Source organism: Pseudonocardia sp. ICBG601, from assembly GCF_020496245.1.
The window spans coordinates 56,847-112,569 of the sequence record NZ_JAHLJA010000026.1 but is presented as its reverse complement, the minus strand read 5'-3'; the positions used below and the strand labels follow the sequence as shown (position 1 = coordinate 112,569).

At 73.2% G+C, this 55,723-nt stretch carries 44 protein-coding genes, 4 pseudogenes and 1 riboswitch (1 of these 49 running past the window's edge); of the genes and pseudogenes, 28 read left to right on the top strand and 20 right to left on the bottom strand.

Annotated elements, in window-relative coordinates; translation table 11 throughout:
* Positions 1–343 precede the first annotated feature (343 nt).
* The 6 genes from KPL57_RS09685 to KPL57_RS09660 all read left to right on the top strand — a co-directional run bounded on the left by KPL57_RS09685 (position 344) and on the right by KPL57_RS09660 (position 7,039).
* A complete protein-coding gene (locus KPL57_RS09685; protein ID WP_226351312.1) occupies positions 344–1,783 on the top strand; it encodes an MFS transporter in 1,440 nt (479 codons plus the stop codon).
* 108 nt (positions 1,784–1,891) lie between these two features.
* Entirely contained in the window at positions 1,892–3,265 is a 1,374-nt protein-coding gene (locus KPL57_RS09680) for an L-serine ammonia-lyase (RefSeq protein ID WP_226351311.1), read from the top strand.
* Positions 3,266–3,268: 3 nt separating this feature from the next.
* A complete protein-coding gene (locus tag KPL57_RS09675; RefSeq protein WP_226351310.1) occupies positions 3,269–4,615 on the top strand; it encodes a folylpolyglutamate synthase/dihydrofolate synthase family protein in 1,347 nt (448 codons plus the stop codon).
* Entirely contained in the window at positions 4,612–5,283 is a 672-nt protein-coding gene (locus KPL57_RS09670) for a GntR family transcriptional regulator (RefSeq protein ID WP_226351309.1), read from the top strand. Before KPL57_RS09675 ends, KPL57_RS09670 begins: the two co-directional genes overlap by 4 nt.
* A gap of 29 nt (positions 5,284–5,312) precedes the next feature.
* On the top strand, positions 5,313–6,401 hold the full coding sequence (locus KPL57_RS09665) for an S-(hydroxymethyl)mycothiol dehydrogenase (protein WP_226351308.1): 1,089 nt from the start codon (positions 5,313–5,315) through the stop codon (positions 6,399–6,401).
* Positions 6,401–7,039 (top strand): MBL fold metallo-hydrolase, encoded by a 639-nt coding sequence (locus KPL57_RS09660; RefSeq protein WP_226351307.1) that lies wholly within the window; start codon positions 6,401–6,403, stop codon positions 7,037–7,039. The genes KPL57_RS09665 and KPL57_RS09660 overlap by 1 nt, the downstream gene beginning before the upstream one ends.
* A gap of 1,021 nt (positions 7,040–8,060) precedes the next feature.
* Here the strand turns inward: KPL57_RS09660 and KPL57_RS09655 are convergent.
* The gene (locus KPL57_RS09655; RefSeq protein WP_226351306.1) at positions 8,061–8,951 is read right to left on the bottom strand and encodes a thioesterase family protein; all 891 of its coding nucleotides are present in this window, start codon (positions 8,949–8,951) and stop codon (positions 8,061–8,063) included.
* A 268-nt stretch (positions 8,952–9,219) separates the two neighbouring features.
* On the opposite strand from KPL57_RS09655, the gene KPL57_RS09650 reads away from it, so the two are divergent.
* A complete protein-coding gene (locus KPL57_RS09650; protein ID WP_226351321.1) occupies positions 9,220–11,190 on the top strand; it encodes an ATP-dependent DNA helicase in 1,971 nt (656 codons plus the stop codon).
* Positions 11,191–11,262: 72 nt separating this feature from the next.
* Positions 11,263–11,679 (top strand): organic hydroperoxide resistance protein, encoded by a 417-nt coding sequence (locus KPL57_RS09645; RefSeq protein ID WP_226351305.1) that lies wholly within the window; start codon positions 11,263–11,265, stop codon positions 11,677–11,679.
* On the opposite strand, the gene KPL57_RS09640 is transcribed toward KPL57_RS09645, so the two are convergent.
* The 5 genes from KPL57_RS09640 to KPL57_RS09620 form a co-directional block, all read right to left on the bottom strand.
* Positions 11,680–12,291, bottom strand: a complete 612-nt coding sequence (locus KPL57_RS09640; RefSeq protein WP_226351304.1) for a carboxymuconolactone decarboxylase family protein — start codon at positions 12,289–12,291, stop codon at positions 11,680–11,682.
* 10 nt (positions 12,292–12,301) lie between these two features.
* Positions 12,302–13,057, bottom strand: coding sequence for a peptidyl-tRNA hydrolase (locus tag KPL57_RS09635; protein WP_226351303.1), 756 nt, complete (start codon positions 13,055–13,057; stop codon positions 12,302–12,304).
* A complete protein-coding gene (gene serB, locus KPL57_RS09630; RefSeq protein WP_371336383.1) occupies positions 13,054–14,265 on the bottom strand; it encodes a phosphoserine phosphatase SerB in 1,212 nt (403 codons plus the stop codon). The genes KPL57_RS09635 and serB overlap by 4 nt, the downstream gene beginning before the upstream one ends.
* A gap of 47 nt (positions 14,266–14,312) precedes the next feature.
* Entirely contained in the window at positions 14,313–16,067 is a 1,755-nt protein-coding gene (gene ctaD / locus KPL57_RS09625; RefSeq protein ID WP_226351302.1) for a cytochrome c oxidase subunit I, read from the bottom strand.
* Positions 16,068–16,342: 275 nt separating this feature from the next.
* Positions 16,343–17,146, bottom strand: coding sequence for a PIG-L family deacetylase (locus tag KPL57_RS09620; RefSeq protein WP_226351301.1), 804 nt, complete (start codon positions 17,144–17,146; stop codon positions 16,343–16,345).
* Positions 17,147–17,272: 126 nt separating this feature from the next.
* Between KPL57_RS09620 and KPL57_RS09615 the strand changes: the two genes are divergently transcribed.
* From KPL57_RS09615 to KPL57_RS09600, 6 genes and pseudogenes are all read left to right on the top strand, one after another.
* A complete protein-coding gene (locus tag KPL57_RS09615; protein WP_226351300.1) occupies positions 17,273–17,536 on the top strand; it encodes a hypothetical protein in 264 nt (87 codons plus the stop codon).
* Positions 17,537–17,600: 64 nt separating this feature from the next.
* Positions 17,601–18,164, top strand: a complete 564-nt coding sequence (locus tag KPL57_RS66165; RefSeq protein WP_308252837.1) for an AMP-binding protein — start codon at positions 17,601–17,603, stop codon at positions 18,162–18,164.
* Positions 18,161–18,685, top strand: a pseudogene (locus KPL57_RS66160) (AMP-binding protein); the annotation flags it as partial. The gene KPL57_RS66165 and the pseudogene KPL57_RS66160, both read left to right, overlap by 4 nt.
* A complete protein-coding gene (locus tag KPL57_RS71925; RefSeq protein WP_374203684.1) occupies positions 18,568–18,963 on the top strand; it encodes a hypothetical protein in 396 nt (131 codons plus the stop codon). The pseudogene KPL57_RS66160 and the gene KPL57_RS71925, both read left to right, overlap by 118 nt.
* Positions 18,964–19,040: 77 nt before the next feature.
* Entirely contained in the window at positions 19,041–19,733 is a 693-nt protein-coding gene (locus KPL57_RS09605; protein WP_226351299.1) for a hypothetical protein, read from the top strand.
* A gap of 447 nt (positions 19,734–20,180) precedes the next feature.
* Positions 20,181–21,856 (top strand): annotated as a pseudogene (locus tag KPL57_RS09600) (IS1634 family transposase).
* On the opposite strand, the gene KPL57_RS09595 reads toward KPL57_RS09600, so the two are convergent.
* From KPL57_RS09595 to KPL57_RS09585, 3 genes are all read right to left on the bottom strand, one after another.
* The gene (locus KPL57_RS09595) at positions 21,853–22,176 is read right to left on the bottom strand and encodes a transposase family protein (protein ID WP_226351298.1); all 324 of its coding nucleotides are present in this window, start codon (positions 22,174–22,176) and stop codon (positions 21,853–21,855) included. The pseudogene KPL57_RS09600 and the gene KPL57_RS09595 sit on opposite strands and share 4 nt — an antisense overlap.
* Positions 22,177–22,370: 194 nt before the next feature.
* Positions 22,371–23,000, bottom strand: a complete 630-nt coding sequence (locus KPL57_RS09590; RefSeq protein ID WP_226351297.1) for an IS607 family transposase — start codon at positions 22,998–23,000, stop codon at positions 22,371–22,373.
* 33 nt (positions 23,001–23,033) lie between these two features.
* On the bottom strand, positions 23,034–23,807 hold the full coding sequence (locus KPL57_RS09585; RefSeq protein ID WP_226351296.1) for a hypothetical protein: 774 nt from the start codon (positions 23,805–23,807) through the stop codon (positions 23,034–23,036).
* A gap of 241 nt (positions 23,808–24,048) precedes the next feature.
* Between KPL57_RS09585 and KPL57_RS09580 the strand changes: the two genes are divergently transcribed.
* The gene (locus tag KPL57_RS09580; RefSeq protein WP_226351295.1) at positions 24,049–25,560 is read left to right on the top strand and encodes an APC family permease; all 1,512 of its coding nucleotides are present in this window, start codon (positions 24,049–24,051) and stop codon (positions 25,558–25,560) included.
* A gap of 22 nt (positions 25,561–25,582) precedes the next feature.
* On the opposite strand, the gene KPL57_RS09575 is transcribed toward KPL57_RS09580, so the two are convergent.
* Together KPL57_RS09575 and KPL57_RS69530 are read right to left on the bottom strand one after the other, a co-directional pair.
* Positions 25,583–26,836, bottom strand: a complete 1,254-nt coding sequence (locus tag KPL57_RS09575) for an FAD-dependent monooxygenase (protein ID WP_226351294.1) — start codon at positions 26,834–26,836, stop codon at positions 25,583–25,585.
* 134 nt (positions 26,837–26,970) lie between these two features.
* Positions 26,971–27,561 carry an FAD-dependent monooxygenase gene (locus KPL57_RS69530; RefSeq protein ID WP_226351293.1) on the bottom strand — a complete coding sequence of 197 codons (591 nt, stop codon included), beginning with the start codon at positions 27,559–27,561 and terminating at the stop codon, positions 26,971–26,973.
* Positions 27,562–27,758: 197 nt separating this feature from the next.
* On the opposite strand from KPL57_RS69530, the gene KPL57_RS09565 reads away from it, so the two are divergent.
* Both KPL57_RS09565 and KPL57_RS09560 read left to right on the top strand, forming a co-directional pair.
* The gene (locus tag KPL57_RS09565; protein WP_226351292.1) at positions 27,759–28,313 is read left to right on the top strand and encodes a hypothetical protein; all 555 of its coding nucleotides are present in this window, start codon (positions 27,759–27,761) and stop codon (positions 28,311–28,313) included.
* Positions 28,314–28,424: 111 nt separating this feature from the next.
* The gene (locus KPL57_RS09560; RefSeq protein WP_226351291.1) at positions 28,425–29,855 is read left to right on the top strand and encodes a lipopolysaccharide biosynthesis protein; all 1,431 of its coding nucleotides are present in this window, start codon (positions 28,425–28,427) and stop codon (positions 29,853–29,855) included.
* Positions 29,856–30,144: 289 nt separating this feature from the next.
* On the opposite strand, the gene KPL57_RS09555 is transcribed toward KPL57_RS09560, so the two are convergent.
* Positions 30,145–31,035, bottom strand: coding sequence for an ATP-grasp fold amidoligase family protein (locus KPL57_RS09555; protein ID WP_075305780.1), 891 nt, complete (start codon positions 31,033–31,035; stop codon positions 30,145–30,147).
* A gap of 256 nt (positions 31,036–31,291) precedes the next feature.
* On the opposite strand from KPL57_RS09555, the gene KPL57_RS09550 reads away from it, so the two are divergent.
* The 4 genes and pseudogenes from KPL57_RS09550 to KPL57_RS09540 all read left to right on the top strand — a co-directional run bounded on the left by KPL57_RS09550 (position 31,292) and on the right by KPL57_RS09540 (position 34,991).
* Positions 31,292–32,293 (top strand): glycosyltransferase family A protein, encoded by a 1,002-nt coding sequence (locus KPL57_RS09550; protein ID WP_226351290.1) that lies wholly within the window; start codon positions 31,292–31,294, stop codon positions 32,291–32,293.
* A 78-nt stretch (positions 32,294–32,371) separates the two neighbouring features.
* Positions 32,372–33,229 (top strand): annotated as a pseudogene (locus KPL57_RS09545) (MFS transporter); the annotation flags it as partial.
* Positions 33,195–33,575, top strand: coding sequence for a hypothetical protein (locus tag KPL57_RS69525; protein WP_308252836.1), 381 nt, complete (start codon positions 33,195–33,197; stop codon positions 33,573–33,575). The pseudogene KPL57_RS09545 and the gene KPL57_RS69525, both read left to right, overlap by 35 nt.
* 87 nt (positions 33,576–33,662) lie before the next feature.
* On the top strand, positions 33,663–34,991 hold the full coding sequence (locus KPL57_RS09540; RefSeq protein ID WP_226351289.1) for an MFS transporter: 1,329 nt from the start codon (positions 33,663–33,665) through the stop codon (positions 34,989–34,991).
* 10 nt (positions 34,992–35,001) lie between these two features.
* Here the strand turns inward: KPL57_RS09540 and KPL57_RS09535 are convergent, their stop codons facing one another.
* Positions 35,002–36,477 (bottom strand): MFS transporter, encoded by a 1,476-nt coding sequence (locus KPL57_RS09535; protein WP_226351288.1) that lies wholly within the window; start codon positions 36,475–36,477, stop codon positions 35,002–35,004.
* Between the two features lie 117 nt (positions 36,478–36,594).
* Between KPL57_RS09535 and KPL57_RS09530 the strand changes: the two genes are divergently transcribed.
* The 3 genes from KPL57_RS09530 to KPL57_RS69520 all read left to right on the top strand — a co-directional run bounded on the left by KPL57_RS09530 (position 36,595) and on the right by KPL57_RS69520 (position 40,734).
* Positions 36,595–38,151, top strand: a complete 1,557-nt coding sequence (locus KPL57_RS09530) for an acetolactate synthase large subunit (RefSeq protein WP_226351287.1) — start codon at positions 36,595–36,597, stop codon at positions 38,149–38,151.
* Between the two features lie 138 nt (positions 38,152–38,289).
* Complete coding sequence (locus KPL57_RS09525; protein ID WP_226351286.1) at positions 38,290–39,642, top strand: MFS transporter; 1,353 nt, start codon at positions 38,290–38,292, stop codon at positions 39,640–39,642.
* A gap of 108 nt (positions 39,643–39,750) precedes the next feature.
* Positions 39,751–40,734 carry a DUF4073 domain-containing protein gene (locus KPL57_RS69520; RefSeq protein ID WP_226351285.1) on the top strand — a complete coding sequence of 328 codons (984 nt, stop codon included), beginning with the start codon at positions 39,751–39,753 and terminating at the stop codon, positions 40,732–40,734.
* A gap of 69 nt (positions 40,735–40,803) precedes the next feature.
* Here KPL57_RS69520 and cobN read toward each other — a convergent pair whose 3' ends face one another.
* Positions 40,804–44,448 carry a cobaltochelatase subunit CobN gene (gene cobN / locus KPL57_RS09515; protein ID WP_226351284.1) on the bottom strand — a complete coding sequence of 1,215 codons (3,645 nt, stop codon included), beginning with the start codon at positions 44,446–44,448 and terminating at the stop codon, positions 40,804–40,806.
* 90 nt (positions 44,449–44,538) lie between these two features.
* A riboswitch (cobalamin riboswitch) is annotated at positions 44,539–44,612 on the bottom strand.
* 153 nt (positions 44,613–44,765) lie between these two features.
* Complete coding sequence (locus tag KPL57_RS09510) at positions 44,766–46,370, bottom strand: PucR family transcriptional regulator (RefSeq protein ID WP_226351283.1); 1,605 nt, start codon at positions 46,368–46,370, stop codon at positions 44,766–44,768.
* 91 nt (positions 46,371–46,461) lie between these two features.
* Between KPL57_RS09510 and speB the strand changes: the two genes are divergently transcribed.
* Both speB and KPL57_RS09500 read left to right on the top strand, forming a co-directional pair.
* On the top strand, positions 46,462–47,403 hold the full coding sequence (speB, locus tag KPL57_RS09505) for an agmatinase (protein ID WP_226351282.1): 942 nt from the start codon (positions 46,462–46,464) through the stop codon (positions 47,401–47,403).
* A 6-nt stretch (positions 47,404–47,409) separates the two neighbouring features.
* Entirely contained in the window at positions 47,410–48,861 is a 1,452-nt protein-coding gene (locus KPL57_RS09500) for a sodium:solute symporter (protein ID WP_226351281.1), read from the top strand.
* Positions 48,862–48,889: 28 nt separating this feature from the next.
* Here KPL57_RS09500 and KPL57_RS09495 read toward each other — a convergent pair whose 3' ends face one another.
* The 5 genes from KPL57_RS09495 to KPL57_RS09475 all read right to left on the bottom strand — a co-directional run bounded on the left by KPL57_RS09495 (position 48,890) and on the right by KPL57_RS09475 (position 54,163).
* Entirely contained in the window at positions 48,890–49,945 is a 1,056-nt protein-coding gene (locus KPL57_RS09495) for an ABC transporter ATP-binding protein (protein ID WP_226351280.1), read from the bottom strand.
* Complete coding sequence (locus tag KPL57_RS09490) at positions 49,933–50,820, bottom strand: nitrilase-related carbon-nitrogen hydrolase (RefSeq protein ID WP_226351279.1); 888 nt, start codon at positions 50,818–50,820, stop codon at positions 49,933–49,935. Before KPL57_RS09490 ends, KPL57_RS09495 begins: the two co-directional genes overlap by 13 nt.
* A gap of 76 nt (positions 50,821–50,896) precedes the next feature.
* Positions 50,897–52,063: a hypothetical protein gene (locus tag KPL57_RS09485; protein WP_226351278.1), complete on the bottom strand. Its 1,167-nt coding sequence runs from the start codon at positions 52,061–52,063 to the stop codon at positions 50,897–50,899.
* 13 nt (positions 52,064–52,076) lie between these two features.
* On the bottom strand, positions 52,077–53,072 hold the full coding sequence (locus tag KPL57_RS09480) for an ester cyclase (RefSeq protein WP_226351277.1): 996 nt from the start codon (positions 53,070–53,072) through the stop codon (positions 52,077–52,079).
* Positions 53,073–53,167: 95 nt separating this feature from the next.
* On the bottom strand, positions 53,168–54,163 hold the full coding sequence (locus KPL57_RS09475) for a LacI family DNA-binding transcriptional regulator (protein ID WP_226351276.1): 996 nt from the start codon (positions 54,161–54,163) through the stop codon (positions 53,168–53,170).
* 103 nt (positions 54,164–54,266) lie between these two features.
* Between KPL57_RS09475 and hisD the strand changes: the two are divergent.
* Both hisD and KPL57_RS09465 read left to right on the top strand, forming a co-directional pair.
* A pseudogene (hisD, locus tag KPL57_RS09470) lies at positions 54,267–55,393 on the top strand (histidinol dehydrogenase); the annotation flags it as partial.
* A 214-nt stretch (positions 55,394–55,607) separates the two neighbouring features.
* Positions 55,608–55,723, top strand: the start of a protein-coding gene (locus KPL57_RS09465) for an SDR family NAD(P)-dependent oxidoreductase (protein WP_226351275.1). The gene runs 646 nt beyond the window's last position; the window shows 116 of its 762 coding nt (coding positions 1–116); its start codon is at positions 55,608–55,610; its stop codon lies beyond the right edge, outside the window.

The following is a 55,723-nucleotide window of genomic DNA, read 5'->3' as shown; positions in this document are numbered from 1 at the left end:
AGCTCGCCCACGAAGATCATGGTTCCTCCACTGTTGCCTATCGCGAAACTCGCCATGCCATGCGCAACCGTATGGTGAGGCCGCAGGTCGCAGCCGTCAACGAGGGATTTTCTCGGCCGGCCGCGAGGGGCATCGGCGTCACGACGTGGAAATGTGAGCGGCTGTCCCCAGTGACCGAAAGGGCCCGGAAACCGGCACCGGCACATTCCGGGCCGCCCGTCGACGAAAGATATATCACTCGTGGACACGTGACACCATGGCCGCGAGAATGATGGTGTGGCGATACTGCATCGCCACGTCGGCGTGGCTGCCGCGACGCGGCCGATCGATCCGAGGGGGGACCATGACCGAGGGACCGCGCAGGCCCCGACGTCGCGGTCCGGTCGCGGTCGAGGAGGAGCGCACTGTCCGCCGGGCGGCTGCGGCGGCATCGGTCGGAAACATCGCCGAGTGGTACGACTTCGGCCTCTTCTCCTTCCTCTCCGCGGTGGTGCTGAACCGGGTCTTCTACCCGGAGGCCGGCGAATGGTCGCTGACACTGACGCTGGCGACGTTCGCGGTCGCGTTCGTCGTCCGGCCGCTCGGCGGGTTCGTGTTCGGCCCGCTCGGGGACCGGATCGGCCGCACCCGGGTGCTCGCGTTCACGGTCCTGCTGATGACCGTCGCGACGCTCGCGCTGGGCCTCGTGCCCTCCTACGAGACGGCGGGGGTCGCCGCGCCGCTGCTGGTGCTGCTCATCCGGATGCTGCAGGGCTTCTCCGCGGGCGGGGAGTACACCGGTGCGCTGACCCTGGTCGCGGAGTACGCGCCCGACCGCCGTCGCGGGTTCTTCGGCAGCTGGCTCGAGTTCGGCACGATCACCGGCTACATGCTCGGCGCGGGTGTCTGCGGCGCGCTCGTCGCGGTGCTGCCCGAGCAGGACCTGCTCGACTGGGGCTGGCGGATCCCGTTCCTGCTCGCCCTCCCCCTCGGGATAGCCGGCATCTACCTGCGGATGCGCCTGGAGGACACCCCGGCGTTCCGGCAGCTGATGGAACGCTCCCCCGCGCTCGCGACGATGCCCTACCGGCGGGCGATGCAGATCCTGGTCCGCCGCTACCGGGTGCCGGCCCTGGTGACCGCGGCGCTGGCCGTCGCCTGGAACGTCACCAACTACGTGCTGACCAACTACATGCCCACCTACCTGACCGGAACGCTCCCCCGGCACGGCCAGCACGGTGCCTCCGGGGCCGCCACCGGCGCCATGCTCGTCGCGGTCATGCTGCTCATGCTGTGCGTGATCACCGGGGTGGGCAGGCTCAGCGACCGGATCGGCCGCAAACCGGTCCTGATGGTCACGAGCCTGACCCTCGTGGCCGTCGGACTGCCCGCGGTCTGGCTGATGCGCGACGGCATGGTCGGCCAGTTCGTCGGACTGCTGCTGATGGCCGTGGTCCTGGTCGGCTTCGCCGCGGTGCTGCCCTCGACACTGCCCGCGCAGTTCCCGACCATGGTCCGCTACGGCGGCCTGGGCGTGGTGTTCAACCTGTCGGTGTCGCTGTTCGCGGGCACCGCACCGACGCTGATCGAGACCGCCGTGACCGCCACCGGCAACCTCGACTGGCCGGGGTACTTCCTCGTCGCCGCAGGTCTGGTCGGCGTCGTCGCCGTGGTGTTCCTGCCCGAGTCCGCGGGCCGACCGCTGGCCGGCGCGGCACCGCTGACCTCCAGCGCGGACCTGCCCCCGCCGCCGATGTCGGCCGACGGCATCCCGCTCGAGCAGCCGTACGATCACACGCACTGACCCACCCGCGGCACCGGTGCGGGCCGACCCGCGCCCCCTCTTGGCACGATTGATATATCAGTCTAACATCGTCGGCATGACCAGAGCCCGGCGTGGATCGGAGCGACCGTGAGCATCTCCGTGTTCGACATGTTCAAGGTCGGCATCGGCCCGTCCAGCTCGCACACCGTGGGGCCGATGCGGGCCGCGTCCCGCTTCGTCGGGCGGCTGCGGGCCTCGGGCGACCTGACCCGGACGGCGTCGGTGCGGGTGGAGCTCTTCGGTTCGCTCGGCGCGACCGGGCACGGCCACGGCAGTGTGAAGGCGGTCGTGCTGGGCCTGGCCGGGCACGAGCCGCACCTGGTCGATCCGGTCGCCGCCGACCCGATGGTCGAGCGGGTGCGCGCCGAGGGCCGGATCCGCCTCGGCGGCGAGCACGAGATCGTCTTCGCCGCCGACGACGACGTCGTCCTGCACCGGCGCCGTCGGCTCGACTTCCACTCCAACGGCATGCTCTTGCAGGCCTTCGACGCCGACGGCGCCGTCCTCGACAAGCGCGAGTACTACTCGGTCGGCGGCGGCTTCGTCCTCGACTCCGACGAGGCGGGCCGCCCCGTCCTGGTGGAGGACGCGACCCCGGTCGCGTACCCCTTCACCACCGGCGACGAGCTGCTCGGCCTCACCCGCACCCACGGGCTGTCGATCTCCGACATCATGCTGGCCAACGAGCTGTCCCGGCGCTCCGAGGACGTGGTGCGCAGCGAGCTGCTGCACATCTGGTCGGTGATGCAGGAGTGCGTCGATCGCGGCGCCCGCACCGGCGGCACGCTGCCCGGCGGGCTCAGGGTCCGGCGCCGGGCGATGGCGCTGCGCGAGCGTCTGGAGGCGGCGACCGGCGAGCCGGACGCGCTGCACGCGATGGAGTGGGTAACCCTCTACGCCCTCGCCGTGAACGAGGAGAACGCGGCGGGCGGGCGCGTGGTCACCGCCCCCACCAACGGCGCCGCCGGGATCGTCCCGGCCGTGCTGCACTACGCGGAGCGCTTCCTGCCCGGCTTCGACGACGACTCCGTCGTCCGGTTCCTGCTCACCGCGGGAGCGGTCGGGCTGCTGTTCAAGGAGAACGCCTCGATCTCCGGCGCCGAGGTCGGCTGCCAGGGCGAGGTCGGGTCGGCCTGCGCGATGGCGGCCGCCGGGCTCGCGGAGATCATGGGCGCCACCCCCGAGCAGGTCGAGAACGCCGCCGAGATCGGCATCGAGCACAACCTGGGTCTGACCTGCGACCCGGTCGGCGGACTGGTGCAGATCCCGTGCATCGAACGGAACGCGGTCGCCTCGATCAAGGCCATCACCGCGGCACGGATGTCGGCGCACGGGGACGGGATGCACCACGTCTCGCTGGACAAGGCCATCAAGACGATGCGGGAGACGGGTGCGGACATGAAGGACAAGTACAAGGAGACCGCCCGCGGTGGTCTCGCACTGAACATCGTCGAGTGCTGAGCCGTGTTCTCCGATCAGGACGACCTGGAGCGGTTCCTGCTGTCGCGGCCGGCGACCGGGCGCCGCAACGGCACCGCGCCCGACGCGCCCCGGGAGCGCACCCGCGAGGTGCTGGCCGGGCTGGGTGACCCGCAGGAGGCCGTGCGGACCGTGCACGTCGCGGGGACGGCGGGCAAGGGGTCGGTGTGCGCGTTCGTCGCGTCGCTGCTGACCCGGCACGGGTTCCGGGTCGGGGTGCAGGCCTCGCCGCACGTCTACGGCATCCGCGAGCGGTTCCGCCTCGGTGACCTCCCGGGCCGCGCGGACGTGCTCGACGACCGGCTCGCCGCCGTCGCGGGCTCGGTGGCCGCGGTCGAGGCGCGCCGGGGTGAGCGCTGCTCGTTCTTCGAGGTGGTGACCGCACTCGGGTTCGCCGCCGTCGCCGGGCGAGCCGACTACGCCGTCGTCGAGACCGGCATCGGGGGCCGGCTGGACCCGACGAACGTCGTCGCCCGCACGGACAAGCTGGCCGTGCTCACCGCGATCGGCATGGACCACGTCGACATGCTCGGCAGCACGCTCGGCGAGATCGCGACGCAGAAGGCCGGGATCCTGCCGGTCGGCGGCCGCGCGGTGCTGGCCCGTGGGGGCCCCGAGACCGACGCGGCGGTGGCCAGGGAGGCGGCGCGGCGCGACACCCTGGTCGACGTCGTGGACGTCGCCGCCGCGGCCGCGCTGGCCCGGATCGGTCCGGGCGGGACCACCGTGGACCTGGCCGGCTGGTCGGACGTGCCGCTGGGCCTGCACGGCAGGCACCAGGCCGGGAACGCGGTGCTGGCCCTGCACGCGGTGTCGGTGCTGGCCCGACGCGACGGCTGGCGGCTCGATCCGCTCGCCGTCCGCCAGGGGCTGGCGCTGACCTCGCTGCCGGGGCGGTTCGAGCGGCGCACCGTCGCCGGGACCCCGGTGGTGCTCGACTGTGCGCACGACGCTCTGAAGCTGTCCGCGCTGGCCACCACGGTGGCCGAGACCCACCCGGGCGCCCCGGTGACCTGGGTGCTGGCGCTGGCCAGGGACAAGGACCTGGGCGAGGCCGTCCGGGCGGTTGCCGGGGCCGGGGCGCGGGTCGTCGCGACCGGGCTGCCGGGCGGGGAGCACCCGTCGCGGCACTGGAGCCCGTCCGAGATCGCCGCGGCGGCGACGGCGGCCGGGGTGTCCGCCGTCGCCGTCGCGGACCCGGCCGACGCCGTCGACCACGCGCTGGCCACCGGCGGGGGCGACCCCGTGGTGGTGACCGGGTCGTTCCGGCTGCCCGGCGCGGTCGCGTCGCGGCTGGACCGCGCGGCCGTCCCCGAGGGGCAGCCGGCATGACGATCACCGAGGACGTGTTCGTGGACTTCGACAGCCCGCGGTCGCTGGCCGACCGGGCCTACGTGGCCATCCGGGACCAGCTGATCATGCTGGAGATCCCGCCGCTGGCCCCGATCGACGACGAGGCCCTCTCGACCCGGCTCGGCCTGGGCCGCACCCCGGTGCGCGAGGCGCTCAAGCGGCTGGAGACCGAGCGGCTCGTCGTGTCCTATCCGCGACGCGGGACGTTCGCGACCGCCGTCGACATCTCCGACCTGCGCGACGTCGGCGAGGTACGGACGGTGCTGGAGCCGACCGCTGCCCGGCGGGCCGCCACCGTCGCCCCGGCGTGGCGGCGCGAGGAGCTGCGTGAGCTGGCCGGGCGGGTCGCCGCCCTCGAGGCGCCGCGGATGAGCCGGATCGAGCTCATGCGGTGGGACGTGACGGTGCACCGGTCGGTCTACCGGGCCGCCGGGAACCCGTACCTGGAGGACACGCTCACCCGCTATTACCACCTGGCCACCCGGATCCACTGCCTGTTCGTCGACCGGATGGACCAGGTCGGCCACCACGTGCACGAGCACATCGCGCTGCTGGAGGCGATCGCCGACGGCGACGCCGACCGCGCCGAGGCCGTCAGCCGCGAGCACGTCCTCGGCTTCGAGACCGCCGTCCGCGCGGTCCTCTGAACCCGCTCCCCTACGGAAAGGAACCCACTGTGCCGCAGCGTGTCCAGGGCGTCGTCGCCCTCGAGAAGGGCAAGCCGGTCTCGGTCGAGACGATCATCGTCCCGGATCCCGGCCCCGGTGAGGCCGTGGTGAAGATCCAGGCCTGCGGGGTCTGCCACACCGACCTGCACTACAAACTCGGCGGCATCAACGACGAGTTCCCTTTCCTCCTCGGCCACGAAGCCGCCGGCATCGTCGAAACCGTCGGCGACGGCGTCACCGACATCGCCCCCGGCGACTACGTCGTCCTCAACTGGCGCGCCGTCTGCGGACAGTGCCGCGCCTGCAACAAGGGCAAGCCCCAGTACTGCTTCGACACCCACAACGCCACCCAGAAGATGACCCTCGACGACGGCACCGAACTGTCCCCCGCCCTCGGCATCGGCGCCTTCATCGAGAAGACCCTCGTCCACTCCGGACAATGCACCAAGGTCAACCCCGACGCCGACCCGAAAGCCGCCGGCCTCCTCGGCTGCGGCGTCATGGCCGGCCTCGGCGCCGCCATCAACACCGGCGGCGTCGGGCGCGGTGACTCCATCGCCGTCATCGGCTGCGGCGGCGTCGGCGACGCCGCCATCGCCGGCGCCAAGCTCTCCGGCGCCACCACGATCATCGCCGTCGACACCGACCCGCGGAAACTCAAGTGGGCCGAAGAGTTCGGCGCCACCCACACCGTCAACGCCACCGAACAGGATCCGGTCGAGTTCATCCAGTCCGTGACCGACGGCAACGGCGCCGACGTCGTCATCGACGCCGTCGGACGACCCGAAACCTACAAGCAGGCCTTCTACGCCCGCGACCTCGCCGGCACCGTCGTCCTCGTCGGCGTCCCCACCCCCGACCTGCACGCCCCCCAGATCCCGCTCATCGACTACTTCGGCCGCGGCGGCGCCCTCAAATCCTCCTGGTACGGCGACTGCCTCCCCTCACGCGACTTCCCCACCTACATCGACCTCTACCTCCAAGGCCGCTTCCCCCTCGACAAGTTCGTCACCGAAACCATCGGCATCGACGACATCGAAACCGCCTTCGACAAAATGCACGCCGGCGAGGTCCTGCGCTCGGTCGTGATCCTCTGATGGCCCCGACCGAGACCCCGATCGACCACGTCGTGACCTCCGGCACGTTCAACCTCGACGGCGGATCCTTCGACGTCGACAACAACGTCTGGATCATCGGCGACGACCGCGAAGTGTTCGTCATCGACGCCGCCCACGACGCCGACGCCATCACCCACGCCGTCGGCGACCGCACCGTGAAGGCGATCGTGTGCACCCACGCCCACGACGACCACATCAACCAAGCACCCACCCTCGCCGACCGCTTCGACGCACCGATCCTGCTCAACCCCGCCGAACACGTCCTGTGGGACATGACCTGGCCCGACCGCACACCCGACCAGGAACTGTCCGACGGGCAGACCCTGACCGCGGGCGGGATCGACCTACGCGTCCTGCAGACCCCCGGCCACTCACCCGGCTCGTCCTGCCTCTACGCACCCGAACTCGGCATCGTGTTCACCGGCGACACCCTGTTCCACGGCGGACCCGGCGCCACCGGACGCTCCTACTCATCGTTCGACACCATCATCGAATCCATCCGCACCACCCTGCTCACCCTCCCCGCCGACACCCGCGTCCGCACCGGACACGGCGACCCCACCACCATCGGCGACGAAGCACCCCACCTCGACGAATGGATCCGCAACCGATCCTGACCCGACACCCCCACCGCGGCCCGGCCCCTCACACCCAGGGGCCGGGCCGCAGCGGTTCCTACACCGAAATGCAGCTCAGCGGGCTCGGACGAGCCACGGACCCCGCTGAGCTGCATCTCGGTGCGGGTCGGCATCGACGGTTCGGACCCACCCGGCCGACGCACCCCGCCCCAGCGGCCGTCAACTCCGCGGCCTGACCATCGTCGACGCCGAGATGCAGCGCAGCGGGGCACGGAGATCCACAACTCCCCCTGAGCTGCATCTCGGCGACCGACCACCGGCACCGGAGCAGGCCCGACAGGGACACGCCGGACGAAGCGGCGGACCGGGTACTCCACGAACATCGGCTGGCCACCCACGACCTGCGACGATGACGCCAGCCGTGCCGCGCACAGCGCTACGCCCGCCGGTCCGCCCGCAGCACTGAACCGCGTCGTGACCGCGGCCGGGAGCCGGACGGGCTGAGCACGCCGTACGGCGCGACGGCCCGGGCACGGTGACCAGAGAGTGAGCCGGTCCGGGCGCGCAGCCGCCGGGGCGGGACCCCGCACCCAGCCGGAGAGCGGGACGAGCCGAGGCGGGCGCGCGGACGCCCCGGGTCTGCACTCGCAGGGAAGACCTGCGTCGAGATGCAGCTCAGCGGGCTCGCGCGAGCCACGGACCCCGCTGAGCTGCATCTCGACGAGCGGCCGAGCAGACAGCGCGGAACGAGCGGCAGCGCCGAACGAGCGGCAGCGCCGAACGAGCGGCAGCGCCGAACGAGCGGCAGCGCCGAACGAGCGGCAGCGCCGAACGAGCGGCAGCGCCGAACGAGCGGCAGCGCCGAACGAGCGGCAGCGCCGAACGAGCGGCAGCGCCGAACGAGCGGCAGCGCCGAACGAGCGGCAGCGCCGAACGAGCGGCAGCGCCGAACGAGCGGCAGCGCCGAACGAGGGGCGGCGCCGAACGAGGGGCGGCGCGGAACGAGGGGCGGCCGAGGGCGAGGGGCGGGGGCCGTGACGGCGCACGGCCCCCGGCGGGCTCAGCCCCGGAAGCGGAACGGGGCGAGCTTCTCGGCCAGCTCGACCGGGTCGCCGTCCTCGCCCGGGGCGTGGTGGAAGCCCTCGGCCTCGGCGAGACCGATCAGCCGGCGCTCGTCGAACAGGCCGCAGACGTAGCGGACGGTGTCCTCGCCGATGTCGGTGACCGCGACGCGGAGCTGGTAGATGCCCGGGTAGTAGACCTCCTCGAGGTACTGCACCGACAGCGACGACGGGGACAGCCCGTCGAGCGGGCCGCCCGCCGGGTAGCCGAGCACGTCGGAGTGCAGCTCGGCGAGGCCGTCGAGGTACCAGGCGGCCAGCGCGACGTTGTTGACGTGGCGGTTGGTGTCCAGGTCGGTGAAGCGGGTCCGCACGTCCCAGCGGAACGGGTAGTTCTCACGGACCGCGCGGGCCTCACCGCGGTCGGGACGGCTCGGGGCCGGGGCGTCGATGCGCAGCGTCGTCAGGGCGCCGCGGACCTCGTCGGTCAGCGGGGCCGGGGCGGTGCCGTCGGTGTGCACCGAGGTGGACTCGCCGGTGGCGACGCACTCGTCGCCGGCGAAGACCGCGTAGCGGTAGGAGAACGACGTGGTGCCGATGTGGCTGACGCCGACGCCGATCCGGTAGGAGCCGGCGACCCGCAGCGGGGCCAGCACGTCCACTCGGATGGCGGCGAGCAGCAGTCGTACGCGGGACTGCAGGCGGGCGACGAGGTCGGCGCCGAAGGTGTCGCGCTCGACGGCGACGCGGGCGTCCTCGAACCAGCGCACCAGGGCGTCGCGGCCGATCCGGCGGCTCGGGTCGAGGTCGGCGTACCGGGCCTCGTGCTCGATCAGCACCGGGAACATCCCGGGCTCGGGCACGGTCGGCGTGGTGATGGTTGCTGTCACCCCTCCATCGTGACGCTGTGTCGCCGCTCACCGGTAACCGGCCGTCGGATATCACACCTGGTGAGCTGTCCGGATACACCGGGTGCGCGGTCCCGGGTGCCGGGCGGCCCGGTCACGGCCGGGCCTGTCGGAGGTGCTCGGTAACCTGCCGGACGTGCCTCCCCCCTCGACGGCCCCCGTGCGTACCCAGGACCTGCCCGGTGTGCACGAGCTGCTCGAGGTGGCCGTCACCTCGGTCGGCGGTGCGCGCCGCGAGGGTCAGGACCGGATGGCCGACGCGGTGCGCCGCTCGCTGTCGTCCGGGGAGCACCTGGCCGTGCAGGCGGGCACCGGCACCGGGAAGTCGCTGGCCTACCTCGTGCCCGCCATCCGGCACGCGATCGCCCGTGACACCACGGTCGTGGTCTCGACGGCGACGATCGCGCTCCAGCGCCAGCTCGTGGACCGGGACCTGCCGCGCGTCGCGAAGAGCCTGAAGCAGGTGCTGGGGCGCGAGCCCACGTTCGCCATCCTCAAGGGGCGGCGCAACTACCTGTGCATGAACAAGCTGCACGGGGACATGGGAGACACCGCCGACGAGGCGGACCAGCTGTTCGACGCGTTCGCCATCTCGGCGCTCGGGCGGCAGGTGAAGCGGCTGCACGAGTGGTCCTCGGACACCGAGACCGGGGACCGCGACGAGCTGGTCCCCGGCGTCCCGGACTCCGCGTGGCGGCAGGTGTCGGTGACGGCGCGGGAGTGCCTGGGCGCGAGCCGCTGCCCGGTCGGTGAGGACTGCTTCGCGGAGAAGGCGAAGGCCGAGGCGGGTCGGGCGGACATCGTCGTCACCAACCACGCGCTGCTCGCGATCGACGCGATGGGCGAGGCGCAGGTGCTGCCCGAGCACGACGTCGTGATCGTCGACGAGGCGCACGAGCTGGTGGACCGGGTGACCGGCGCGGCGACTGCCGAGCTCACCGCGGGCACGGTCGCGACCGCGGCCCGGCGCTGCGGCAAGCTCGTCGACCAGGACACCGCGGACCGGCTCGCGGAGGCCGGTGAGGGCCTGGCGGCGGTGCTGGAGGACATGCCCCCCGGGCGCTGGGAGTCGCTGTCCACCGCCGCCGCGGGCGCGCTGAACGCCATCCTGTCGGCCGGGGCGGGCTGCCGGCAGGCGATGGGCGCGAACAAGCGCAGTGACGACTCCGACCCGGAGGGCGCGGCCGCCCGCAAGCTCGCCCAGGCCGTGCTCGACGAGGTCGTCGACACCGCCGCGCGGCTGCTGGAGACGTTCAAGGAGACAGACGCGGCCAAGCGCCGTGACGTCGTCTGGCTGGGGGAACAGGGGCCGGACGGGTCCCGGCACAAGGTGCTGCGGGTCGCACCGCTGTCGGTGGGCGGGCTGCTGCGCGAGCGGCTGTTCAACACCCGCACCACCGTGCTGACCTCGGCGACGCTGGCCCTGGGCGGGTCGTTCGACGCGCTGGCCCGGCAGTGGGGCCTGCCCGCCGCGCAGCCCAAGGGGGCCGGCTCCACCCCGCCGTCGAGCGTCGACGAGGGGCACGGCCCCGTCCAGGACCCGGAGGCGCCGCGCTGGCAGGGCCTCGACGTCGGCTCGCCGTTCGCGCACGCCAAGTCCGGGATCCTCTACCTGGCGCGCCGGCTGCCCAACCCGGGCCGCGACGGGCTGGCGCCGGAGACCCTCGAGGAGATCGAGGGACTCGTGCGCGCCGCCGGGGGCCGCACGCTGGGTCTGTTCTCCTCCACCCGCGCGGCGAAGCAGGCCACCGAGGCCCTGCGCGGAAAGCTCGACACGCCCCTGCTGTGCCAGGGCGACGACTCCACGATGCTGCTGGTCAAGCGGTTCGCCGAGGACCCGGAGACCTCGCTGTTCGGCACGCTGTCGCTGTGGCAGGGCGTCGACGTGCCCGGCCCGTCGCTGTCCTGCGTGATCATCGACCGGATCCCGTTCCCCCGCCCGGACGACCCGCTGGTCGCGGCGCGGCAGAAGGCCACCGACGCCCGGGGCGGCAACGGTTTCCTGTCGGTGTCGGCGACGCACGCGGCGCTCCTGCTCGCCCAGGGCGCCGGACGGCTGCTGCGCGCCACCGACGACCGCGGCGTCGTCGCCATCCTGGACCCGCGGATCGCGACCGCGCGCTACGGCGGGTTCCTGCGGGCGAGCCTGCCCCCGTTCTGGGAGACCAGCGACCGCGAGAAGGTGCACGGCGCGCTGCGCCGGCTGCGCGGGTCCTCGTGACCGGCTCCATACGGCGGACGACCCTCCTCCCGAGATAGGTTGTGCACAATCAATGAAATCGGAGGAGTACCCATGGCGAACTACACGGCCGAGGCCACCTCGACCGGCGGCGGCCGCGACGGCCACATCCGCAGCGAGGACGGCTTCATCGACCAGGACCTGAAGATGCCGCCGGAGCTGGGCGGCCCCGGCGGCGCCACCAACCCCGAGCAGCTCTTCGCCGCCGCCTACGCGGCCTGCTTCCACGGCGCGCTGCGGCTGGCGGCCCGGAAGGCGAAGGCCGCCGTCCCGGACGACGCACAGGTCACCGCGACCATCCAGCTGCAGCCCGACGACGTGAGCTTCCACGTCGCCGCCGACATCACCGCCCACCTGCCGGGCCTGGAGCAGTCGGCCGCCGACGAGCTGGTCGAGGCGGCGCACCAGGTGTGCCCCTACTCCAAGGCGACCCGCGGCAACATCGAGGTCACCCTCACCGCCACGGTCTGATCAGGGACCGTCCGGCGCCGGGATCTCGAAGGCGTTGAGCAGCGCCGACACCGACAGGTACATGCCGGTCAGGTGGACGGCGTCGAGCACCCCGTCGCGGCCGAGCGCGGCCTCGGCCGCGGCGTAGGTGTCGTCGGTGACCCGGTGGGTGCGGACCAGCTCGTCGACGAACCGGTGCACGACGAGCTCGTCGCCGGTCAGCACCTGGGCCGCGGTGCCGTCGAGCAGGGCCTGCACCGCGTTCTCGTCCAGCCCCACCGAGCGGGCGACGGCGGTGTGCGCGTACAGCTCGTAGGCGGCGCCCCAGGCCGCGCCGACGGTGAGGATGACGACCTCGCGCACGGTCGCCGGCAGGGACGACTCCTGCTGGTCGGTCGCGACCCATCGGTTGAACGCCGCACCCGGGCGCGGGCGCAGCACGAACGCGTTGAACGGGCCGATGAGGCCGCCCTCGTCGTCGGTCGCGGCGAAACCGGACTCCTCGGCCCAGCGGGCCGTGCCGGAGCGGATCCGGTCGACGGCGGCACGCTGCTCGTCGTCGAGGTCGAGGGTCTCGTTGCGGGGCAGCCGGCCGCCCCAGTTCCGGGCTCCGGCAGGCGGGTGTGTGGTCACACCCGGTGGATCACCGCCGGGGTCCGATCGCAAACGCGGCGTGAGCCACTGCCAGGCACGTCATGGTGCCCGGGTCGACCTCGGTGAAACCCGCGTCGCGCACCCCGACGACGCCGTCGGTGCCGTCGTCGGCGGCCGGGGCCAGGCGTGCCCAGGTGGCCGGGTCCGCGGTGCGCACCGCGCACACCGGTGCCGCGCCGACCGGCCACCCGGCGGCCGCACCGAGCAGCATGGTGGCGTGCCCGACCTGCGCGGCGGCCTTGCCAACGGTCATCTCGGCGTGCGGTGACAGCAGCACCAGCGGAGCGTCCGGGTCCGGCGGGCCGGGCTCGTCGGCGGGCAGCTCGGTGCCGCCGATCTGCAGCCGTGCGACGACCTTCGGCACGTCGTCGACCGGGCCGGGCAGCAGGGCGCGGGCCTCGGCGTCACCGACCCGCACCGTCACGCCGGGGAGTTCCGCCACGGCGCGCCAGTGCGCGCCACGGGCCCGCCGCGCGATCTTGCGGATGCGTCCGTCCACCCACGGGGCGACGGCATCGTGCCAGTCGCCACCGGGCTGGGCCCGCGGGTCGGTGCAGACGGCGAGCGCCGCGGTGGCCGCCGCCTCCAGCAGCGCGGTGCGCACGGGCAGCGGGTCGCGCTCGATGCGCAGCACGACCGGCATCGCCCGCACGACGCCGTCGGCCTCCGGCGCGATGTCCCGGCCGCGGGCCCCGGCCCCGTAGCGGCCCGCGAGCAGCGCCAGCACCGGTGCGGGAGCGGTCACGCCAGCGGGACCCGGCGCAGCACGCCCTCGGCGGCGTCGGCAGCCTCGACCTCGGTACGGGTGATGCCCAGGACGAACAGCACGACGTCGAGGTATGGCACCGACACCGAGGTGTCGGCGACCTCGCGCAGCGCCGGCTTGGCGTTGAACGCGACGCCGAGCCCGGCGGTGGAGAGCATGTCGATGTCGTTCGCGCCGTCGCCGACCGCGACCGACTGCTCCAGCGGGATGTCGTGGGCCGCGGCGAACCGGCGCAGCGCGACGGCCTTCCCGGCCCGGTCGACGACCTCGCCGACCACCCGTCCGGTCAGCTTCCCCCCGGAGATCTCCAGCTCGTTCGCGGCGACGAAGTCGAGCTTGAGCTCGCGCGCGAGCCCGGCGATGACCTGCGTGAACCCACCCGAGACGACGCCGCAGCGGTAGCCGAGGCGGCGCAGCGTGCGGATCGTGGTGCGGGCACCGGGGGTCAGCTCGATCTCGGCGGCCACCTCGTCGACGACGGAGGCTGGCAGCCCCTCCAGGGCCGCGACGCGCCGGGTCAGCGACTCGGTGAAGTCGAGGCGGCCGGCCATGGCCTCCTCGGTGACCCGGCGGACCTCGGCCTCGACGTCGGCCCCGGCACGGGCGGCGAGCATCTCGATGACCTCGCCCTGGATCAGGGTGGAGTCCACGTCGAACACGATGAGCCGCTTGCTGCGCCGGGACAGCCCGGCCCGGGACACCGCGACGTCGACGCCCGCCTGCCGCGCCACCCGGACCAGCCGCTTGCGCAGCGTGCCGGGCGGGTAGGCGTCGGCGTCACCCTGGGGGACCGGGGAGACGAGCAGCTCCAGCCCGGTCACCGGGTAGTCGGCGACCCGGCGGATGGAGTCGATGTTGGCGCCGACCGCGGCGAGCTCCGCGGCGATCGCGCCGAACGCGCGGGCCGTGATCGGCCGGCCCAGCACCGTGACGACGTGCGTCGACGGCGTCCGGGTCGCCCGGCGGCCGTCGCGCTGGATCTCGATGTGCACGCTCATGGCGATGGAGTCCATCGCCGCGCCGACCGTGTCCTGCAGATCCTCCGGGTCCCCCTCGGGCACGACCAGCGCGCCCAGGGTGAGCCGGCCGTTGACCACGACCTGTTCCAGGTCGAGCAGCTCGACACCGGCCGCGGTCAGCGCGGTGAACAGCACGGAGCTGACACCAGGACGGTCCGGCCCGGTCACCGTGACGAGCACGGTGGGCCGGGCCGGACCGGGAAGTACTGGGGTCACTACTTCGACTTGGGGTCGCTGTCCGGCATGGACTCCTTGCCGACCTCCTGCGCGAGCACCTCGCTCGGGTGCGCCCGGTTGCCGACGTGCGCCTCGGCGCGCGCCTTCTCGACCAGGTGCGGGTAGTGCAGGTCGAACGCCGGGCGCTCGGAGCGGATCCGGGGCAGCTCGGTGAAGTTGTGCCGCGGCGGCGGCGACGAGGTGGCCCACTCCAGCGAGTTGCCGAAGCCCCACGGGTCGTCGACGGTGCAGACCCGGCCGAACCGGTAGCTCTTGAAGACGTTGTAGAAGAACGGCAGCGTCGAGGCGCCGAGGATGAACGCGCCGATCGAGGAGATCGTGTTCAGCGTCGTGAAGCCGTCCGAGGGCAGGTAGTCCGCGTAGCGACGCGGGTAGCCCTCGTTGCCCAGCCAGTGCTGCACCAGGAACGTCAGGTGGAACCCGACGAAGGTCAGCCAGAAGTGGATCTTGCCGAGCTTCTCGTCGAGGAAGCGGCCGGTCATCTTCGGGAACCAGAAGTAGATCCCGCCGAAGGTCGCGAACACGATCGTGCCGTAGAGCACGTAGTGGAAGTGCGCGACCACGAAGTAGGTGTCCGACACGTGGAAGTCCACCGGCGGCATCGCGAGCAGGATGCCGGTCAGGCCGCCGAAGAGGAACGTGACGAGGAAGCCGACCGAGAACAGCATCGGCGTCTCGTAGGTGATCTTGCCCTTCCACAAGGTGCCGATCCAGTTGACGAACTTGACGCCCGTCGGGATGGCGATGAGGAACGTGGTGAAGGCGAAGAACGAGAGCATGATCGCGCCGGTGGCGTACATGTGGTGCGCCCACACCGCGACCGACAGCGCCGCGATGGCGATGGTCGCGAAGACCAGGCCCTTGTAACCGAAGATCGGCTTGCGGGCGAACACCGGGAAGATCTCGGACACGATGCCGAAGAACGGCAACGCGACGATGTAGACCTCCGGATGGCCGAAGAACCAGAACAGGTGCTGCCAGAGCACCACACCGCCGTTGGCGGGGTTGAAGATCTGGGCGCCGAGGTGGCGGTCCGCGGCCAGCGCGAGCAGCGCGGCGGTCAGGATCGGGAACGCGATCAGCACCAGCAGCGCGGTGATGAAGATGTTCCAGGTGAAGATCGGCATCCGGAACATCGTCATGCCCGGCGCGCGCATGCAGACGATGGTCGTCACTAAGTTGACGCCACCCAGGATCGTGCCCAGACCGGAGACGACCAGACCCATGATCCAGAGGTCACCGCCCGGCCCCGGCGACCGCACCGCGTCCGACAGCGGGGTGTAGGCGAACCAGCCGAAGTCCGCCGCGCCGCCCGGGGTCAGGAAGCCGGAGACGACGATGATGCCGCCGAACAGGTACAGCCAGTAGGAGAACGAGTTGAGCCGCGGGAACGCGACGTCGGGGGCACCGATCTGCAGCGGCACGATGTAGTTCGCGAAACCGAAGACGATCGGCGTCGCGAACAGCAGCAGCATGATCGTGCCGTGCATGGTGAACAGCTGGTTGTACTGCTCGGTCGACAGGAACTGCAGCTCCGGCCGTGCGAGCTCGGCGCGGATCAGCAGCGCCATGACACCGCCGACGGCGAAGAAGCCGAACGACGTCGTCAGATAGAGGATCGCGATGTCCTTCGGGTCCGTCGTCCTCAACATCTTGAGGAACGTGGATCCCTTGCCCTCACGCCGCGCCGGATACGGGCGCGTCGAGATCGGCTTGGGCTCGACGGCTGTCACCTGGGCCTCCATGCACTTGCCTGACCTGAGCACGTCCTCGCGGACGGGCAGACTCTACTTCCCGACCGGCGAGCGGCGCCCGTCCGGTCCGGGAGATCCACTTCGTGGGTCCCGGCTCGTCGCACGGCGCGCGCCGATTGTGCTCTACGGAGAGTAGAACCGACAGTCCCCGACCGCGCACTCAGGGCGCCCTTCACCCGGACCGGCAGGTGGGCGAGGGCCCGCGACGGTGGCGGCGTGGCGCTCCCGGCACTGCCCGGAACCGGCGCGGGGCGTCACCGCAGCGGCTCGAAGACCTCGGTCCAGAGCTCCGGCGCGCTGGCCGGGTTGGGCTGGGCGTCGACGATGTAGAACTCGGTGCCCAGCCCCATCGCGAACACCGGGTCCGGCATCGCCAGCAGGAAGTGGTCGGGCCCCATCTGGCTGGCGTGTGCGCGCATCGAGGCGCGCTTGGCCTCGGCGTACTCGACGGCCTCGACCCGGTGGGTGATCTCGGACTCGGGCTTGCCGAACGACGGGTCGTCGGGGATGTCGAGGGAGAAGTCGGCGCCGCCGTCGGCGCGCAGCCCCTTCATCCCGCGCAGCAGCCAGTCCCGGTTGGTGGTGTTCTGCGCGACGACCGGCACCCCGGCGAGCTCGCCCGCGCGGGCACCCACCCGGTGCACCTGGATGTGGTCGGGGTGGCCGTATCCGCCGTTGTCGTCGTAGGTGGTGAGGACGTCGGCCTCCTCCTCCTCGAGGATCAGCGCGAGCCGCTTGGCCGCGTGCTCCACCGAGGCCTGCCAGAAGCAGTACGGGGCGTCGTTGGACGGCTCGCCCATCATCCCGGAGTCGACGTAGCCGAGGAACTCCACGCGGGCCGCACCCAGCACGCGGGCCGACTCGTGGCACTCCGCGGAGCGGCGCACCGGCAGCTGCTCCCCCTCGGCCAGGACGCCGGGCACCGGCTCCCCCAGCTCGCCACGGGTGGCGAAGACGAGGACGACGCGGTGGCCGAGCGCGGCGGCCTTGGCGAGCGTGCCCGCGGTGCCGATCGACTCGTCGTCGGGATGGGCATGGAAGCTGACGAGGGTCCCCACGACGGTGAGCCTAGGAGCCGACCCCGCCCGCCCCGCACCGGGCCGTCGTCGATCTACAGACCGTTGACGCGCCGTCGGATGTGTGTAGCATCACAGCTCCCCGAACCGGCACAGGAGCCACCCACCATGGCCGATGTCGTCAGCGTCGACAACGTCGATTCCCGCCGCACCACCGTGCCCGTCCCCCGCAGCGCGCAGGAGGCGCCGGTGTTCAACGCCGCCGCGCACCTGACCGCGGCCAGGGTCGAGGCCGGGGACGGCGCCCGCACCGCCGTCCGGTACCCCGGCGGCTCGCTCAGCTACGCCGCCCTGACCGACCGGGTCCGGCTCGTCGCCGGAGCCCTGCGCCGGGCGGCGGCGTACGGCCCGAGCAGCGGGTGCTGCTCGTGATGCCCGACGACGTCGAGCTGTTCACCGCGATCCTCGCGACCCTGTGGGCCGGCGCGGTGTCGCCGTGCCCTGCTCGACGATGCTGACCGGGCGCGAGCTGGCCGTGCTCGTCCGGGACTCGCGGGCGACCACGGTGATCGGCGGCGAGGCGTTCGCCGCGCACCTCACCGAGGCCGTCGCGCAGGCGCCCGACCTGGAGCGCGTGGTGCTCACCGGGGCGGACCCGCTGGTCACCGGGGCCACCTCGCTCACCTGGGACGCGCTGCTCGACGGCGCCGACCCGCTGCCCGAGCCGCACCCGACCTGGCCGGAGTCCCAGGCGCTGTGGCTCTACACCTCGGGCACGACCGGCAAGCCCAAGGGCGCCATGCACCGGCACGACGACATCCGGTTCGTCGCCGACACCTACGGCCGGCAGGTCCTCGGCATCCGTCGCGACGACGTCTGTCTGTCGGTCGCGAAGCTGTTCTTCGCCTACGGCATCGGCAACTCGATGTTCTTCCCGCTGTCGGTCGGCGCCTGCACGGTCCTCGAACCGTCCCGGCCGGACCCGGAGCACTACTCCCGCCTCGTCGAGCAGCACGGCGCGACGCTGTTCTTCGCCGTCCCCAGCTTCTGGGCCCGATGATCGCCGCCGGGCTGCCGCGCGAGCGGTTCGCCACCGTGCGCCGCGGCGCCTCGGCGGGCGAGGCGCTGCCCGCGCGGATGTTCCACGGTGTGCTCGACCGCTACGGCTTCGAGGTCCTCGACGGCATCGGCTCCACCGAGGCACTGCACATCTTCATCTCCAAACGGCCGGGCGAGGTCGTCCCGGGCAGCTCCGGCTTCCCGGTACCCGGCTACGAGGTGGAGCTGCGACGGCCGGACGGCAGCGTCATCGACGGCCCCGGCGAGCAGGGCATGCTCTACGTCGCGGGCGACTCGGTGTGCACCGGCTACTGGTGTCGCACCGAGGTCAACCGCGCGGTGTTCCAGGGCCGCTGGATGCGCACCGGCGACCAGTACGTCCGCGGCGAGGACGGGTCGTGGACCTGCCTGGGCCGGGCCGACGACGTCCTCAAGGTCGGGGGCATCTGGGTCTCCCCCGGCGAGGTCGAGACCCGCCTGCTGGAGCACCCGGGGCTCGTGGAGGCGGTCGTCGTCGGGATCCCGGACGACGACGGACTGGACAAGCCGGTCGCGTTCGTGGTGCCCCGCGACCGGCGGCGGCGCCGTCGGAGAGCGAGCTGGTCGCGTTCTGCCGCGAGGGGCTGGCCGCGTTCAAGCGGCCGCGCGCCGTGGTCACCGTCGACGAGCTGCCCAAGACCCCCACCGGGAAGATCCAGCGCTACGGCTGCGCGCGCACGCGGCCGCCCTGCCGGGGGCCGCCGGCCGCCCCGGCACCACGGAGACCGTGGTCTGAGGCCCCTCCGGGTGTCTCGATGTAGGACGTTCGCTCGACCCGGAGTGCCCCGCCGGGGTTCACTCACCGGACACACCGACGGCGAGGAGGCCGCGTGGACACGTGGGACTGGATCCCGGAGACCCCCGCGACCTGGGACGACCGCAAGCGCCGGGTGCTCGACGGGCTCGACCCCGCGCTGTTCGGCCTCGGCCGGCCCGGGACGGCGACCCGCTCGGCGACGAGTGGTGGCGCGTCGAGGACGCCGACGGCGCGACCGTCGCCTACGGCAGGCTCGACGGCAGCTGGGGCGACGCCGAGATCCTGGTCCTGGTCGCCCCCGCTGCCCGGCACACCGGCGTCGGCTCGTTCGTGCTGGAGCGTCTGGAGGCCGAGGCGGGCCGGCGGCGGCTGAACTACCTCTACAACGTCGTGCCGCACGGCCACCCCGACCCCGAGCCGGTGACCGGCTGGCTCACCGCGCGGGGCTTCGTCCGCAACGACACGGGTGAGCTGCGCAAGCAGGTCCCGTCCGCGGCGGTGCGCAACGGGGCTGAGACCCGGACCCCGGCGGTGACTCGGACCCCGGCGGTGACTCAGGCCCCGGCGGTCCGCAGCGCGGTCTCCAGGATCCGCCGGGCCGCGCCGCAGGGATCCGTCGGGGCCGACGCGACCACCGACAGGGCCCCCGACCCGGCGTCGACGACGGCCATGCAGGTGCCCTCGGTCTCCGACACCGCGGCGCGGCGCCCGTCGAGGGTCTCCTCGGTGAGGGTGCTGCCCTGGGCCCGCAGCTGGGCGAGACCGGCGTCGTAGGCGCCGGGCTGCGCGGCGACGATCAGCGTGGTCGGGATCGAGTACGAGAACCCGGTCGTTCCCCCGCCGGTGCCGGCGGTGTCCCAGCGGCAGCTGGGGGCGGGCTGTCCCGTGGCCCTTCCCCGGCCCGGTGAGGCCGAGGCCGGACAGCTCGCCGTCGGGGACGAGGGAGCAGGGCGGCACCGAGAGGTTCGCGTCCGCGGGGGCGCGGCCGTGGCCGACGGCGGATCGCCGCCCGCGCCGGCGCACCCGGCGAGCAGGGACACGGCCACGGTGGCGAGCGCGAGGCCCGCGAGCTGGGGTCGATTCACGAATGGATCATGCACGCGCCGGACCTGACTTTGGTCACCCGAGCCTGGTTTCGCAGCTTGTACTGCGCTGAGCTGCGGTGATGTGTTTGCGCGGGAGCGGTGTGAGGCACTAATTCGGTGCTCTACGCTCGGTCAGGTGGCGTGGGTGAGGCGGGTACGGACGGCCTCCGGGGCCGACGCGGTCCAGATCGCCGAGTCCGTGCAGGCCATCGACGGATCGTGGCCCATGTCGGGTCAGCGCACACCGAGGCCGAGCTGGGCCTGCTGGTCGAGCAGGCCCGTGGGCTGATCGACGACGCTGCACAGCAGGCCCTGGATCTGGGCGTCGCGCCGTCACCCCGGCGGGCCGAGCTGATCGCGCCCACCGCGGCCGGCGGTGCCACGCAGGAGGGGCTGTTCGGCCAGATGCCGCGGCGCGCCCCGAGCACCACAACCCGGCGGGTGGGTGCGCCGCAGGTGATCACGACCGGGTCGCGGGTGCTGTTCGACATCCTCGCCGAGGTCTACGCGGGCCTCGGGTTCGCAGAGGTCGCTGATGACACGTTCCGCGACCTGGTGATCGCCCGGATCGTCGAGCCCACGTCCATCCTGGACACCGGTCGGGTGCTGGCCGGTCTGGGCGTCACCGCGGCGAGCGAAAAGACGATGCGCCGCACCCTGCTGCGCTGCACCGGGCGCAGCTACCGCGACGAGATCGCGAGGGCCTGCTTCACCCACGCCCGTGGCAGTGGGGATGTGTCGTTGTGTCTCTACGACGTCACCACCCTCTACTTCGAGGCGGAGAAGGAGGACGACCTGCGCAAGGTCGGGTTCTCCAAGGAACGCCGGGTCGACCCGCAGGTCGTCGTCGGGCTGCTGGTCGATCGCGCAGGGTTCCCCCTCGAGATCGGCTGTTTCGAGGGCAACAAGACCGAGACCGCGACGATCCTGCCGATCATCGAGGCCTTCCGGGCCCGACACCAGCTGCCGGTCGAGCCGGGCGGGATGGTCGTGGTCGCCGACGCAGGGATGCTCTCGGCCGCGAACCTGCGCGACCTCGACGAGGCCGGCCTGCGGTTCATCGTCGGCTCCCGACTCACCAAGGCCCCGGTTGACCTGGAGTCGCACTTCCACTGGCACGGCGACGCCTTCGTCGACGGGCAGATCATCGACACCCTCACACCACGCGACCGCCGCACCGGGCGCAGCGAGAACAGCCCGAAGGTCAAGGCCGAGCCCGTCTGGAACCCCAACCAGCATCCGGGATCCTGGCGGGCGGTCTGGGCCTACTCCACGAAGCGGGCCGTCCGGGACCGGCGCACGTTGACCCTGCAGGAGAACCGGGCCCGCGAGGTCATCGCCGGCGAGAAGCCCGCGCGCACACCGCGGTTCGTCAAGGTCACCAACGGCTCCCGCGCCCTGGACGAGGCCTCCTTGGCTCGGGCATACCGGTTGGTCGGGTTGAAGGGCTACGTGACCAACATCCCGGCCGGCGGCGCAGCGGCCGGGGAGATCATCGGCGACTACCACGACCTCTGGCACGTCGAGCAGTCCTTCCGGATGAGCAAAACCGACCTACGCGCCCGCCCGATGTTCCACCACCAACGCCAGTCCATCGAAGCGCACCTGACCATCGTGTTCACCGCCCTCGCAGTCGCCCGCGAGATCCAGAACCGCACCGGGCTCACCATCCGCAACGTCGTCCGCCAGCTCCGACCACTGCGCTCGGCCACCATCGCCATCAACGGCACCCAGCAGACCTTCCCGCCCGCCGTCCCCGCCGACAAACAGGCCCTCCTCGACGCGCTCCGTCAGCCCGCGGCGAAGCACTAAGACAAGTGACCGAAGTCAGGAGAGATCCGTAGACGCTCCTCCGCAGTCGGAACTACACTCCGCAGCGCCTGCGCCAGCAACGGTGTCACCCCCGCGATCGCTCGACTGACCGTCGACTGCGACACCCCGTAGGTTTCCGCCAACTCCCACTGCACACGATTCCCGCGCAGATACGCCAACGTGATCACCACCGACCAGAACAATCCCAGAATCGGCGGCCAAGGCCGTCGCAGGCCAGTCGCGTTCCGCTGATCCTGCTCATGCACCAGAGCGGCAAGATCCTGAATCTCATCACGCCGAAAGCCAGTGGTATAGTACATACTGCGACAGCCCATTCATCTCGGATTGATTCGACAAACCAATCTTCGCGATGGACGGGCTGTCGCCCAACCCGACACGCCGGGCTAGATCGTTATTTCACGGGCCCTGAATAAGCCTCCAGACACTTCACACACTGCTCGTGAAGCTCGAGATGTCGTTGAAGACGTCAATACATTGGATTTCTGCCAACCCGTCACGTCGGAGGTCCCTGCTCCTGCAGGCGTGCCTGCGCGGCATCAAGCAGTCGTTGCTGATTCGTCTTTGACCGCAACTGATAGAACCGACCAGAAAAGGACGCAAGTAACGCCATGAAGTCATCCATCAGCTCTTCAAGCAGCGACTTGTCCGCATGAGCATGAACAGTCTCAACTGCAACTCCGACCTGCGCCAGATACCGCTCAATATAGGCGACACCAAACCGAGCCAGTCGGTCACGCCACACTACGCGAACTACCGTGAACCGCCCAGCAGCGGCGTCATCAAGTAGCCGAGTCAACCCCTTCCGATTTTCTCGCAAACCGGACGCGCGATCACGATACACTCGGAATACTGTCCCCCTGGACGTCTCCCGCAACACCGATTCCTGGTTCGCCAACGACGACTCCTGACCCGTCGAACCAGAAACACGACAATACAACGCCTCAACCCGCTCCGCCGCTTCCGGCTGAATCGGTTCGCGCCCAAGGAAGACATCAAGATCAGCACGATCAAACAAACGCTGACCAGAGGCTGAAACTCGACACGGCAGCCGACCCTCTCGGGCAGCCTTCCGAACACCCACCACCGACATGCCCATGTACTCGGCAGCTCGCGCTATACGCATCTAAAGCAGTATGAGCTAGTACCGGATACTTTGTCAACAGTCGATGAGCGTCCAGCCGTTCTTCTCCGCCACCACCCCGGGCAGCGCCGGACGGACACCCGAGCGGCCGTCCGGGGTGACCGCGTCGAGGTCGGCCAGCAGGACGTCCCCGCCCGGCCACTCCGGTGCGCGGTCGCGCACGCAGGCCAGGATCCGGGCCGCGTCGAGCGCGGTGATCTGGGTGTAGGACCACCACCCCGGCCGCGACGTCGACACCTCCACCCCGCACTCCTCGTCCAGCCGCGCGGTGCTCGCGTCCCGCCCGAGAGCGCGGTAGAGCCGCTCGGCGGCGTCGTCGTCGGAGGCGCGCACGGCGGCGGAGATGTCGGCCCGCTGGTCGGCCGTCACCGGGCGGCCCGCCTGCGCGGCGGCGCGCAGGGTGTCCGCCGCCAGCCATGCCTTGATCGTGGACTCGGCCTCGAAACGCGTGGTCGCGGCGTCCGCCGAGCCTGTCCACCGGCCGTCGTCGGTGTCGAGCAGCGCCCAGGACAGGGTGAGGTCGTCCTCGCCCTCGCGGTCGACGAGCAGCGATCCGGGTGCGAGGTCGAGCGGGTCGGCGGTGGCGGATCCGGTCATCGCCGCGAGCAGCCCGCGCAGGGTGTCCGGGCCGGGTGCCGCGTCGTCGTCGGGGCCGGTCGTCGAGCTCTGGTGCTGCGCCGACACGACGGCGCTGCCCCCAGGGCGTGGGACCGGACCGTCCGAGGCCACGCCGGCGCCCCACAGCGCGGACACCGCCACCACCACCGCGACGACCACGGCCACCGACACACGGGCACGGGAATCCCGTCCACGGCGTCGCTCAGGTCCGGACACGACCCCTCCGGTCGCGGACGACCGGACGGCCGTCCCGGCCTCGATGGTGCACCGCCGAACGGCGATCCGGACACGGAGGACGGAGGGTTCACACAGGATTTTCAGGATGCGCCCCGCGCTCCGCCCGGCACCGCACCCCGTACCGGCATACCGTGCCGCAACGATCGACCGACCGACGACGAGTGGGGGTGGCGGCGTGGGCTGGACGCGCACGATGCCGGTGGAACGGATCCTGGCCAGGGGCAGAGCCGGCGACGGCTCCGAGGACGCCGGCGGCGAGGGGCGGGGCACGCCGCTCAAGCGCACGCTGAAGGCCCGTGACCTGGTCGGTTTCGGCGTCGGCATCATCATCGGTACCGGGATCTTCACCCTGGCCGGGGTCGAGGCCCAGCAGCACGCGGGCCCCGCGGTGACGTTGTCGTTCCTGATCGGCGCGGTCGTCGCCGGGCTCGCCGCCGTCTGCTACGCCGAGCTGGCCTCCTCCGTCCCGACGGCGGGCTCGGCCTACACCTACGCCTTCGCCACCCTCGGCGAGGTCTTCGCCTGGATCATCGGCTGGGACCTGCTGCTGGAGTTCGGCCTCGGCCTCGCCGTCGTCTCCCGCAGCTGGTCGGGCTACCTGGCGTCGCTGTTCGGGCTGCCGACGGAGTGGTTCGGGGAGGACGCGACGATCAACGTCGGCGCGGTGCTGATCATCGCGGTGCTGACCGTCGTCGCGGTCGCGGGCATCCAGCAGTCGTCACGGCTGACGAACCTGCTGGTCCTGGTGAAGCTCGCGGTCTGCGTGCTGATCCTGGCCGTCGGCGTGTTCTACATCGACCCGGCCAACCTGCAGCCGTTCATCCCGCCGGCCCAGGCGCCGGAGGACGGCGGCTCGGTCTTCACACAGCCGATCATCTCCGGGGTGTTCGGGCTCGCCCCGACCGTGTTCGGCGTCGGCGGCATGCTCACCGCGGCCGCGGTGGTCTTCTTCGCCTACACCGGGTTCGAGGCGCTGGCCAACCTCGGGGAGGAGGCCGAGCGCCCCAACCGCGACCTGAAGGTCGGACTGCTCGGCGCGCTCGCCATCTGCGCGGTGCTCTACGTCGGCGTCTCGCTCGTGCTCACCGGGATGGTGTCCTACACCGAGATCGACACCGGCGCGCCGCTCGCGTCGGCGTTCGCCGGCGTCGGACTGCCGTGGGTGGGCGCGCTCATCGCGCTCGGCGCGGTCACCGGTCTGACCTCGGTGATGATGGTGGAGCTCGTGACGATCGGCCGGATCGGCTTCGCGATGGGCCGCGACGGCCTGCTGCCGAAGGCCATCGGCACCGCGCACCCCCGGTGGGGCACCCCGCACCGCATGACGATCATCGGCGGTGTCGTCTGCGCGGTGATCGCGGCGTTCACCCCGATCACCGCGCTGGCCGACATGGTGTCGATCGGCGCGCTCTCGGCGATGATCATCGTCGCCGTCGCGGTGCCGGTGCTGCGCCGGACCCGCCCCGACCTCGACCGGCCGTTCACGGTGCCGTTCTCGCCGGTGGTGCCGGTGATCACCGCGATCGCGTGCCTCTACCTGATGCTGAACCTGAACCTGGACACGTGGATCCGGTTCGCCGTCTGGCTGGCGCTCGGCCTGGTGGTCTACGCCCTCTACGGCCGCAGGCACTCCTTCCTCGCACGCGAGGAGCAGGAGGGCTCCGGGGCCGGGCGGGACCGGGACTGAGCCGGCCCCGCCGGGCCGCGGATCAGCGGTGCAGGGCCTCGCGGGGGGTGATCTCCCCGCGGGCCAGCGCCCGACGGACGCGGCGCGCCGCGGTCAGCCTGCGCCGGACCTGACGGACCGGCTCGACCTGGGTCGCACGGTGCAGACGCTCGTTGAGCCGGCCCTGGTCGTGGCGGCGGTCGAGCAGCGACCAGGAGAAGGCCAGCGCGTCCTCGGCGCCCTCGAGACGCTCGGGGACGGTCTCGAACCACTCCATGCTCGCCCGGGCCATCCGCTGGACCGGTGCCATCGCGGCGCGGCGGCGGGCGTCGTACCCGGCGAGGGCGGCCTCGACGTCGTCGGTGCCGCGGGTCCCGCGCGGGTACAGCTCCTCGGCCAGCGCGATCGAGTCGGCGACGGCGAGGACCGTGCCCGAGCCGATGGCGAAGTGGGTGGTGTGGGCCGCGTCGCCGGCGAGGACGACGTTGCCGTCGCGCCAGGACATGTTCCGGACCTCGCGGAACTGCAGCCACGGCGAGGAGCCCATGCCGGGCGGGGCGATCAGCGAGTGCCCGTCGAGCGAGCGGGAGAAGACGCCCTCGAGCATCCGCATGGCCTCGTCGGGCGCCATCGTGTCGAGCCCCAGCCCCGCCCAGGTCTGCGGCGTGCACTCCACGATGCAGGTGCTGACGCAGTCCGCGGCCGGGTAGGCGTGGAACCAGATCCAGCCGGCATGGGTCTTCTCGAACGCGAAGGTGAACGGCCGGAACGGCTTGCTCGTGCCGAACCAGACGTAGCGGTTGGAACCGTGGGAGATCCGGGTCCCGAAGGTGTCGGCCCGCGCGGCGCGGATCGCGGACCCGACCCCGTCGGCGGCGACGACGACGTCCGCGTCCGCGGTCAGCGGATCGCGCGCGATGTCACCGTCCACGGCGACGGCCGTGTCGAACATGAGCTTCACGCCGACCTGGCGGGCCCGCTCGGCCAGCACCTCCAGCAGCCGCGCGCGGCCGATGGAGTAGCCGTAGCGACCGCCGAGGTGCACCGGGCGCCCGGAGACCTCCACGACCTGGGAGTCCCACACGTGCGCCGCAGCCCGCACCTTCTCGGCCCCGAGGGGGTCGGTGCGGAAGAGCTCGTCGAGGATGTCCTCACCGAGCGTGACCGCGAAGCCGGAGGCGGTGCCGGGCGCGTTGCGCTCCGCGAGGACGATCTCGTCCTGCTCGCCCGACCGGAGCCGGGCCAGGATCGAGAAGTACAGACCGGCCGGCCCACCACCGACGACCACGATCTTCACACCGGACCTCCATCGGATGTCATCGATCTGGGACGCAACGACCCTACGAACGCGGCGGACCCGTGTGGACACCGGGTCCGCCACGATCGGTGACGCTGCGCGTGCCGTCGGCGAGCGGTTTCGCGCCGGAACTCCTAGCTCTGCCGCCCGCGCAGGGCCGACCGCCGGACGCGGCGGGCGGTGGTCAGCCCGCGCCGCACCTGACGCAGCGCGGGAACCTGGGTGGCCCGGTGCAGGGTGCGGTGGATGCGACCCATGTCGCCCCGGCGGTCGGTGAGCGACCAGGCGAACTCGACGGGGTCGGTGACCTGCTCGAGCTGGCGCCCGGCCTGCTCGAACCACTGCATGTTCCGCCGGGCGGCGTCCTGGATCGGGCCGATCTCCGCGCGCCGCCGGGCGTCGTAGGCCGAGAGCGCGGCACCGCGGCCGTTCGGGCAGGTCAGGTCCGCCGCGGCCGTCTGGCCCGCGACGCCGTAGAGGGCGTCGACCAGACCCATCGAGTCCTGCATCGCCAGCACGGTGCCCGAGCCGATCCCGAAGTGCGTGGTGTGCGCGGCGTCGCCGGCCAGCACGAGGTCGCCGGCGCGCCAGGTCCGGTTGCGGACCTCGCGGAAGCGCAGCCAGGGCTTCTCCCCCAGCCCGCCGAGGGGCTCGATGAGCCGGCGCCCGGCCAGCGTGCGGTGGAAGACCGACTCGACGAGCCGGACGGCGTCGGCCCCGGACATGTGGTCCAGGCCCAGCCCTCCCAGGTGTCGGGCTCGCACTCCACGATGCAGGTGCTGACCCCGTTGGACGACGGGTAGAGGTGGATCCACATCCAGCCCGCGTCGGTCGGCTGGAAGTCCCAGACGAAGGTGTCCGAGTCACTGTCGGCGCCGAGCCAGATGTAGGGGTTCGTGCCCTCGTCGACAGTGGTGCCGAAGTGCTCGGCGCGCGCGGTGCGGATCCGGCTGCCGACGCCGTCGGCCGCGACGACCAGGTCGGCGTCGAGGGACTCGCGCTCGACCGGGGAGCCGTACTCGATCTTCACGCCCAGCTGCTCGGCCCGGCGCGCCAGCACGTCGAGCAGGTCGACGCGGGCGATCGCGTAGCCGTACTTGCCGCCGACGTGCACCGGGCGGTGGTCGGCGACCCGGATCTCCTGGGCGTTCCACAGCCGGGACGCGCGACGCAGGGCCTCACCGCCCTCGGGGTCGTTGCGGAACGCGTCGTCGAGCATGTCCTCGCCGTAGGTGACGGCGAACCCGTGGGTCCGCCCCGCCTCGTTGCGTTCGTACACGACGACCTCGTCGCGTCCCCCGGACCGGAGCCTGGCGAGAACCGCCAGGTACAGACCGGCCGGCCCACCTCCTGCGCAGGCGGTACGCACGCAGACCCCCTTCGGTTCATCAGGTCACCGGAAGAAATGAACCGTAGCGCAGGGGTTGCGGAGCGCGACGGGGTGTGTATGTCCGCAGTGTCCGACCCCGTCCGGTGACGGACCGTCCGGCGCCCCTCCCCCGGCACCCGGCTGGTCGACCCCTGGTTAGCGTGGAGGTGTGCACGCACTCAGCGGGACCTCCCACGCCGCCGTCCGGCGGTGCGCGCGATGAGCGTCGGCGAGATGGTCGCCGGCCGGGTCCGCTCGGTCCGCCGGGAGATGGGCAATCCGCTCTACCGCAACGCGTACGCCCTGATGCTCAACACCGTCGTCAACTCCGGCTTCGGGTTGCTCTACTGGGTCTTCGCCGCGCGGGTGTTCAGCACCGAGGACGTCGGCCGCGGCAACGCCATGGTCAACCTGATGATGCTGATCTCGGTCCTGACCTCGCTGAACTTCGGTCAGGCCCTCATCCGCTTCCTCCCGACGGCCGGGCGCGACTCGCGGTCGCTGGTGCGGCTCGCCTACGGGGTCAGCGCTGGGATGGCCGTCGTCGGCTCGGCCGCGGTCATGACCTACTGCCACTTCGCCTACGCCCCCGGCGACCCGCTGCACGTCTCCCCCGGCTTCGCCGCGTGGTTCGTGGTCTCGACCGCCGCGTGGTCCATCTTCAACCTGCAGGACCAGGTCCTCACCGGGCTGCGCTCGGCGATGTGGGTGGTGCTGGAGAACGGCGTCTACGGCGTCGTGAAGCTCGGCCTGCTCGTCGTCGTCGCGTTCACCTCGGTGTCCGACGGCGTGTTCACCTCCTGGAGCGCGCCGGTCATCGCCCTGCTGGTGCCGTTCACCCTGCTGATCTCGCGGCGGCTGCTCCCCCGGCACACCGCGGAGACCGTGGACCGCGACGACGCCGGTGCCCCGGACCGCGCCACGCTGGCCCGCTACATGGGCGGCGACTACCTGGGCCAGGTGTTCAACCAGGCCATGTCGTCGTTCCTGCCGGTGCTGGTGGTCATGACGATCAGCCAGGCGGCCAGCGCCTACCTGCTGCCGGCCCAGACCGTCTTCCTCGCGATGAGCATGCTGTCGATGGCGATCACCTCGGCGCTGGTCGTGGAGGGCTCCCGGAACCCGGAGCACGCGCACGTGTTCGCCCGCGCTGTGCTGCGCCGGATCTGCCTGCTGGTGTGGCCCGCCTCGCTGGTCATCGCGCTGGCCGCACCGCTGCTGCTGTGGTTCTACGGGCCGCAGTACGTCGAGAACTCCACGACGCTGCTGCAGCTGCTGATGGCCTCGATGTTCCCGCGCGTGATCGTGACGATGTGGATGACGAAGTCGCGGCTCGCGAACCGCACCTTCCCCCTGGCCGCGCAGCAGCTCGTGCACTGCGCGATCGTGCTCGGCGGGATCCCGCTGCTCGCCCCGACGCTCGGGGTCGACGCCGCCGGCTGGACGTGGCTCGCGGGCGAGCTGGTGCTGGCGGTCGTCTTCGCGCCGTCGGTGGTGCGCTGGCTGCGCCGGCCGGTCCCGCCGCACCCGCCCGGCGACGGCGGTCCCGCCAGCCCGGACGACAAGGACCTCCTGGACCGCGACGACGACACCCGGCCCATCAGCGGGCCGGAGGCGCGGACCCACGAGTTCCCCCGCGTCCGCGACTGACCCCTCCGCGATCAGGGGCTCCGTCCGGCGGCCCACGCAGCGTCCCGGGGCCCCGTCGATCAGTACCTGAGCGCTGTCCGATCGGCCGTCGACAACGCTCGGGTACTGATCGACGGGTGGCGCGCCGTCGCCACACCCCTTCGCGGGCAGCCACACCTGTTGCAGCGGGTGTGGCTGCCCGCGAAGGGGTGTGGACGCGCGGCGACCGGCCGCGGGGAGCGGCGGCGGGCGGCGGGTCGCCGCGGGGCAGCGGGGGATGTGAGAGCCGGGTGGGTGCGCGCGGGCCCGGTCAGGAACGCTGGATGAACTTCTCCGGGATCGGTGTCCCGTTGCGCCACAGGTTCCCCAGGGCCCGGTCGAAGGCGCGGGGCCGCAGCCGGACGAGCCCGCCGCCCGGGTTGTGGGTGATCTCGCCGAAGTAGACGTGGCCGTCGACGTCGTAGAGGTCGACGCGGCAGAAGGTGAAGTCCTTGCCCAGCGCGCGGGCGATCTCCAGCATCCGCTCGTAGGAGGCGGGCTTCTCCGGCAGCGCGTCGGCCTGGGAGAACCGCCCGGAGATCCGGAACGGCACCCAGTCCGGGTGCAGCATCGTCGAGGTGTGGGCGGTGAACCGGTCCTGGTCGACGACGACCATCGCGGGCTCGCCGTGGAAGACGAAGAACTTGTAGTCGGCGGGCGGCGTGGTGCCGTCGCCGATCATCTCCTCGACGACGGCGCGCGGCGTGAGCCCCTCGTAGGGGCGCTCGCGCCAGCCGTGGGTGAAGAAGTCGGTGCGCAGCCAGCGGGCGACCGTCGAGCGGATCTTCGCGTGGTCGGCGGCCGCCGGGTGGCGCACCAGGATCGTCATGTCGCAGCCGTGGGTGCCCTTGACGACGTACGGGCCGGTGGGCGCCTCCAGGTCGAGGTCCTCGGCGCGCTCGACCACCTGGAGGAGCGGGATGAGGTGCTCCGCCCCGATGCGCTCGGCGACGTGCTCGCGGACGGTGTACTTGTCCGCGGTGACGTGCACCAGTTCGGGCTGGTCGTCGAGGTTCTTCTTGGCGAGCAGCTGGGACCAGGTCCGCGGACGCCGGAACGTCGTCAACTCCCCCTGGAACAGGGCGTGGTGGGCCATCGCGAAGGCGCGATGCGGCAGGAACCGGAGCCGTCGGGACAGCATCACCCGTGCGTCGAACGACATTCTCCGGACGATAGCGACCCTCTCCCACCGCCCGGCGCACCGGCCCCGGACCGGGTGGCCCGACCACCCGGGGCAACCCCGGATGCCGCACGGACGTCACCAACAGTGGGCACGCTCGTTGCCATTCGCGAGGAATGCCCGCAGCACGGCCTCGGTCGAGGGCGTGCCGAACGCACTGCGTCACCCCTTACGGTGATTGAGGGGCCGACGGCGCCGAAGACGGCGCACCCCGGAAGGAGCTCCGACTGTGCCGATCGTGCGGAACCCCCACGTTCTCGTCACCGTGATCACGCCGGCCTACAACGTCGGCCCGTGGATCGGTGAGGCCATCGACTCGGTGCTCGCGCAGACCGAGTCCCGGTTCGAGTACCTCGTCGTGGACGACGGGTCGACCGACGACACCGCCGACATCGTGCGCTCGCGCGCCGAGCGCGACCCGCGGGTGCGGCTGATCCAGGTGGAGAACGGCGGCGCGGGCGCCGCGCGCAACCGCGCGCTGGCCGAGAGCGCCGCCCCGTTCGTCGCGTTCCTCGACGGCGACGACCGCTGGCACCCCGAGTTCCTGTCGCACATGCTCGAGACCCTGCACACCGCTCCGCCCGGGGTCGGGATGGCCTACTGCCACACCCGCGTGATGATGGAGTCCGGGCAGGTCGTGGCGCTGCGCTGGCAGCCGTCGGGCAAGGTCGACATCGACAAGCAGCTGGTGGAGAACAACCCGCCGCACAACGGCAGCTCGCTCATGATCCGCCGGGCCTGCTTCGACCAGGTCGGCGGCTTCGACTGCTCGCTGCCCTCCGCGGTGGACTTCGAGATGTGGCTGCGGATCGCCGCCGGGTCGAACTACCCGCTGATGTGGGGCACCCGCCGCTGGCTGCTCGACATGCGGCTGATGCGCACCGGCTCGATCAGCTCCAACCGGCAGCGCCGGTTCGAGTGCCTGGACAAGGTCATCGCCGACTACGCACCGCGGATGCGGCGCCAGCACCCGGGGATGGCCTACGTCCGGCCGGCGGTGTTCGCCTACCGCGACGGGCTGGACGACTTCGGCGACCGGTGGGCGCTGCTGGCCCGCGAGGTCGGCACGAAGGAGCTCGCGAAGGACTCGTGGGGCCGGTCGCTGCTGGCGTGGAACAGTGCGGGCCGCGAGCGTCGCGCGCAGCTGCGCAACGTCCGCGACACCGCCCGCAACAGTGCCTACAAGGGCATGTCCGGGGCGCTGCGCACCGCGGTGAAGCTCAACTCGCTGCGGGGATGACTCCGGCACCGCGCCTGCGGGAACGCCACGGCTGACCCGCGACCCGCAGGCGCCCGCCCACTCCCGCATGATGGGCCCGTGGTGGCAGTCGGAGCGGGCCGGACGGAACGACGGGCCCGGCTGGCGGTGGCCCTGGTCTTCCTCACCAACGGCCTGGTCTACGCCAACCTGCTGCCCCGCTTCCCACAGATCAAGGCCGACCTCGGCCTGTCCAACACCCAGCTCGGGCTCGCGGTGGCCGCGATGCCGTTCGCGGCGCTGCTGGCCGGGCTCACCGCGGGCCCGCTCATCGCCCGGTTCACCTCGGCGAAGGTGGCGTCGTTCGGGATGGCGGTGATCGCCCTCGGCGTCGTGCTCGTCGGGTTCGCACCGTCCTGGGGGCTGTTCGCCACGGCGATGCTGCTGGTCGGGGCGTCCGACGCCGTCGTGGACGTCGCGCAGAACGCGCACGGGCTGCGGGTGCAGCGCCGCTACGGCCGGTCGATCCTCAACGGGTTCCACGCGCTCTGGTCGGTCGGGGCGGTCGCGGGCGGACTGATGGGCTCGGCCGCCGCCGGGGCCGGGCTGGCGCTGCCGGTGCACCTGGGGTTGTCGTCGCTGCTCTCGGTGGTGATCGCGGTCGCGGTCCACCCGCTGCTGCTGCGCGGCGACGACCGCGACGACCGCCGGCCCCCCGGCGCGGCCGACGGTGCACCGCCGCGCAGGCCGTGGACCGGGCTCGGCACCCGCACCGTGGCGCTGCTCGCCGTGTTCGGGCTGGTCGCGATCTCCGGCACCCTGGTGGAGGACTCCGGCGCCACCTGGGCGGCGGTCTACCTGCAGGGGCTCGGGGCCGGTGCGGTCGTCGCCGGCCTCGGGTTCGTGGCGCTGCAGGGCTGCCAGTTCGTCGGCAGGCTGGTCGGTGACCGGGTGGTCGACCGGTTCGGCCAGCGCGCGGTGGCCCGCGCCGGTGGCGGGCTCGTGCTCGCCGGGATGGGCCTCGCGCTGGCGTTTCCCGACGGTGCCCGGCACCGTCGCCGGGTTCGGTCTCGCCGGTTTCGGGGTGGCGACGCTCGTCCCGGCCGCGATGACCGCCGCCGACCACCTGCCGGGACTGGCACCGGGCACCGGGCTGACGATCGTCACCTGGCTGATGCGGGTCGGGTTCCTGGTCTCGCCGCCGGTGGTCGGGCTGGTCGCCGACGCGACGTCGCTGCGGGTGGGGCTGCTCGTCGTCCCCCTCGCGGGGCTGGTGGTGGTGCTCCTCGCCGGGGTGCTGGCCGGGCGGCGCCGGCCCGGCTGAGCACCGGTCGACATGATCACGACCGGATCCGACAGGATCATCCGTACGTCTCGACACGAATCGGTCGGCACCCTAGCGTCGTGACGCATGTCACCCACCGTCCCGCCGGCGCCGCCGGGACCCACGCTCCGGTCGTCCCGCAAGGTCGCCACCGCCAGTCTCGTCGGCACCACCATCGAGTGGTACGACTTCTTCATCTTCGGCACGGCCGCGGCACTGGTCTTCAACCAGGTGTTCTTCCCGTCGGTCGACCCCGTCACCGGAACCCTGTCCGCGTTCGGCGCGTTCGCCGTCGGGTTCATCGCCCGCCCGCTGGGCGGCGCGGTGTTCGCGCACTTCGGCGACAAGGTCGGCCGCAAGCCGATGCTCGTGTACTCGCTGCTCCTGATGGGCGCGGCGACCGTCGGGATGGGCCTGCTGCCCGGCTACGACACCCTCGGCATCTGGGCACCGGTCCTGCTGGTGGTCCTGCGGTTCCTGCAGGGCTTCGGTGTCGGCGGCGAGTGGGGCGGGGCGGCGCTGATGGCCGTCGAGCACGCCCCGGCGCACCGTCGCGGGTTCTACGGCAGCTGGCCGCAGGTCGGTGTCCCGCTCGGCCTGGTGCTGGGGACGGCGACGTTCGCGGTGCTGTCGGCGACGCTGACCGACGAGCAGTTCCTGGCCTGGGGCTGGCGGATGCCGTTCCTCGCCAGCGTCGCGCTGATCGCGGTCGGGATGTGGATCCGGCTCGGCGTCCACGAGTCACCGGTGTTCCAGCAGGCGATGGACGAGAAGGCCGCGAACCGGATGCCGGTGCTGGAGGCGCTGCGCACCTACCCGAAGGAGATCGGGCTCGCGGCCGGCTCGTTCCTCGCGACGAACTCGACGTTCTACGTCTCCTCGGTCTGGCTGGTCACCTACGCCACCCAGCAGCTGTCCTACGACCGCACCACGATCCTCGCCGCGAACTCGGTGCTGTCGCTGTCGGACATCCCACTGATCCTGGCGTTCGGTCTGCTGTCGGACCGGATCGGCCGGCGCCCGATGTTCGTCGGCGGGATGGCGCTGCTGGCCGTGTTCGCGGTGCCGTACTTCTGGCTCGTGTCCACCGGCAGCATCTGGTTGTTCCTGCTGGGCGGGCTGATCGTCCAGGTGGCGCGCTCGGCGGTGTACGGGCCGCAGTCGGCGTTCTTCGCCGAGCAGTTCTCCACCAGCATGCGGTACTCGGGGGCGTCGCTGGCCTACCAGATCGCGTCGATCCTGGGCGGCCTCGCACCGCTGCTGTGCACCGCGCTCGTCGCGCTGACCGGGTCGCTCTACGCCGTCGCCGGCTACGTCGTCGGGATCGCGCTGGTGTCGCTGGTCTGTTCCTGGCTGATGACCGAGACGCTCCGGTCGGGGCTGCGCGACGACGCCGTCGCCGTCGCCCGGACCTGACCCCTGCCCCCTACTGTCGGCCGGTCGCGGTCGCCGGCGTGCCCCTGCCCCGGGCGCGCCGGGCCGCGACCAGGTCGGCGACACCGAGCACCAGGGCCAGCGCCACCAGCCCGACGGTGATGAGCAGGCCGTGCGAAATGGCGTCCGCCCAGTCCCCGCCGGACGCGGTGAGCCTGCCGAAGAACACCGCACCGACCGCGGACAGCCCGATCGCCGTCCCGATCCGCTGCCCGGTCTGCAGCACCCCGCCCGCGGTGCCGCCGCAGGTGTGCGGGATCTCCGACAGCGCGAGGGTCTGGTTCGGGGCGATCACCAGCCCACCGCCCGCCCCGGCGAGCAGCAGCGGCCCGGCGATCGCGAGCCCGGTCCACGGACTGTGCGCGGTCGCGGCGAGGACGAGGTCGGTGACACCGAGCCCGACCATCACCGTCGCCAGCCCGACGACGATCATCGGCTGCCCGAAGCGCGCCACCAGGCGTCCGCTCAGGGCGGAGGTGACGGCCGAGCCCAGCGCGAACGCCGTCAGCGTGAGACCGGTCTGCAACGGGGTGTATCCCAGCCCGTTCTGCAGGTAGAGGGTGAGCACGAAGAAGATCGAGGTGAACCCGGCGAAGTAGACGGCGCCGAGCGAGGCGCCGACGGCGTAGCTGCGGGTCCGCAGCAGCGCGAAGTCGACCAGCGGGTGGCCGTGGACGCGCTTGGCCCGCCGCTCCCACGCCACGAATGCCACCAGCGCCACGACCGAGACCGCGACCAGCCACCAGGGCGCCGACGCCGGGTCCCGCTCGGCGAGCACCAGCGGCAGCATCAGCGCGACGACGGCGACACCGAGCAGCGCCGAACCGCCCAGGTCCAGCGGGCGCCGTTCCCCCGCCGGCGCGGTGTCGGCCGGCAACAGCCGGAACGCGGCGACCAGCGCCGCGACGCCGATCGGGATGTTGACGAAGAAGACCCAGCGCCAGCCGTCGGCGTCGCCGGCCCAGGCCAGCAACAGCCCGCCGAGCAGTGGGCCGACCGCGGTGGAGATCCCGACGACGGCGCCGAACATGCCGAACGCGGTGCCCCGCTCCGGACCGCGGAACAGGTCCTGGATGAACCCGACGACCTGCGGGGACAGCAGCCCGGCCGCGACGCCCTGCACGAGCCGGACCGCGACGAGCACCTCCGGGTTCGGCGCGAACCCGGCGACGGCGCTGGTGAGGGTGAACAGCGCCAGCCCGGTGACGAACATGCGACGGCGGCCACGGTCGTCGCCCAGCCGTCCGGACGCGACCAGGACCAGGCCGAACGTGAGCGCGTAGCCGGACACGATCCAGGACAGCTGCGCGGCCGAGGCCCGCAGCGCGGTCTGCATGGCGGGCAGCGCGACGTTGACGATGCTGACGTCGAGCAGGCTCATGAACCCGGCGACCAGGCAGACCGACAGTGCCCGCCAGCGTCGGGGGTCGGGGGTGTACACCTCGGGGGCGGTGCGGTCGTCGCTCACAGTCCCTCATTCCCCGCCCTGGCGCTGCGGGGCGCAACTCGAACCCGGGTCCTGCGGGCACGCGTCACATCGTGTGGACTCACCGACCATGTGGACCGTACAGATCGGGAACCGGTCGTGAGGGGCGCCGAGGCGCTGGTCGGGTCGCTCACCGCGGCCGGTGTCGACGTGTGCTTCATGAACCCGGGCACCTCGGAGATGCACTTCGTGCAGGCGCTCGACGCGGTGCCGGAGATGCGTGGCGTGCTGGCCCTGTTCGAGGGCGTCGCGACCGGCGCCGCCGACGCCTACGCGCGCATCGCCGGGAAGCCCGCGGCGGTGCTGCTGCACCTGGGGCCGGGGCTGGGCAACGGGTTGGCGAACCTGCACAACGCGCGCCGGGCCGGGATCCCGCTGCTGTGCGTCGTCGGCGGGCACGCGACCGACCACGTCCGGTTCGACGCGCCGCTGCAGTCCGACATCACCGCGGTCGCACGGACCGTGTCCGGGTGGGTGCACACCAGCGGCGACGTCCGCGACGTCGCCGCCGACGCCATGCGTGCCCTCGCCGCGACCGGCGAGCGCGGCGGGCAGGTCGCGACGCTGGTGCTGCCCGCCGACGTGTCCTGGTCCGAGGGCGCGTCGCTCGCTCCGCCGCTGCCGGCCACCGGGCCGGTCCCGCCGGACGCCTCACGGGTCGCCGCGGCCGCCGCCGCCGTCCGCGCGCCCGGCGCGACGCTGCTGCTGGGCGGGCCCGCACTGAGCGCGGCGGGCGTCGACGCCGCCGGGCGGATCGCCGCGGCGACCGGGACACGGCTGCTGGTGGAGACCTTCCCCCGGCGCTGGGAGACCGGCGCCGGCCGGACCCGCATCGACAAGCTGGCCTACTTCGCCGAGCAGGCGATCGCGCAGCTGGACGGCACGTCGTCGCTGGTGCTGGCCGGGGCGCGGTCGCCGGTGTCGTTCTTCGGCTATCCGGGCGTGCCCGGGGACCTGGTGCCAGAGGGTGCCGCCGTGGTGGGGCTGGCCGACGCGACGACCGACGCGACGGCCGCGCTGGAGGCCCTCGCCGACGTCGTCGCCGGGGACGCGGCCGCCGCGCTCGCCCCGCACGAGGCACCAGAGCCCCCGCCGGGGACGCTCGACGTGCGGGGGCTGTGCGCCGCCGTCGCCGCGACGCTGCCGCAGGACGCGATCGTGGTCGACGAGGCGCTGACGGCGACGGCGTCGCTGGCGATGTCGTTGCAGACCGCGCCGCGGCACACCCAGCTCGCGCTGACCGGCGGCGCGATCGGGATGGGGCTGCCCGCCGCGGTGGGCGCCGCCGTCGCCGCCCCGGACCGTCCGGTGGTGGCGGTGCAGGCCGACGGCAGCGCGCTCTACACGCTGCAGGCACTGTGGACGATGGCCCGCGAGCGGCTCGACGTCACCGTCGTCCTGATCAACAACGCGGCCTACTCGATCCTGCGGGTCGAGCTCGCCCGCACCGGTGCCGGGGAGGCGGCCCACTCGGGGCGGGCGGGACGGATGCTCGACCTCTCCGACCCGACGCCGGACTTCACCGCGCTGGCGACCGGGCTCGGGGTGCCCGCCGAGCGGGTCACCACCACCGAGGGCCTGCTCGACGCGCTGCGGCGGGCGCAGGCCGAGCCGGGCCCGCACCTGGTCGAGGCGATCGTCCCGGCGCTGGGCTGAGCGCTCCCGGCACCGACCGCACGGCCGCGCCGGCACCGCGACCTGGTCGGCGACCTGCGCCACCACGGCCAGGTCGCCGACCAGGCGCTCCCTGAATCGGCTTGACCTGCACCGGGGTTCAGGGAGCAGGGTGGCGCCGTGGTCGAGGCGCGGACGGACGGTGCGGGGGTCTGGTCCCCGGGCCGCGCGCCGACGACCGTCGGGATCCTGCTGCTGATCAGCCTGACCGCGTTCGAGGCGATGGGTGTGGGGACCGCGATGCCCGCCGTCGTCACCGACCTGGGCGGGGTCTCCCGGTACGCCTGGCCGTTCGTGCTGTTCCTGGCCGCGGCGGTCTTCGGCACCGTCGCCGGCGGTCGCTGGTGCGACGTCCGGGGCCCGCGGGTGCCGCTCGTCGCCGCGCCGGTCCTGTTCGGGGCGGGCCTGATCGTCGCCGGGTTCGCGACGACGATGGCCGGGCTGCTGGCCGGACGGGTCTTGCAGGGGCTGGGTGCGGGAGCCCAGGGTGTCGCGGTGTACGTGCTCGTCGCCGAGGTGTACCCCACGCGGGCGCGCCCGGTGGTGTTCGGGCTGATCTCCTCGGCGTGGGTGCTGCCCGCGCTCGTCGGCCCGCCACTGGCCGGGCTGGTCACCGAGCGCCTCTCCTGGCACTGGGTCTTCCTCGGTCTGCTGCCGGTGGTGGGGCTGGCCCTGGTGCTGATCGCGCCGGTGGTGCGCGTCCTGCGACCGCCCACCGGCCCGGCGGCCGGCGACCGTGGGGCGGGCCTGGTGCCCGCGGCACTCGGTGCCGCGGTCGGCGTCGCCGGGCTGAGCTGGGCGCTGGAGAACCTCGACGTCGGCGGGGCGGTGGCCGGCGTCGTCGCGCTCGCGGTGCTGGTGCCGTCGCTGCGCAGGCTGCTGCCCCGCGGGACCGTCGTCGCGCGCCCGGGCATCGCCGCGGTCGTCGCGGCCCGCGGCCTGGTCGCCGGGGCGTTCTTCCCGGTCGTGTCGTTCCTGCCCCTGGTGCTCACCGCGACGCACGGCTGGTCGCTGACCGCCGCCGGGACGCCGCTGATCGTCGCGTCGCTCGGCTGGTCGGCGGCCGCCGCCTGGCAGGCCCGCCGCCCCGACGCCGACCGCGCGCTGATGCTGCGCACCGGGTTCGCGATGATCGCCGCGGGCCAGGTCGCGCTGGTCCCGGTCGCCGCCGGGCTGCTGCCGGGCTGGCTCGCCGTCGGGTTCTGGGGCGTGTCCGGGCTCGGGATGGGCGTGGCGTTCTCCGCGATCGCCTACCTGACCCTGGCCCACTCCGACGCCGGTGACGTCGGTGCGCACTCCTCGGCGGCCCAGCTGCTCGACCAGCTCGCGACGGCGGCGTTCGTCGGGCTGGGCGGGGCACTGCTGGTGGCGCTGGGCTCACCCGCGGTCGCGCTGCCGGTGCTCGTCGCGGTCGTGGCCTGCCTCTCCGGGATCGGCGCGGTGACCGCGGGGCGGACCCGCGTCCGCGCCTGAGGCGACCGGTTCGGGCCGCCGTGTCCGGATCGACACCTGCCGTCGGTCTGGTGATCACCCGGCCGGGTGAGGGTGGGCGTCGTCGTCCCCACTCCCCCCGGAGGTCCCGTGACCCGCCCGTCCCCCCGCATCCGCCTCGTCGCCGCAGCGGTGCTCGCCCTCTGTCTCGCCGTCGCCCCGGCCGCCCTCGCCGCTCCTCCGCCGCAGGCCGGGCCGCGGGCCGTACTCGACGTGGTCAGCGACGTGCAGGGTGATCTGCCCGACCTCGCACACACCCTCGCGGATCTGGACGACCTCGGCCGCGACGCCGACGGCCCCGGTCCCGCCGACGCGCTCGTCGTCAACGGCGACCTGGTCCCCTCCGGCACGGTCGCCGAGTACGAGGCGTTCACCGCCGCACTGGCCGCCGGGCCGCCGCGGGCCCGGACGCTGGCCGCGATCGGCAACCACGAGTACTACACCGGGGAGCCGGACGCCGTGCTCACCGAGCGGTTCCTGCGCTACACCGGGATGCCGGCGCCCTACCACCGCAGCGACGTCCGCGGGGTGCCGGTGCTGTTCCTCGGCAGCCTGGCGGCGCCGGGCGACGACGCGAACGCCGTCCTCGGCGACGAGCAGCTCGACTGGTTCGACCGCGAGCTCGACCGTGCCTCGGCCCGGCCGGGTCCGGTGCTGGTGTTCTCCCACCACCCGCTGCTCGACACCGTGTCGGGGACCCGGGGCGCCACCGGCGCGGACAACTACTGCTGCCAGTACCCGCGACCCGAGCACGACCGGCTGCTGCAGATCATGGGCGACCACCCCGACGTCGTGTTCCTGACCGGGCACACCCACTACGACCTGGGGCTCCACGACTGGGCGGTCCGCCGCACCGTCCCGGGCGGCCACCCCGAGGGGTTCACCGCCGTCAACACCGGTTCGCTGCAGACGCAGTGGTCGACCGCGCCGGACGGCAGCGAGGTGGCCGCCCCGACCCGGGCGATGAACCAGGGGCTGCGGCTGGTCGTCGACGGCGGGCGGACCGTGGTCGAGGCGCACGACTTCGCCGCGGACACCGTGGTGAACCGGATCGAGATCACCACGGGCCGCTGACCACCGCCGACGGCCCGGGCCACGACCTGCTCGGCGAGAGGGCGTGGCCCGGGCCGGGGCACGACGGGATCAGTCCCCCTCGATGTCGCCCTCGGACTCCAGGTAGGCCTGGCGCAGCGCGTCCAGCGTCGCCTGCTCCGGGCTCTCCCAGAGCCCGCGGTCGACGGCCTCCAGCAGTCGTTCGGCCATGCCGTGCAGCGCCCACGGGTTGGACTCGGACAGGAACTTGCGGTTGTCCGGGTCCAGCACGTACTCGGCGGTCAGCGTCTCGTACTGCCAGTCCGCGATGACGCCGGTGGTGGCGTCCCAGCCGAACAGGTAGTCGACGGTCGCGGCCATCTCGAACGCGCCCTTGTAGCCGTGCCGGCGCATCGCGGCGATCCAGCGCGGGTTCACCACGCGGGCACGGAAGACCCGGGCGGTCTCCTCGTGCAGGCTGCGGGTGCGCACCGCCTCCGGGCGGGTCGAGTCCCCGACGTAGGCGGCCGGCGCGGTGCCGGTCAGCGCGCGCACCGTGGCGACCATGCCGCCGTGGTACTGGTAGTAGTCGTCGGAGTCGGCGATGTCGTGCTCGCGGGTGTCGATGTTCTTGGCCGCCACCGCGATCCGCCGGTAGGCGTTCTCCATGTCGTCCCGGGCCGGGACGCCGTCGAGGCCGCGGCCGTAGGCGTAGCCGCCCCAGGTGGAGTAGACCTCGGCGAGGTCGGCGTCGCCGCGCCAGTCGCGGGAGTCGACGAGCTGGAGCAGCCCGGCGCCGTAGGTGCCCGGCTTGGAGCCGAAGATCCGGGTGCGGGCGCGGCGGTCGTCGCCGGTGCGCTCGCGGTCGGCCTCGACGTGGGCGCGGACGTAGTTCTGCTCCGGGGTCTCGTCCAGCTCGGCGACCAGCTTCACCGCGTCGTCGAGCAGGGCCAGCACGTGCGGGAACGCGTCGCGGAAGAACCCGGAGATGCGGACCGTGACGTCGACGCGCGGGCGGCCGAGCTCGTCGAGGTCGATCACCTCCAGGCTGCGCACGCGGCGGCTCGCGTCGTCCCACACCGGGCGGACGCCGAGCAGGGCGAACACCTCGGCGACGTCGTCGCCGGAGGTCCGCATCGCACTGGTCCCCCACACCGACAGGCCGACGCTGCGCGGGTACTCGCCGTGGTCGGCCCGGTAGCGCTCGACCAGCGACTCGGCCATCGCCTGCCCGGTCTCCCAGGCCAGCTTCGACGGGACGGCCTTCGGGTCGACCGAGTAGAAGTTCCGCCCGGTCGGGAGCACGTTGACCAGCCCGCGCAGCGGGGAGCCGGACGGGCCGGCCGGGATGAAGCCGCCGTCGAGGGCGTGCAGCACCCGGTCGAGCTCGTGCGCGGTGGCGTCGAGCCGCGGCACGACCTCGTCGGCGGCGAACCGCAGCACCGCACGCACCCCGTCGGCGTCCAGGGCGGGGAGCACCTCGGAGCCGGCCGGGCCGGGGGTCAGGTGCTCGTCGACGACGGCGTCGACGGCGGCCGGGTCCCAGCCGCGGGACTCCATCGCCGCGACCAGCGCGCGGGCCACCTGCTCGACGGCGTCGGTGCGGGCGTTGGTCTCCGAGCCGTCCTCGACCAGCCCGAGGGCCTGGCGCAGACCGGGGACCGACTGCTCGCCGCCCCACATCTGCCGGGCGCGGAGCACCGCCAGCACCAGATCGACGCGCTGCTCCCCGGCCGGGGCCTGGGCGAGCACGTGCAGGCCGTCGCGGATCTGGACGTCCTTGATCTCGCACAGCCAGCCGTCGACGTGCATGAGCATGTCGTCGAAGACGTCCTCGTCGGGACGCTGCTCCAGCCCGAGGTCCTGGTGCATCTGCGCCGCGGTCATCAGCGTCCAGATCTGCTGGCGGATCGCGGGCAGCTTCGCCGGGTCCAGCGCGGAGATGTTGGCGTGCTCGTCGAGTAGCTGCTCCAGGCGGGCGATGTCGCCGTAGGACTCGGCGCGCGCCATCGGCGGGATGAGGTGGTCGACCAGGGTGGCGTGCGCACGGCGCTTGGCCTGCGTGCCCTCGCCGGGGTCGTTCACCAGGAAGGGGTAGACCAGCGGCAGGTCGCCGAGGACGGCGTCGGTGCCGCAGGAGGCCGACATCCCCAGTGTCTTGCCGGGCAGCCACTCCAGGTTGCCGTGCTTGCCGATGTGCACGATCGCGTGCGCACCGAACCCGCCCTCGGACTCCGGCGCGGCCAGCCAGCGGTAGGCGCCCAGGTAGTGGTGCGACGGCGGCAGGTCCGGGTCGTGGTAGATCGCGACCGGGTTCTCCCCGAAACCGCGCGGCGGCTGCACGATCAGCACGACGTTCCCGCGGCGCAGCGCCGCGACGACGATGTCGCCGTCCGGGTTCTGCGAGCGGTCGACGTAGTGCTCGCCCGGCGCCTCGCCCCAGTGCTCGACGACCCCGTCGCGGAAGTCCTCGGGCAGCGTGTCGAACCAGCTGCGATAGGTCGCGGCGGAGATGCGGACCGGGTTGCCGGCCAGCTTGTCCTCGGTGAGCCAGTCCGGGTCCTGCCCGCCGGCCTCGATCAGGGCGTGCATGAGCGCGTCGCCGTCGCCGGCCTCGACGCCCGGGAACGCCGCCTCGCCCTCGGTCGCCACCGCGTAGCCCGCCGCGGCCATCGTGCGCAGCAACGCCACCGTCGACGCCGGGGTGTCCAGCCCGACCGCGTTGCCGATCCGCGCGTGCTTGGTCGGGTACGCCGACAGCATCAGCACGATCTTCTTGTCCGCGTTCGGGACCCGGCGCAGCGTCGCGTGCTTCACGGCGATCCCGGCGACCCGGGCGGCCCGCTCGTCGTCGGGGACGTAGACCGAGAGGCCGTCGGCGTCGGTCTCCTTGAACGAGAACGGGACGGTGATCAGCCGGCCGTCGAACTCCGGCACCGCGACCTGGGTGGCGACGTCGAGCGGGGACATCCCGTCGTCGTTGGCCTCCCAGGTGGCCCGGGAGCTGGTCAGGCACAGGCCCTGCAGGATCGGGACGTCGAGCGCAGCCAGCTCGGTGACGTCCCACTCCTCGTCCTCGCCACCGGCCTGGGCGCCGGCGGGCTTGGTACCGCCCGCGGCGAGCACGGTGACGACCATGGCGTCGGCCTCGCGCAGCCGCTCGAGCAGCGCGGCCGGGGCCTGGCGCAGCGACGCGCACCAGATCGGCAGCGCGCGGGCGCCCTTCGCGGCGATCTGCTCGCAGAGGGCCTCGATGTAGCGGGTGTTCCCGGCGAGGAACTGGGCGCGGTAGAACAGCACCGCGACCGTCGGCCCGTCGACGTCGGTGGCCGGGACGGACAGCTCACCCCACTCGGGCAGCTCCACCGGCGGCGCGAAGCCCTCACCGGTGAGCAGCACGGTGTCGGACAGGAACGCGTGCAGCTGCGCCAGGTTCTCGGTGCCGCCCTGTGCCAGGTAGGTGTGCGCCTGGGCCGCGACGCCCGCGGGCACCGAGGACAGCTCCATCATCTCCGCGTCCGGGGCCATCTCCCCGCCCAGGCAGACCAGCGGCGTCGCGCGGGCCCGCAGCAGGTCCAGGCCCTCCTCGAAGTAGCGGTACCCGCCGAGGACGCGGACGACGACGACGTCGGCGGCGTCGGCCATCTCGGCCAGCTCGTCGTGGGTGACCCGGTTCGGGTTGGCGAGGCGGTAGTCCGCGCCCGAGGACCGGGCCGAGAGCAGGTCGGTGTCCGAGGTGGACAGCAGGAGGATCACCGGAGGGCTCCGGGCACAGCATGGGCGCGCGTCATCGACGGACCTTCCTCGGGATCCTCGTCCCGGGTGGGGTGGCGCGGCGAACGGGCGCAGTGTCTGGCTCCCCCCGGCCGTGGCCGGGGGTCACAGTGGCGGGACCGCGCCGGACTCGCACCGGCTTCCTGGATCCCGCTCGCCGTCTTCGGTTGTCGTGAGTCACCTTCGGTGGCGGCCCGGGGTCCCGTCAAGGTGCGCCGGACCGGGGTGGTGATCCGCACGTGCGGCGGCGTGGCGGGCGGGTCGGTCCGGGGGCGGAGCGGAACGGGGGCACCCCGCCGTCAGAACCGATCGGCGCCCGCCCCGCCCGCGGGCGGGGTGTCGTCACCGGCCCGGCCGAGGTCGCGGGCCTGCAGCGCCAGCCACAGCTCGTGGCGGTCCTGGGCCGAGGACAACCGGCGACCGCTGAGCCGCTCGGCCGCGGCGATCCGGTTCCGCACGGTGTGCCGGTGCACGCCCAGTGCGGCGGCGGTGGCCTCCCAGTGGCCGTTGCGCTCGACGAACGCGGCCACCGCGCGCAGCAGCTGCGCGCCGCGCGGGTCGGCGTCGAACGGGCCGAGGACGGCGTCGGCGAACCCGCCGAGGCGGTCGTGGTCGAGCAGCGCGAGCAGCATCCGGCTCGACGCCACGTCCTCGGCGTGCGCGGTCCGTCCGGTCAGCCGGGCCACCGGCAGTGCCGAGCGGGCCTGGCGCAGCGACACCGCCAGCGCGCCGGGGCGCACCGCGATCCCGATCCCGGCCGGGCGGCCCGCGGCCAGGGTGGTGAGCACGGTGTCCAGGTCGACCGGCGCGGGCACGGCCAGCTCGACCCGGCCCGCGGGGTCGGCGGGCTCGGTCCCCGGGCCGTCGCGCACCACCCGGACCAGGGCGTCGGGCAGCACGGCGGCGAGGTCGGCGGCCAGCTCGTCCGGGCGCGGCGCGGCGACGACCGCGGCCCGCAGCGGCTGTTCGGACAGACCGGCGGCGGCCAGCCTGCGTCCGGCGACGGCGTCGTCGACCACCCCGCGTTCCAGGAACGCGAGCAACCGGGCCCGGCCACGGCGCACCGCGGCGTCGAGACCGGCACGGCGTTCCAGGTCCAGCGACAGCAGCGACACCAGGTCCCCGGTGACCTGGTTGGAGTGCGGTCCCGCGACGGGCCCGTCCACCAGCAGCAGCGCCCGGATCCGGTGCGAGCCCAGCGGGTGCACCTCGCGGCGGCGCCCGCCGCCGGTCTCGACCGCCGCACCCAGCAGCCCCTGGGCACGCACGGCGGCGACGGTGCCCGCCAGGCCGGCGGCGAGGGCGTCGGCGCCGTCCGGCGGGGCGGCGGCCAGCACCCGTCCGAGCAGGTCGACGACCACCGCGGTGCGCCCGGTGGCCTGCGCGTGCACCGCGAGCACCGCCGCCGGTCCACCCGGGACGACGGCGGCCGCGGTGAGCGCCCGCTGGGTGCGCAGCGCCCACTGCAGCCGGGCCCGCTCGGCGGCGTCGCGGTGGGCGAACACGGCCCGGGTCACCGCGACGAACGGCACCCCGTCCGGGACCTCCAGCAGCGGCAGCCCGGCCCGGCGGGCGGCGGTGACCAGCTCGGCCGGGACCCGGCGGTGCGGCAGGTCCGCACCCAGCCCGAGCCCGAGCGCGACGACGCCGTGCGCGCGCAGGTGCCGGGCGTAGGCGGTGAGCCCCTCGAGGTCCGACGGCAGCAGGAACCCCACGGTGAGCACCAGCTCCCCGCCCTCCAGCCACGAGCCGGGCTCGGTCAGCTCCGACACCGCGGCCGCCGCGACCACGACGTCGAGGTCGGCGTCGTCGACGGCGGCGCGCCCGAGCCGCAGCGCGGGGTCGGCGAGCAGGGTCGCGAGCGTGACACCGGACGACGGGATGGACACCACGTCGAGGATCATCGCGCGGACTTCGACGTTTCGTCACTTCCCCCCGCGCGCCCGGTGCCCGACCGTGGGCGCACCCGAGACCGCCGCCCCGAGGAGGCCCACCGTGACCGTCGGCCCGGTCGACGCCAGCGTCGTCCCCCGTTTCGCCGGACCCACCACGTTCGCCCGGCTCCCCCGACTCGACGAGGTGGAGCATGCCGACGTCGCGGTGCTGGGGCTCCCGTTCGACGCCGGGGTGTCCTACCGGCCCGGCGCCCGGTTCGGCCCGGCGCACGTGCGGGCGGCGTCGAAGCTGCTGCGGCCCTACCACCCGCCGCTGGGCGTCTCCCCGTTCGCCGCCCAGCAGGTGGCCGACGCCGGTGACCTCGGCATCAACCCGTTCTCGATCGACGAGGCGATCGCCACCGTCGAACAGGCCGCGGACCGGCTGCGCGCCGGTGGCACCACGCTGCTCGCGCTCGGCGGGGACCACACCGTGGCGCTGCCGCTGCTGCGGTCGGTGGCCCGCACCCACGGGCCGGTCGGCGTCGTGCACTTCGACGCCCACCTCGACACCTGGGACACCTACTTCGGCGCCGACATCACCCACGGCACCCCGTTCCGCAACGCCGCGCAGGAGGGGTTGCTCGACCCGCGGCGCTGCGTGCACGTCGGCATCCGCGGCCCGCTCTACAGCGAGCAGGACCTCGCCGACGACGAGGTCCTCGGCTTCCAGGTGATCGGCACCGACGACTTCCAGACCGACGGGGTGCCCGCCGTCGTCGAGCGGATGCGGCGCCGGCTGGGCACCGGGCCGGTGTACGTGTCGGTCGACATCGACGTGCTCGACCCCGCGCACGCCCCCGGCACCGGCACCCCGGAGGCCGGCGGGCTGACCAGCCGTGAGCTGCTGCACTGCCTGCGCGGGCTGGTGGGGGTCGACGTCGTCGGCGCCGACGTCGTCGAGGTCTCCCCCGCCTACGACCACGCGGAGATCACCGGGATCGCCGCCGCCCACGTCGCCTACGAGCTGGTGTCCGTGCTCGCCGCCAACCGGAAGGGCTGATCCGCCATGGACGTCGCCGTCGTCGTGCTCTACCTCGCCGCCATGATCGCCTTCGGGTTCTGGGGGCGCCGCCGCACCACCGACCGCACCGACTTCCTCGTGGCCGGGCGCCGGCTCGGGCCGTGGCTCTACTCCGGGACGATGGCCGCGGTCGTCCTCGGCGGCGCCTCCACGATCGGCGGAGTCGGGCTCGGCTACCAGTACGGGCTGTCCGGGATGTGGCTGGTCGTCGCGATCGGCTGCGGGATCCTGGTGCTGTCGCTGGCGTTCTCCGGGCGGATCCAGCGGCTCGGGGTGTTCACCGTCGGGCAGATGCTGGAGCTGCGCTACGGCACCGGGCTCGGCGCCCCGTCCGGGATCGTCATGTGGGCCTACACGCTGATGCTGGCCGTCACCTCGACGATCGCCTACGCGACCATCTTCGGGGTGCTGCTGGACCTGCCGCGGGTGCCGTCGATCCTGATCGGCGGTGCGGTGGTCGTCGTGTACTCCACGCTGGGCGGCATGTGGTCGGTGACGCTCACCGACTTCGTCCAGTTCCTGATCAAGACCGTCGGGATCTTCCTGGTGCTGCTGCCGGTCGCGCTGTGGCGGGCGGGCGGCTGGGACGGGCTGGTCGCCGCGGTCCCGGCCGACGCGCTGTCGCTCACCTCGATCGGCGGCGGCACGATCCTCACCTACTTCGTGACCTACGGCTTCGGGCTGCTGATCGGCCAGGACATCTGGCAGCGGGTGTTCACCGCCCGCTCCCCCGGGGTGGCGCGCTGGGCCGGGTTCGGCGCCGGGCTGTACTGCCTGGCCTACGGCGTGGTCGGCGCGCTGATCGGCACCGCCGCGCAGGTCGTCGTGCCCGGCCTGGACTCGCGCGACGACGCGTTCGCCGCGATCGTCGAGGCCGCGATGCCGCCGGTGCTGGCGGGGCTGGTGCTCGCCGCCGCGCTCTCGGCGGTCATGTCGACCTCCAGCGGCGCGCTGCTGGCGACGGCGACGGTGTTCGACCAGGACCTGCTCGGCGCGCTGCGCCGCCGGCGGGGCGCGGCCGCGGGGGCCACGGGGACCGAGGACCCGGCGCACGACGAGCTGTCCGGGAACCGCTGGGCGGTGGCCGCGTTCGGCGTCGTCATGGTCGGGATCGCCTGCCTGCTGCGCGACGTCGTCGCCGCCCTCACCCTGGCCTACGGGATCCTGGTCGGCGGGCTGCTCGTGCCGGTGCTGGGCGGGCTGCTGTGGCGGCGCGCCACCCGGGCCGGGGCGCTCGCCGCGATGGGCACCGGGACGGTGGTCACCCTCGCGACGATGCTCGCGCTGGGCGACCTCTACGCCAACGAGCCGGTGTTCGCCGGGCTCGGGACGGGCCTGGTCGCCTTCGTCGTGGTGTCGCTCGCGACCCGCCCGGTCGAGGCCGACGTGCGGGCCGGGTGGGACGCGCGGGTGGGCGCCGCCGCGGGCCGGGACTGAGCGGCGGCCGGCGGGCCCACCCGCACGGTCAGCCGAGACGGGCGCCGTCCGCGGCGAACAGGTGGGTGCGCGCCGGGTCCGGCGCGAGGTGCACCCCGGTGCCCCGCGCCGGAGGGCGGCGGCCGTCCACCCGGGCGACCATCGGGTGCTCGACGCCGTCGACGCGGGCGCGGCCGTAGACGTAGGCGTCCGCGCCGAGCTCCTCCACGAGGTCGATCTCCAGCGGGATCCCGTCCTCGGCCACGCGCAGGTCCTCCGGGCGGACGCCCACGGTGACCGTGTCCCCCGCCCCGCGCGGCACCGCGACGTCGACGCCGCCCAGCCGGACCCCGTCGGGGGTCACCGGCAGGCTCAGCAGGTTCATCGCCGGCGAGCCGATGAACCCGGCGACGAACGCGTTGGCCGGCCGGGCGTACAGCTCGCCGGGGGCGGCGCACTGCTGCAGCAGACCGTCCTTGAGCACGGCCACCCGGTCGCCCATCGTCATCGCCTCGACCTGGTCGTGGGTGACGTAGACGGTGGTGACCCCCAGCCGTCGCTGCAGCGACGCGATCTGGGTGCGGGTCTGCACGCGCAGCTTCGCGTCGAGGTTGGACAGCGGCTCGTCCATCAGGAACACCTGCGGCTGGCGGACGATCGCGCGGCCCATCGCGACGCGCTGACGCTGCCCGCCCGAGAGCGCCTTGGGCTTGCGGTCCAGGTAGGCCTCCAGGTCGAGGATGCGGGCGGCCTCGGCGACCCGGTGGGCGATCTCGGCCCTGGCGGTGCCCGCCATCCGCAGCGCGAAGCCCATGTTCTCGGCGACCGACATGTGCGGGTAGAGGGCGTAGTTCTGGAACACCATGGCGATGTCGCGTTCCTTGGGCGCGACGCCGGTGACATCGCGATCGCCGAGCCGGATGTGGCCGCCGTCGACGTCCTCCAGCCCGGCGAGCATCCGCAGCGAGGTGGTCTTGCCGCAGCCCGAGGGCCCGACCAGGACGAGGAACTCGCCGTCGGCGATCTCGAGGTCGAGGGCGTCGACGGCGGCCCGGGGCGAGCCCGGGTAGCGCCGTGTCACCGCGTCGTAGGTCACGCCGGCCATGGTGGTGGTCCTTCCGGTGGGGGGTCGGGCTCGCGGTACAGGTCGGGTCTGCGGTCGCGCAGGACGTGGTTGTGCGGGGTGAGGTGCTTGTCGCGGGCGGCGGCCGGGTCGACGGCGGCGAGCAGCACGCCGGGCTCCCCCGGCGGCGGGCCGCCGGGACCGGCGAGCAGGTTCCCGTCGGCGTCGGCGATCACCGGCGCCTCGAACCAGGCGACCCCGCGCTCGGTGCCGCAGCGGTCCGCGGCGACCACGTGCACCCGGTACGCCCCGGCGACGGCGCGGACCTTGGCGACCTCCAGCGGGTCCTGCCCGTCGGGGGTCGGGCGCCACGGCCAGTTCACCGGCGCGGCGACGATCTCGGCGCCGTCCTGCGCGGCCCGGCGCACCCACTCGGGGAACTCCAGGTCGTAGCAGACCATCGGGGCGATCCGGCCGGCCGCGGTCGCGACCACCGGGGGTGCGGCGTCACCGGGGGTGAACAGCGTGTGCTCGCGGTCCCACAGGTGGACCTTGCGGTAGACCGCGCGCCGCAGCCCGTCCTCGACGACGACGGCGCTGTTGTAGACCCGGCCGTCGGCGCCGAGCTCGGCGAACCCGGCCACGACGACGCAGCGCAGCTCCGCCGACAGGGCCGCGAACCGGGCGACGGTGGGCCCGTCGGCCGGTTCGGCGGCGGCCCGCGCCTCGGCGGCGTCGGCGAAGGCGTACCCGCAGACGGCGAGCTCGGGCAGGACGACCAGCCGGGCGCCGCCGGCGACCGCCGCGCGCACCGCGCGCTCGGCGATCGCCGGGTCCGGGGCGTCGATCCGCGCCGGGATCCGGCACGCCGCCACCGTCACCCGGCCGTCGGTGGGCGCCACCGGTGCGGGGGCCACGGGCCCCGCCGCCGATGCGGGCGGGCCCGCCGCCGGCCCCGCCTCCGTGGGGTCCGTCGCCGACATCCCGGCCGCCTCAGTCGTCCTCGGCCGCGAACGCCAGCACCGCGGCCGGTGCGAGGTAGCCGTCGGCGTCGAGTACCCGGCCCCGGTCACGGGCACCGGCCACGACCTCGCGCGCCCACTCGTGCCGGACCCGGCCGTCGCCGCCGGTGACCACCAGCAGCTCCGCGGTGCCGGGGGTGGCGGTCCGGCCGCCCTCGGCGTCGAGCGCCGTCACCGAGCGCCAGGCGCCGGGCGGCACCGACAGGGTGTCCCGCGGGCCGAGCTCGACGGTGCGCGCGTCGGCGCCGGTGTTGAGGGTGACCGCCCAGTGCCCGGCCTTCACCGTCAGCACCTGGGTCGCGTCGTGCCGGTGGGTGAGCACGCCGTCGCCGGGCAGGGCCCGCAGCCACGCCAGCGCGAACCCGTGCGGGTCGAGCAGCCGCGGTACGGCGGCCCGGCTCTCCACACTGCCCCAGCCGATGACCGGGGCGAGCTCGGCGCCGCCGCCGGGCAGCCGCGAGCACAGGTAGGGCTCGGCGACCCACGGCCGGTCGGCGGCGTGCACCACGCGGCCACGGAACTGCTCGCGGGTGTAGACGTCGAGCCGGTCGATCTCGGCCTGCTCCATCGGCCGGATCAGCGCGACGTCGTCGGGCAGCGCGTCCCCGGCGACGGTGTCGACGAGCCGGTTGTCCGCGGTGAGGTGCAGGCCGTGACCGGCTGCCTCGGCCAGGACCGTGGGGCCCCAGATGATGCCGCCGGTGTCGTCGCGGCCCAGGACGGTGAGCAGGATGCCGTCGTCGTCGCCGACGTTGGTGAAGCCGCGGAAGATCCACGGCGGGACCGAGACGACGTCGCCGTCGACGCTGCGGTAGGTGCCCTGGGTGCCGTCCGGGCCCCAGCGCAGCTCGTAGTCGCCGTCGAAGTTGATGAAGACCTCGGCGGTGAAGTGCAGGTGCAGGCTGTTCGTGGTGCCGTGCGGCATGCCCGCCGCACCGAGGTTGAAGCCGTGCGGCTCGCGCAGGTTGACGTGCTGGGACGCGTTCTGCGTGACCCCGGGGCCGATGAAGGAGTAGTTGTCCTTGCGGTCCGAGCCCGGGGTGCGGCAGTCGATGAACGCGGCCTTGCACGGGACCCAGTCCGCGTGCCGGACGGTGCGGCGGGCGAGCTCGCCCGCGCTGACCACCGTGTCGTGCATGTCGGTGCTCCGGTCAGTAGATGTTGGTGTCGGTGAACGCCTCGGTCCGGCCGGCGTCGATCTGCGCACGCAGCGCGATCTCGTCGAAGACCCGGACCTCCTTGACGATGCGGCCGCCCTGGACCAGGAACTGCGAGACGCCGAGCAGCTCCACCTCGCCGCCGGTGAGCGGACCGAACACCGGCGTCCCGCGGTAGGTCCCGCGCATCACCCAGGTCACCGCGATCCGCAGGCCCGCGTAGCGCTCGGCGTGGTTGGTCTGGACGTCGCGGACCTCGAACCGGGCGTCCGGGAACGGCGCGACGAGCGCGAGCAGGTCGCGCTGGTAGCCGTCCGGGCGCACGACGGTCTGGTCCCCGACGGTGTGCAGGAACAGGTCACGGTGCATGTAGTCGGTGACCTTCTGGTAGCGCCGGGAGTTCCAGACCTCCTCGAGGAACTCCAGCACCATCTCGCACTCGGGCCGGAAGTCGTCCGGCCGCGGGCCGCTGTCGCCGACCGCGAGCACGTCCTTCGGCGGCTGCTCGGTCATCGAGCCCTGGTAGCCGCGGAACCGCAGCTCCCGGGCGGCCTCGGCGGGGTCGATGCCCCGCTGCAGGCAGTCGGCGAGCTCGTCGCGCACCACCCACTCCTCCACCATCCGCCCGCGGCGGTAGAGACAGTTGGCGATGGTGCGCTTGCGGATCCGCTTCACGACGCCGTCGACGAGGATCTCGTCGGCGGAGAAGACCAGGTGCGAGCTGAGGAACGCATCGTCGCCGCGGGCCTCCCACACCACGTCCTCCGCCTGCCCGACGTGCTGCGGGGTGCCCGCGATGCGCATCAGGCTGCCCTCGATCACCCCGTCGCGGCCGACCACGGTGCCGAGCCCGCCGTGGACGATCGAGTCCGGCTCGTAGTTGTCGACGATGTAGGACACGTCCCGCTGGACCCAGATCCGGTCGGTCACCTCCCGGATGAAGTCGTCCGGGTCGTTGTAGGGCTCATACGCGACCGGGTCGAGCGCCATGGTCGTCCTTCCTCGTCGGGATCCGTGCCACGACTGTATGCGTATGCACATCTGCCGGGCAAGTGCCGCGCGGGGATTTCCGGCGACCGGACCGGCTACACCCGGGGAGCGGCCACGGTCGCGCGGGCGACGTAGTGCGTCGGGTACACGACGTGCCGCGGCTCGGCCGTGGGGTCGGTCAGCCGCGCGACGACCAGGCGGGCGGACTCCCGGGCGACCTCGTCGAGGTCGTAGGCGACGGCGCTGAGACGGACCATGACCCAGCGCGAGGTCGGCAGATCGTCGAAGCCGACCACCGAGGTGTGACCGGGCACCGGGACGCCGGCCTCGGCGGCGGCGTCGAGCACCCCGAGCGCGACGACGTCGTTGCCGCACAGCAGCAGGGTCGGTCCGCCGGCCCGCTCGTACAGGGTGCGGAACCCCTCCCGGCCGGTGGCGAAGTCGAACGGGCCGTGCAGCACGTCGCGCTGGGCGAGCGTCAGGCCGTGCTCGTCGAGCACCGTGCGCACGACCTGCTCGCGCACCTCACCGGTGCTGGTGTTGCGCGGCCCGAAGATCGCCCCGATCCGGGTGTGACCCAGCCGGACGGCCTCGTCGAGCACCTCGCGCACACCCTGCTCGGGGTCGACGGTCACCGCGTCGGCGGCCACGCTGGGTGCGGTCCGGTTCAGGTAGACGAACGGCACGCCGCGGTCGCGCAGCCGGGCGGGCTGGATGGAGTCCACCGTCGTCGTGGACAGCACCACCCCGGCCAGGCCGTGCGCGGCGACCCGCTCGGGCAGCGGGGCGGTCCCGGCCGACTCGGTGATCAGCACGAGCTCGTGGCCGAGCCCCTCCAGCTCGTGGTGCAGCGGGCCGATCATGTTCGCGTAGAACTGGTTCTCCAGGTCGGCGACGACCAGCCCGATCCGGTTCGAGCGACCCACCGACAGCGCCCGCCCGATCGCGTTGGTCGAGTAGCCCAGGGCCAGGGCCGCCTCGCGGACCTTGCGCTTGGTCGCCTCCGACACCCGGGGGTGGTCGGTGAGCGCGCGCGACACCGTCGGCTGCGAGACCCCGGCGAGCCTCGCCACGTCGCGACTGGTGACCATGTCCGCCCTTCCCCCGACCGGCCGTCGAGCCTAGTGCTCCGCCGGACACACCCTTGACAGCGGCGCGTCGCCGCCGTTCACTGCTGAGCCGTAGCGCATACGTATGCTACCAAGAGAGGGCGGTATGGCGCAGGAACTGAAGAGTGCGACGGGGACGGCCCCGCGCCGCAGCGACGCGGGCGTCGCCGAGCGGGTCCGGGCGATCGTGGACGACGTGCGTACGCGCGGCGACGCGGCGGTGCGGGAGTACGCGGACCGGTTCGACGGCCGCGCCCCGGAGCGCCTGACCCCCGAGCGGGTCGACGAGCTGGTCGCGTCGCTGCCGCGGCAGGTGGTCGACGACATCCGGTTCGTGCAGGACCAGGTCCGCAACTTCGCGCGGGTCCAGCGGGAGTCCCTGCACGACGTCGAGGTCGAGACCCTGCCGGGTGTGGTCCTCGGGCACCGGCACGTTCCGGTCGGCTCGGCGGGTGCGTACGTGCCGGGCGGGCGGTACCCGCTGACGGCGTCGGCGCACATGACGATCGTGACCGCGAAGGCCGCGGGCGTGCCGCACGTGGTCGCCTGCACGCCCCCGATCCGCGGCGAGGTCCCGGCGGCGACGGTCGCGGCGATGCACCTGGCCGGCGCGGACGAGATCCACGTCCTGGGCGGGGTCCAGGCGGTCGCGGCGATGGCGCTGGGCACCGACTCGGTCTCCCCGGTCGACATGCTGGCCGGACCGGGCAACGCCTACGTCGCCGAGGCCAAGCGGCAGCTGTTCGGCGAGGTCGGCATCGACCTGTTCGCCGGGCCCACCGAGATCCTGGTCGTCGCCGACGACACCGCCGACCCGCTCACCGTCGCCGTCGACCTGCTGTCGCAGGCCGAGCACGGCCCGGACTCCCCCGCCGTGCTCGTCACCACCTCCGCCGCACTGGGACGGGCGGTGCTCGACCTGGTCGACCGGCTGCTGCCGGGGCTGCCCACGAACGACCTGGCCGGGCCCGCGTGGCGCGACCACGGCCGGATCGTGGTCTGCGACGACGCCGACGAGATGTGGCGCGTCGCCGACGACCTCGCCGCCGAGCACGTCCAGGTGTTCACCGCCCGTCCGCGCGAGGCCCTGGACCGGATGCGCAACTACGGGGCGCTGTTCCTGGGGAGAACACCTGCGTCTCCTACGGCGACAAGGTGATCGGCACCAACCACGTGCTGCCCACCCTGGGCGCGGCCCGCTACACCGGCGGGCTGTGGGTCGGGAAGTACCTCAAGACCTGCACCTACCAGGAGGTGCGCGACCCCGCGGCGAGCGCGGAGCTGGGCCGGTGTGCGGGCGGGCGGCGCGGGTGGAGCTGTTCGAGGGGCACGCCCGCTCCGGGGACCTGCGGGCCTGGCGGCACGGCGGCGACCGGTTCGGCTGGCTGGACGCGGTCGCCCCGGCCGGGAGCACGGTGGCGGGGTCGTGAACGCGGCGGTCACGGGGCGCACCGCGCTGGTGACCGGCGGCGGCAGCGGGCTGGGTGCGGCGATCGCGTCGCACCTGGCCCGCGCCGGCGCCCGGGTCGTGCTCGCCGGACG

Coding starts and splice junctions, on each gene's coding strand:
- KPL57_RS09685 (WP_226351312.1), top strand. CDS start 344: ATGACCGAGGGACCGCGCAGGCCCCGACGTCGCGGTCCGGTCGCGGTC.
- KPL57_RS09670 (WP_226351309.1), top strand. CDS start 4,612: ATGACGATCACCGAGGACGTGTTCGTGGACTTCGACAGCCCGCGGTCG.
- KPL57_RS09660 (WP_226351307.1), top strand. CDS start 6,401: ATGGCCCCGACCGAGACCCCGATCGACCACGTCGTGACCTCCGGCACG.
- KPL57_RS09650 (WP_226351321.1), top strand. CDS start 9,220: ATGGCCGACGCGGTGCGCCGCTCGCTGTCGTCCGGGGAGCACCTGGCC.
- KPL57_RS09645 (WP_226351305.1), top strand. CDS start 11,263: ATGGCGAACTACACGGCCGAGGCCACCTCGACCGGCGGCGGCCGCGAC.
- KPL57_RS09615 (WP_226351300.1), top strand. CDS start 17,273: ATGGCCGATGTCGTCAGCGTCGACAACGTCGATTCCCGCCGCACCACC.
- KPL57_RS09595 (WP_226351298.1), bottom strand. CDS start 22,176: ATGTACTATACCACTGGCTTTCGGCGTGATGAGATTCAGGATCTTGCC.
- KPL57_RS09590 (WP_226351297.1), bottom strand. CDS start 23,000: ATGCGTATAGCGCGAGCTGCCGAGTACATGGGCATGTCGGTGGTGGGT.
- KPL57_RS69530 (WP_226351293.1), bottom strand. CDS start 27,561: ATGTCCGGGGCCGACGCCGTCCGGCTCGTCGAGTCGGTCTTCCACCGC.
- KPL57_RS09560 (WP_226351291.1), top strand. CDS start 28,425: ATGAGCGTCGGCGAGATGGTCGCCGGCCGGGTCCGCTCGGTCCGCCGG.
- KPL57_RS09555 (WP_075305780.1), bottom strand. CDS start 31,035: ATGTCGTTCGACGCACGGGTGATGCTGTCCCGACGGCTCCGGTTCCTG.
- KPL57_RS09540 (WP_226351289.1), top strand. CDS start 33,663: ATGTCACCCACCGTCCCGCCGGCGCCGCCGGGACCCACGCTCCGGTCG.
- KPL57_RS09510 (WP_226351283.1), bottom strand. CDS start 46,370: ATGATCCTCGACGTGGTGTCCATCCCGTCGTCCGGTGTCACGCTCGCG.
- KPL57_RS09500 (WP_226351281.1), top strand. CDS start 47,410: ATGGACGTCGCCGTCGTCGTGCTCTACCTCGCCGCCATGATCGCCTTC.
- KPL57_RS09495 (WP_226351280.1), bottom strand. CDS start 49,945: ATGGCCGGCGTGACCTACGACGCGGTGACACGGCGCTACCCGGGCTCG.
- KPL57_RS09485 (WP_226351278.1), bottom strand. CDS start 52,063: ATGCACGACACGGTGGTCAGCGCGGGCGAGCTCGCCCGCCGCACCGTC.
- KPL57_RS09480 (WP_226351277.1), bottom strand. CDS start 53,072: ATGGCGCTCGACCCGGTCGCGTATGAGCCCTACAACGACCCGGACGAC.
- KPL57_RS09475 (WP_226351276.1), bottom strand. CDS start 54,163: ATGGTCACCAGTCGCGACGTGGCGAGGCTCGCCGGGGTCTCGCAGCCG.